Below are 57,671 nucleotides of genomic sequence, written 5' to 3' on the forward strand. Positions count from 1 at the left end.
TCCTAATGTCCAGATATCACCTACTTTAGAAAAACATGGTTTATTAAGTTCTTCAGTAACATCAAAATCATCATCTTCTACTTCTTTACCGTCTTGAAAAATACTGGCAAGTTCACTTTCATCAAACCCTAAAAGGTCTAAATCAAAATCCACACCTTGAAGTTCAGAAAGTTCAATCGCAAGCATCTCATCATCCCATCCTGCATTAAGAGATAATCTATTGTCTGCAATAATATAAGCTCGCCTTTGTGTTTCAGTTAGGTGTTTTTCCTTAACACACGGTACTTGCTTCAACCCTAGTTTTTGTGCTGCAGCAAGTCTGCCATGTCCGGCTAAAATTGTATTATCTTCAGCAATCAGTATCGGAGATAAAAATCCAAATTCTTTTATGCTTGCAGCTATCTGAGCTATCTGACTCTCGGAATGAGTACGAGCGTTTCTAATATATGGAATGAGGTCATTTACATCTGCTAGAAAATACTGCATTTCTTTTTCCATATTATCACCCCACTAAAAAAGACCCCACTCAGCGAATTTTTCAAATCCACCAATGGAATCTATATAATGTTTTGCTAATGTTACAATGTCTTCATAAGGTATTCCGTCTACAAATTCATCTCCAATAGCACAGCTTAGTTCAACCGGTTGTTGGAGATTCTGTGCCTTTAGATGTGCATAAATATTTAATGAAACATCAGCTTTGGATAAATCTTTCCCATGTAACCCTCCACCTGTCACTCCATCAGCCATATCGCTTCCAAGTTTACGATTAGTAGCTCCAGTATCAACGTCAGTTCCTCCTGCCCATTCACCTAATGGATTAATGGTTGCGTTAGGATATTGTTTTTTAATATCTTCTGTTCTAGCATAACTCTGACAAATAATCAGACGCTTATCTGTCAAGATATACTTCCCATCAGTTGGAAATTGCTCATATAACTCTCTTGCAATCCTCGACAGCAACTGTTGTTCCTTTTTGAGTGGTGCTCCTTTAAAAATACCATTGTCACCACATCTCAAAAATCCACGTTGGTTATCTGATAGTTGTTTATCTTGTGGCACAATAACAATATCAGCTAACACTTCTCCAGCAATTCTATGAATGATGTTTTCAATATTCTTTTTATCAAATTTAACTGTAGTTTCAATTATTACATGACACTTGCCATGTCCGATAAGAACTTCTACTGCTACTTTAGGTTCTTCTTCCAGTTCATAAGCCAAATCAACAATCGCACCAGCAATTCTGTCTGCGACTTTATCCGGATGACTAGGATTTACTTTCTCAATCATAACATTCTCCTTATAAATTTTTTCTTGAGTGAAGTAGTTTTTCCATTAAATCTTCACTCGTATCAACATATACATCCGTACAGTTTTGTTTAACAATGTCATAAATTTCGTACCACAATAAGCTAGCTCGTTTTTGAAACTGACTAGACATCTGTACAAATGGCGAGGTAATCACTCCACCAGTTGTAGGATGTTTCCCAAGTAACCCATACGTTGAGATTGCTTCTTCACACTGAATGTATCGAGCAAAGGCTTGTGCATACGATTCAATTAAACGACTATTAACGAACTTTTCACACTTACGTTCCTTCAACCATAAATAGGTTTCTTTATAAATTTCATCCGCACCTAATGTTCGTCCATCTTTTTGTTTTGCAGATAAATATTCACTTGGTTTTGGAATATCTTCACCATAAAGAATTACTCCTTCTGGTAAATCAACAGCAGCTAAATCATGGACTTCTAAGTTTGGAATATCCATTACTTTAACTTCTTTTCCCTTTTGAATTTTTTCAACTGCACTTTGAGGTTTTGGTCCTGTTCTAGGTCTTCTTCCACCTCGATTTGTTCCATCTCTTGCCATTTTTAACATTTCCTTTCTCTAGATAACCTTTAATACCCTGTTTGAATAGCAATTTTTACGCACAAAAGCCCACAGTCGTTGGGTTTTCATAGACTTTCAGAGATTATCCTCCCCATAGCCCTTTCTTTTCTTCCATTTTGTTCCATCAGTTGCATGGATTCGTGAGTGACAGGATTTACAAAGAGAAACCAAGTTCTCAAAGTTATGTGTTCCTCCTTGCGATAAAGGTTTCTTGTGGTGAACCTCTTCGACTTCTTTCATCACTCCGTTTTGGTAACACAACTCGCAGTATGGATGAGCCTTGACGTAACTTGCACGCACTCTCTTCCAGACACTTCCGTAGCGTTTGAGAACTGCTGGGTCTCGTTCATATTTCTCGTAGCGTTTGTTTTCTAATCGTTGGTGTTCTTCACAGAACCGTCCATCGGTCAGCTTAGGGCAATTTGGATACGAACATGGTCGCTTTGGTTTCATCGGCATTCTCATCACCTCCAAATGGGTATAAAAATAGCCCTGCGGATTTATCCCTCAAGGCTTGTTAATGATTTATTTAGTTATTTTTAGGCTCTTGTTTCAAAGCATCGTTAGCTTTTTTCAATCCTTCCTCAATTAAACTAATTACATCTTCAAAAATCACACTATTTTTATTTTTTATAATAATTTTCAAAAAAGATGGCGCTTCATTCATTTGTAAATCTTGTTTTTCCCAATTCAACCAATGAAATTCTATATTATCCTTTTCCAGTGCACTATCAGTCTGTATGCGTATAATATTTGGTTCATCTAACTCACCGTCTGAATTAACATAAACAATGACATTTTTATTTTTTTGATATACTTCCACATAGCTAAATTCTTTTATTTCTTTAACTATTAAAGGGTATTCTTTCGATATATTAGCTATCTCATCATTCTGTTTGGTTTCATGCAACAATTTTGTAGAACACCCACCACTAAATAATATAAATAAAGTTAAAATATAAAATGCTACATATTTTTTCAATTAAATCACCTCTGCTTATGATTTATTATACCATAAACAGAGGTTAGATTTATTTTAATGAGCAAACAAAGAAACTCCTGCCGATACTAAAGTTGACAAAGCAGTGATGACCTCTCCAACTCCAGTTGAAAAAGCTAGGGCTACCAAAGCTATAACAGCTACAGTACCTACACCTATTAGGATCGATTCAGTAGAAATATTGAATTCTGGATTTATTCTGCGATTCTTAAATGTGAACTCATATTCAAGCTCACATGAAACACTCTCGTTTACTTTGGGATTTTCAGGTAATAAATCATCAGATGTAGTTGTTACGGTAATCACAATTTTATTTGGTGGTAATGGAGTAATTTTAAAAGTCATAGTTCCACTTTTGACGGATAACGCAATACTTTCGAGTTTTTCCTTGAAATCACCAAGTTTTTCAAGATTTATTCCAGTCGTTATTGTACTCAACTGATTCTCAGTCTCTGCTGAAAGTTTTCCTTCATTATCAACGGATATATTTATCTTATACTCTGAATCTGACTCTGTTGAAGCTTGACCGCCTACTGTCATTGACACTTCCACATCTGCAACTGGATTTGAATAATTCGCTAATTTTACTTTTTTATTGTAAGAGATGCCAGTTGTTACAATTCCGTTCAAATACCCTAATGGATTTAAGATATCATGAATAAACTGCATACGTGCATAGTCTAGAATACGCTGTGCGTTTTCCTGTTCTAATTGTTTTGCCGACTTTTGTGGGACAACATCAAATGTTGAAGCTCCTTTATCACGTCCCGAATAAGCATCTTTATCAATAGGAAATGTAGGGTTCGAAGTAAAGTCTTGTTCATAAAATTGGTCAAAAGCCCAATTCTTAGGAATCGAATATCCTAAGTTTCCACTGAACCCTGTTGACATATCTCCTACAAATGAGTAAGAAGCTAAGCCTCGATCTGATACTTTCGTACAAATTAAACGAGCTCCATATACTCCGACTTTATAACGCTTTTTATTTAGTTGTGTTTTAAAGATGAAATCGATCATTCTAAAATATGGAATAATAAAATTATCAATCTGATACTCATAAGCATCAAAATCCACCGCAAAATAAATCGTCGTTCCGCTTGGGATTCCTAAATTTTCTGCGGCTTCAATTGCTAACTTACCATCAGTTAAACCTTGATGTGAATTTTGAAAATACTCTAAATAGTATCCACCATCTTGATAAATTGGAAATAATGACAATCCAGCATTTTTAATATGATTAATCTCATCATGAGTGATTGCCTTTGATGTAGAACGCCCAACAAATCCTGTCAAGTACCTTCCAACATGTGTATAACCCGCAGCCTTTAAATCAAGGGCTTGTTGACGATTCAAGACTGTCGCACAGTCACAAGCCTTCGCACTACGTTCAGTATCACCTTTACTTGTAAGTAACGATTTCATTGTCGACACATTGACTTCTCCTGCGGTCACTCTTCCTGTTCCTAACAACGCATAAAACTCTTGGAATGCACGCACTTGGTTCTCTGTTTGACCATCAAATACACCGTCAAATCGTCCTGGATTGTAGCCATTGAAATAAAGACCGTATTGAACTAATTTATTGAACTTAGTATAGTTTCCTCCATTTTGTCCATTACGAAGTACTCCAGGGAAGTTTCGTGTTGTTGAAGGTCCAAAGTTCAATTCATTCAGGTCGTCAATCAATTCATAAGTGACACCTTCAGCTGCCTGTAATGCACCAACAAGAGATAGAATCGTTTGACGTGATGCGACACCGTCACATGGTCCTACACCAATAATATCTGACCATTCACTATTTAATTGTCGTTGAATCAATCGAACTGTTTCATCACCACTAGAAACTTTCTTGAACCAGTTCATTGAGAATAATCCAGCCCATACTTTCCAATTCACTCTGCCTGTCACAAACAAACCTGCATCAGATTGCAATTCACGAACAGCACGTACACCCGCATTATAGAAAATTCCCGTAATGCCCCCAGCATTATAACCTTTAGCAAACAACGCAGCTTGAACGAGTGCTGCATTCACAGATGTATCTCCATCTGGATCCATTCGTTCCATAATCGGTAATACCTTCATCTTAGCAATCGTACGTGGTCCAACAAAACCTGTTGCTGGTGAAATACCATTGTTAATCTGGAATGCTCGAATTAAGCCTTCCATCATCAGAGAACCTGTATTCCCATTTTCTTCTAATTCCACCCATTCCGAGTGTCCGCCAAACATCGCATTCAAATAGCGTTGTGCATTTTTTACATTTTGATCCATAATTGTACTAACTCCTTTAGAATTTAATTATTTCGTCAAAAAAAGGTACTCGTTTGACCTAGGATACGAGTAGCAAAAAAGCCCTGTGAAAATTTCTTCCTCAAGGCTTCATTCTTCATCTGTTTTTCGACAGTTTAATCTTATCAGATTGTCGACCTATCATTCCATAACATTTCCTATCATCTTTTTGAAAATCAGGATATTATTCAGGTGAATCATTTTTTCTTTTTTTGACAGCTTAATCTTATCAGATTGTCGACCTATCATTCTATAACATTTCCTATCATCTTTTTATGCTACTAAGATTTTTTCGACTTCTTTTTGAGCTTTATCACGTAGACGATAGATTTGTTGAATGCTATATTTCATTTCAACAGCGATTTTCTCCCATGACATGAAACTTAAGTAACGATTTTCTAAAATTGTTTGATACTCAACATTCTCCACTTTTTTGATGACTTCCATAATTTCTCGCTTCAAATCTACGAGATTGTCAATATCTCGATTAATCTCCTCTTGCAAACCAATAATCTTAATAATGGTGTCTTCCATACTGGATGTTCCTTTGTTTGGATTGCGTGGCATATCTGAAAGTGTTACGGTACACTTTGTTGCCAAGTCATTTAATGTTGAGAGCTGTTCCACTTTTGAATTGATACGCATATCCAAATATTTGGCTTGTTCTAGATAATCTTTTACATTCATTTCTCTTCACCTATTCTCGCTTTTACAGCACTCATCAATGCCTCTTGTGTGCGTTCCTTTCTCTTGATTGCTTTCATAACATCTTCGTCAATGGTTCCTTTTGTCATCAAATGATGAATCACCACTGTTTGTTTTTGTCCCTGACGGTACAATCGTGCATTGGTTTGTTGGTATAGTTCTAGTGACCATGTTAAGCTAAACCATATTAACACTGCTCCTCCAGTTTGTAAATTCAATCCATGTCCTGCACTAGCTGGGTGAATCAGAGCAACGGGTATCTTCCCGTTATTCCAATCTTCAATATCTTGTGATGATTTGATTTCTCTCACCTTCATCCGTTTTTTAATCCGTTCTAAATCTGATTGAAACCAATAAGCTACTAAGACTGGTTTTCCATTTGCTTCTTCAATCAATTCATCTAATGCATCCAGTTTTTTATCGTGAATGGTATGTGACGCTTTGTTTTCGTCATAGACACTTCCATTCGCCATCTGAAGGAGTTTGTTAGAGAGGCTTGCTGCATTAATAGCATCAATCTCTTTTTCGTCAAGCGTCAGCACCATTTCTTTCTTAAACTTCTGATAACGTTGTGCATCTGTCTGATCCAGCTCAACTGCTACTTCATTCATGATGAGTTCTGGCATTTGTAAGTGGTCGCATGACTTCATCGAAATGGTAATGTCTCCTATTGCTTGATAGATTCGTTCCTCTGCATCATCTTGTGGTTTATACGAATAAATCACCATACCATTTCGCTTATCTGGCACAAAGTATGTGTTGCGATAATGGGTAATATACCTTCCCAACCGTTCTCCTAAATCCAATATTCGGAACTCTGCCCATAAATCCATCAACCCATTAGAACTCGGTGTTCCAGTTAAACCAACCACTCTTTTAAAATTGGGTCGTATTTTTAAAAGGCTCTTAAAGCGTTTTGCACTATAAGATTTAAAGGAACTCAACTCATCAATCACAAGCATATCAAACTCCAAATAAAAGCCACTCTTGTTCACGAGCCAATCAATATTTTCACGATTGATAATATAAATATCAGCTTTCTTCCTCAGTGCCTGTCTGCGTTCTTTCTCATTACCGACTACCACTGAGTAGCTTAATCTATTTAGATGATTCCACTTTTCAATTTCACTTGGCCATGTAGAAACGGCAACTCTAAGTGGTGCGATAATCAACACTCGACTAATCTCGAAATGGTCATACATCAATTTATCAATCGCTGTAAGTGTTGTAACACTTTTTCCTAATCCCATCTCCAAAAATAATGCAGAGATAGCATTCTTCACGATAAACTCTGTTGCAAAGGACTGATACTCATGAGGTACATATTGCATCCAATACATCTCCAATCTGCTCTCTTTCGTCCATGATATAGCATGGAAATCCTAACTGCTGTAATTGTTTCATTCTTCTCACTTGCAGAGACCTCGGCTTTTTCCCTCTCTGCTTCAATTCCACAAATCCGATATTGCCACCATGCATCAATACCATCCTGTCAGGTAAGCCACTCATACTTGGACTTACTAATTTGATGCACATTCCTCCTCGAACTTTAACTTCTTTCATCAACTCATGTTCAATTTGCTTTTCTAGCATAAAATCCACTCCTATCAAGGAAATGACAGGGTATGACAGGTATTTACCTATATTATATATATAACTATTTTTTTGATATCTCTATAGTATTAATAGTAAATAAGTATCATACACCATCATTTTGTTGTTAAATCAATATTTCTAGCACTTTTTTATGATGATCTAATGACAGTCTTGTGACAGTCCATTACAGTATTTTTCAATTTCTAAATACTTTAGTTTTTAAACCAGCCTCTGAATTTGACTATCATTGACTATCATTCAAACTCACTTAAAAGTCTTACACCATATATAAAAGATCCTTTACTAGTTTTCTTCCTACTCATACCTTCCGCTTCTAACGCATTATAGAAATCTGCCGTACTACGAGTAAAGGCACCTGTACGAGCACAATATGCACGATAACTATCGTACAACTCTCCACTTTTTTGAATGAAAGTAGGATCTAACTCACAACATTCATCAAAAAATTGCCCTAGCCAGTCATTATCTTCCTTGTATTTTTGAATGGCATCTTGCACTACTTTTGGTTGGACTAATTTGAAATTGGATGCAATCACAGCTTTTGCACCGTCAATAATCCACTGTAAAATGGCTTCACTAGAATGTTCAAATAAATAATCAGCATAGTTTTTAATATCTGATTTCCCTTTTATCTTGGCATTAAAAGGAACGACAATTAAGCGTCTCCACGTTCCTTTGTCAATCGCTCCCACTCTTGGAAGATGATTGGTGTACAAAACTAATGTATGTGACGGTACATAACTAAAAGGCGATTTGAATTTTTTCTCTGCAAAAATCTCATCAGTAGAACACAGCTGTTTCACATTTGAAGTGTTCATTCTCACTCCTTCTTCTAGTTCAGCTGCAATCAGCAATCTCTTTCCTTTTGCTTCTGCTAGTTCAGGTTTTACATTTCTTCTACATCCTACTGTCAACATATCTGCAGATATATTTCCACTATATGTACCAAGAACCCGTGCAATGACATTCCAAAAGGTCGATTTCCCATTGCTTCCTTCACCGTAAGCAATAACCAGTGCTTCTACATAAACTTTCCCGACTACTGCTAGTCCTACAATTCTTTGGACATAATCAATTAAACTTTGATCATCTACAAAGAACGTATTTAAAGCTGCTAGCCAAATATCCATCCCTTTTCTAGAAGCATCCGTATTTGTTTGTTTCGTGATGAAATTCTCATAATGATGCTCTCGACTTTCTCCAGTTCTAAGGTCATAGGTTAGGCTTGGAGTATTTAATAACCATTCATTTTTATCGAGTTCAGTGGGACTAATTTGTACCATTGGTTGTAGCTCTTTTAATGCATCCCAAATTTTTTTACTTTCTCGTCTTTTTAAAACATACTTTTGATATTCACTAGCAATTTCAAACTTTTCATAGGAACGTTTCTGATTATCATTGAATTCTAACTTTGCTTTCTTTACTCCAAGAGACATAACCAGTTGCATTCCTCCATTTTTCCACAGTTCACCCATACACTTCTCTAGTTCTTCATCTGCTTCTTTCAGTTGATATTCAGTTAATTCTTGAGATAATCCTTGTGCTAACGCTTTAGATTCTTCCCAAAATCTACCGTTGTAAACTAAAAACTCAGTAGCAGGAGAATGACGAATTCTGTCTTTAAATAATGATGATAAAATCGTAGCCTGACCAACATCTGTATAATCAATTGGTCGATACTTCCACTGTTGGTTATATTCATCTGGTGGAATGTAATCAGACTGACTAGTTATCATTGCTCCAAACTTCTGAGCACTTCGCCAAATTGAATTCAGTTCTTCTTTTTCAAGTGGAGGATTACATAAATCAGCTTTTTCTAAAAACAGTTGATAACACTCTTCTGTATCACCAAATCGCTTCAAAAGTTTTCCAGCAATATGGCTCATAGTACTATTTCGACTGCCTTCACTAATACCAGATAGTTGTTTATCAAATTCTTCAAACGATAAATTTTGTATTAAATCATCAATCGTTTTATCTCCTTCGTAAACTTCACTATTAGGTGCATTTGTTCCATAAAGAAATCGTGCTGCACCCAGTGCTCCGTCATCAAAATAAGAAAATTGTTGTTGAATTTCTTTTTTTAATGATGCGTAATTTGCACCATCTGTAACTTTATGAATCGGGAAATAAACATGGAATCGTGGTCTTGCAGATTTTCCATTTTTAACTTTTAAATGATTACGACTATAACTCACCATAAATGCACAATTAGGGAACACCATCGCTACATCTAATGGATAAACCCAATCTTTTGCATCATCTGAATGATCATTATCACAATCCATTGGTACAACATCAGACCATATAAAATTACTATTACTTCGATAATGATTTTTATACTCACCACAAACATGGTCAAACTGAATCGCTTCTTTAAATTCAACTTCATTTGTAACTGCTACTTTAATAGGATATTGGCAATTGGTACTGTCTCCTACTGTATTTGAAATATATAGCGTAAATGGTTTCACAGTTCTTCCTCCTTAAACCAACGTATCATTTTATGTTGTTTTTCTGCGACTAATAATTCTTTTTCCATTCCAGCAGTTACCTTATCTCCTAATACCCATACCTCTTGGCACTTACTCAAGAGGATAAGGTCAAATCTTAGAGCATCTTTACGATGTTTTTTATAATTGTCATTCATAAATGGATATTGAACATGAGGAATAATTGGCATTTTCCCTTTTTCGTAAGCTATCTTTCCAAGCCTTATAGCACGATGAATGTTAAATTCCATGTCACCACTAAATGGCGCACAAATATAAACTATTGGCGTAAAAGAATCACCTTTTTCTCTTTTTACTCGATTAATCGTTTTTGCCATTACTTTCACCTCTTTTCTTCGTGAAGTAGTATTCTTGATGTACAAAAATACTCACTAAAATTTTTCTTAGAATCAATTCTTTCATAAGAAATGACCTCCTATTTCATAAAGATAGAGGTTGCTCCTCTTCAATAAAGAAAGGACACTTATTGAATGTTTAAGTACCTAACTTAAAAAAGTTTCCTCTTCTTATCTCAGGCAAAGAAAAAGAGTGAGAAATTAACCTCACTCTTAATCTTTTTTATAAAAATCACAGACATATCCATCTGCATTGAGAATCAATCCATTAGCCCAACTTGGTATTAGACTCATTTCTTGGCAAATCTCCTCTAGTAATGTATTCATTGGTGCTTCGATAATTACCTCATCATGAACGTGTGCGACAATTTCGTATTTCTTACTCAACCGTTGCATTGCCACTACCAACAAGTCTCGGGCAATAGCTTGGACAATATTTTCTACAAATTTTGGTCCATAACTCTCAATTCGTTCCCATTTCTTTGTAGCTCCAACACCTTCATACGTGACAGACTCTCCACCAAATTGATTCATGCCAATTTTAGGTTTTACGTAAGTTAGTTGGCGACCACTTGGTAATGTAATACGAAGCATACCGCTTTGATAAATAAATTGGATTCCGTGACTTTTTGTTAAAATACGTTTTTTAATACACTCTTTAACAGCTTTATCTACCTCCCACCATAATGCTACAATATTAGGATTCGCTTCTCTCCATGCACTCACTAACGGTTGGAGTTCATCTTCTTCTAATCCCATTGACAAAGCACCCATAGCTTTTAATGCTCCAACTGACCCTCCATAACCACAAGCTAATTCTGCAATTTTACCTTTTTGTCTTAACTCACCATTAACTCCATGCTTTACAACCGGTACACCAAACATCTGACTGGCTGACATACAGTAAATATCTCCACCATTTTGGAATAGTTCTTTTCTCCAACGTTCACCCGCAAGCCAAGCAATTACTCTAGCTTCAATAGCTGAAAAATCCGCAACAAAAAATTTGTTTCCTTCTTTTGGAATAAAAGCTGTTCGAATCAGCTGTGATAAAACATCTGGTACATCGTCATATAACATTGTCATGATATCAGTATCACCAATTCTTATGATGGCACGAACGCTATCCAATTCACTCAAATAGTTCCGTGGTAAGTTTTGTAGTTGGATATTTCGTCCACTGAATCGTCCTGTTCGGTTAGCACCCATAAACTGAAACATTCCTCGACAACGTTTGTCAAAACAGGCAACATCAACCATTGCTTGATATTTCTTAATAGATGATTTGGCTAATTTCAAACGAATACTTAAAGCCGAAGCTACTTCACCATTCGTATTTTTTACTAATTCTTTAACATATTCTTTTCCTAAACTTTCAGTATTAACTCCTTGATTTTCCAACCAACCTTTTAACTGTTGAACGGAGTTTGGATTCTCTAGATTTGTAATTTGTTGCATTTCTATCATCAACTGATTACGAATGACATTATCAAATTCAATCGCTTGTACTACAAAATCCATATCAACTTTTATTCCTCTATCGTTTATAGCTTGATCAAGTTGATACTCCTCCCATACAAATTCTGGCACTGGAAACTTCGATAATTTCTGTTGAATTTCCATTTCTGTTTCTACATCTCGAATGTTATAGTTTTTAAATAATTCCCATTTATCTTTTGCCTGGTAGGGAAAATTACGAACTCTACCACCATTTATTTTGGTAGGTAAACATGGAATACAAAAATACTTAATAAGATCTTTTCCCTCACTAAGTTTTTGTTTATCTAATCCAAGTATTTTTCCTACTCCTTCTAAAGATAAGGGCAACCCAAGATAGGCTGACCATATCATCGTACATTTCCAACTAACTGGATTAAGGTATTTCTCGCCTAAATAACGAGATAAGCAAATACGTTCAAAATTTGCATTAAATGCCCATTTAATAATCGTATTATCTTTTAGTGCTTCTATAATTTCTTTTGGAATTTCTTCTCCCTTTGCCAAATCAACGATTTTAGTCTTTGTATCATCTACAGAATATGAAAAGAGGAGGATTTCAAAATCCTCACTCTCTACATACTTGTAAACTCCAGACTTCACGAGATTGACACTTGAAAAAGTTTCAATATCAATGTTTAGTCTTTTCATTTTCAATTTTTCCTTTTATTTCAAAATACAAATCTACTGATGATCGAATCGCAATTTGTCCTAGCGTTATTGCTAAATATAAAGTGAAAATCGAATTCAAAATATTTAAAATATTTGACATCTATTCTTCCTCCTACGCTAAAAACTCATCATTATTTTCTGTTGCAAAATCATCTTTTGCACTACTACGTCCACCAAGCGGTTCTCCATCTCGGAGTTTTTGAACATTTCCAAGTCCACAAGCAATTCCTTTATTTCCATTTGAATTAAACGCATAGAAGTTTAAAGATACTCGCCCATAACAACCGCTATACACTTCATTACGGTCAAGTATTGGATTTAAATTTGCATCGACAATTTGTGGGGCATTTATTGAATTGGCATTAATAAAGTAATGCCCTTTATAAGCATCGTTATCACGTTCTAAATCACCATCACGTAAAGGTAATTTCAAGGTTGCTTTATTTGGTTTTTTCCCGCCAAAACGTGCAATACCTTCTTCAATTGCAATATCGATTGCTTCATTAATTTTATTGATGGTAACTGTATCAGTCTTTGGAATTAAAACTGAAATACTATATTTGGGTTTACTACCATTAATGGATACTGGTTCCCAACCATTAAAATATGAAAATCTTGTGTTAATACCTGTTACTACTTTAGTTTTATTTGACATTATTCTTTTCCTCCAAATTCTTGTTTAACATTGTGTAAGACTAATTCTTTACGTTTGTCACTGCGTGGTACTAAGGTTGGTTTACCTTCTGGCTTGTATACGAGATTGCCTAGTAAGGTATTGAATTCTTCTTTTCCCATTAACTTTTCCATATCTGTTAGTGTGATAAGTGAATTACGATAAATATCAGTGTATCCATTTGCTTTACAGACTTCTTCAACTTTTTTATCATCACTAAACTTTCTAACAGAACGTCCTTCTACTAATTTAAATTTTGACCATTCTTTATCCGTTTCAATTGTTACTTTTGTAGCATATTCTTTTACTTCAGTTGCCCATTTAACTAAATCATCAACATGTTCAAGTACTTCTTCTAACTCTGAGTCCGTTAATAGGTGTGGTGAGCATAACTGAAAACGTGTTAATTTATCATGATAGTCCTTACGAGCACGAAGGATAGTATTACAATTTGAAAATTGACACCATGGGCCATACTTCACAACACCTTCACCTTTAAAAGCAAGTTCTGCCTTTTCCTTTAACTCAGAATCTGCCCATTCTTTTAATTCGTTAACAGTTTTCACTGAAGTAGAAATGTTATACTTTCTAGGTTGAAAAATTGTCATCTCTACTTCCTCAATATCATACAAAGCATCAAAGATGTTCAAAGCACCTAAAGCATATAGCATCATCTGCGGATTATCTTCAGCATCCACTAATACTCCTCTACCGTATTTCAAATCAATAATGTACAAGGTTTTATCAGCGATGATTAAACAGTCACCAGTACCGAATCCATCAGGGACATAGTTTGAAAAATCTAATCGTTGTTCAATCAAAATAATAGGATCTGGTGTTCTCATCTTAATGGTCTGAAGTAGTTCATTAATATAGAAAGCATAATCATCGGTGTGTTGTTCCATATCATCATCAATGGATTTTGACTTTGGCTTTCGAGTTTTCTCTCCAATCAACTTACGAACTTTATATTCTGCAAGAGAATGAGCTACCGTTCCTTCATGAGCGACTTCAGTTGTTTTGTTTTCAAAGAACCTTTCTAATTGCGGTAATGGTGGACAAGTTAACCAACGATGTGCACTTGAAGCACTAAGTATTGCGTGTTCTACCATCTAAATCTCCTCCGCTTCTTTTAATAAAGCTTTAAAATGTTCCGGATTAATATCCGACAATTTCATTGCACCATATTTTGTAATGAGTGCTCTAACTTCAACTTGATGTCCTTCTTGAGCTAATTTTGCTAAGACAGTACGAACTTGTTCGAGGGATAATTTTGGTTCTTCAGTATTGTTTTTGTCCATTCCCCCTAGCATGGAAACTATTTCTTTTTGAATCATATCCATACCCTTTAAATGTTCTACAATTTTTTTATAGTGTTCATTCCACTCTTGAATCTGTTGAGATAGATTGTTCATATTCGACATTTTTGTCTACTCCTTTCGATTTAATACCACTTGCAAATAGTGCTGCTAAACGATTTGCTACTTTGCTGATAGATAGCAGCACATCTGCGATTTCTTTGTCTATTGTCTTATTCTGTTCCATCGTATGTGCCCTCCTTTCTAAGGGATATCGTTTTATCCCTTCGGTAGTAAAAGGACACATATTTTTATTTTAAGTACCTTTATTTAAGATAATTTTTGATTTTTTCAAATATCTTAAATTTTCGCTTGTTTACACCTTTTTGGCTCATGCCAACTTCTACACCAATGGCTGATTCTGAATAACCGTTCAAATATAGTTCAACAATTTGTTGGTCTAACTCCTCCATCGTTTGTAGCAATTCCTTCAATTCCATAAGCAGTAGTTCTTTATCTTGGTCAACACTGGTATCTTCAATTTCTAATCCATAATCGTTTGACAGTCTTTCGATGGAAGTTTCAGTAATTTCGTTTACCTCAAAATATTTCTTTTTTCTTTCTTCTGCTTTCATGTCTTTCCAGATAGGACGCATATACGCTCTATACTCCTCCTCGGTACATGGAATTAAAATAGCAAGTGTTGAACGATTACCAATCTTCCACCATTTGAAGTCTTCTTCTGTAAATCCATGAGCTTTTACAAATCTTTTGTCTGTTTGAGTACTAATTTCCATTGGAATAAAATATTGTTTTTCTTTTGTTCTTGTTGCTCTTAAATTTTTATTGCCACAATAAATCTCACTATCATTCATTGAATGTAACAATTTATTTTCTAATTCTGTTTCATCATCTTTTCCTTGTTTAACAACAATATTTTGCTTAACGAGTTCTTCGTCATTTTCCTTTGCCTTTATGAAGTACTTGTAAACTTTACGTTTATTTTGTTTTGTTTTGTGAATTTTCATAAAAATCCCTTTCCTTTCTGCTGATAGCAGTCTGGGCAAGGGATACAAAAAGAGCCGATACCATATGAAGTACCGACTCTCAGGTTCCAAATTTAGCCATAGGAAAACAGAGGTACTTCATATAGCACCTCACAGTTAAATCTGTGAGTGCTTTATGATGTATCCCATTGCCCTATAGCTAATCAGGCTCTGTGATATATTTTTGTTTGTAGGACTATTCTTCAAACCAGTCGCTACTTTGTTATATAAGGTTATTTTTTAGAGCTTACCTTATGCTCACTATTTTAGTTCTAGTAAAAAACTCTAACTTGTTATTTGTATAAATTTACTAATAATTTTCCATATAATTCAACTCACTTTCTATTTTTAGTTTGATGTAAGCGGTAATACAACTCCTATTCACAGTCGAATATTTGTGATATAATTTCGTTAAAAAGATAACTTTATAGTATTTTTTACCTACAAACTAATTTTAAAATAATAAATAAAAAATGTATTTCCCTCAAAATTGGTGTGAAATTACCCTAAATTTTCAAATTTACAGAAAGGGGCTATTTCTTTGTCAGAATTTACAATTTCGGCTTATATAAAAATTCTCAAAGATGGAATGCAAGATACACAAGAAAATGTAACTCGTATACTTTTTGATGCAATTTGCTTATTTATGAGCAATACTGTGGATTTTAGTCCAAAATTTATCACAAATTTAATTAAACGAAAGGTTGAAGTACAAAATGAAATAAAAAAAGCCTCAGCTGATCCTAAGATTATTGCTAAAGCTGAAGATTATTTTGATGAGACAGTATTTCCAAAAATAAACAATTTTTTAATTGATGATGTATGTCATAAATTGACTCTTTTGTATTCTAATGATCAATCTGTACCTAAAACTAAGAAAGATGATTTAGATAATCTACTAGCATCTAATGACATTGGAAAATTCCTTTGTCAGTGTTTTATGTACGCATTAAATAGAGACAATAAGTTTCTTGACCAAGAGTTAAGAATTGATGATATTCCTCTCTTATCTGAGGTGGATTATCAATGCCCACTTTGCAACTCTCCCCTTATTAAAAAGATAAGAAACATGAGTGTGAAAAAATATGAAATAACTAAAATTTTCCCAGATGATTTATCTTCGGATGAACAGGATTTATTTATTGCGAATAGAACGCCAGTCGTGCATTTAGATTCTTCTGATAACATGATTGCATTATGCACAGATTGCTCTGAAACATATTTATTAAATCCTGAATTAGATGAATATACAAAATTATTTGATTTAAAGGAGTATTCTAAAAAGAACTACCAGATGCAGATGCAAGTATCTAATTTGAATCTTGAGGATGAGATTCAATATATAATTAATAGCCTATATGATATTAATTCCACTACTGGAATACAAGATTTTAGAATGGATCCCTTATTGATAAGAGATAAAATTGATTCATCATGTTTTATCTTAAAGCATACCGTCACTTCTTATGTTTTGCAGTATTACAAATTTATTCGCAAATTGTTTTCTGAATTAGATAGTTTCTCAGAAAATAGATTTAACATCATTGCTTCTGAAGTAAAGCTAGCCTACGAGACTATCCATCCTACTTGTAGCTCTCAAGAAGAAACCTTTACAAAAATCTCAGAATGGATTATGCAACAACTAAACATACCTAATTCAAAAAAATACCATATTGCAAGTGACATTGTAGTTGCATTTTTTATTCAGAACTGTGAGGTGTTTAATGAAATTACCTAGTAAAGTTACTCCATTTAAAGAAAGTATAATTGCTAAGTTTATACCTGTTTTAGATACATTGAAAACTGAATCTTTATCTCCATCCGAACTATATAAAGAAGTAAAAACAAAAGTTAATGGAATATCTGAATTTATGGAAATTTTAGACTGCCTGTTTATACTTGAAAAAATTAAACTAGATGAATATGAGGAGGTGATACATTATGTTAAAAATGATAAAGAGTGACTCCTTTATAGAAAAAGGTGAAAAACGAAAGCCGATTTATTTTCATAAAGGGTTAAATGTTGTAATGGGTAATGATACTGGAGCAAACTCTATTGGTAAATCTACTTTTCTAATGATTATAGATTTCATCTTTGGCGGTGAAGACTACATTAATAAGTCGGTAGATACTCAAGAAGAAGTAGGAACTCACTCATTTGAATTTGTCTTTGAGTTTGATAATGTCAATTACTATTTTTCAAGGTCAACTGGAGATTTTACAAAAATTACTAAATGCGATTCTAATTTCACCCCTTTAAAAGATATAAGCATTGACGATTATAATAAGTTCCTTGCTAAAAAATATCATTTAGACATAGAGGGGCTAACATTCAGAGGAGCTGTAAGTAAATTTTTTAGAATTTATGGCAGAGATACTTATGATGAAAATCATCCTATAAAATCTGCTCTTAGAGAACCTGACTCCGTTGCTATTGATGGTATGATTAAATTGTTTAACAAATATTCAAAAATTGCTGAAAAGAAAAAAAGCTTTGAAAATGCTAAAGATGAGGAAAGCGTATTTAAAAAGGCTAGAAAATATGAATTCATTCTATCTGTAAATAACAAAAAAAGCTTTGATGAAAATAAAAAAAGAATAGAGATATTACAGAATGAATTAAAGGAACTTGCAAGTGATAGCTCTGACGGGTTACTCGAAATAGATTCGTTAAAAGCTAAAGAGATTGCTGAATTAAGGCTTAAATTATCACACTATAAAAGGCAAAAAGCACTCATCAGTTCTCAACTAAAAAATGCTGAACTGGATAAAAATTTTAGTAAATCATCATACCAAAATGACTATGAACAACTTTTAGAATTCTTTCCGGAAATAAATCAAGAACGTTTAGAAGAAATTGAAAGCTTTCACAGGAAAATTTCAAGAATACTTAATAAGGAATTTAAGGAAAACGAAGATAAACTATTAAGTCTACTGGAAATAACAAATTCAAAAATTGTAGAATTTGAATCACAACTTAAAAATCAAAAATCTCTTCCAAACGTTACACAAGCCATACTAGAAAAATACTCAAACATCCAAAATGAGCTTACAAATCTACAAAAAGCAAATGCTAATTTTATAAAGTTAGATGAATTAAAGGCAAAAAAAGACATTTTAAAGTCTGCGCTTGATAATCTAATCGTAGAAGTAATTACTCAGTTTCAAGCAGAACTCAATGACCGAATGCATCAATTAAATGACGAGATATACAACGGAAGAAAAACCTCCCCTACTCTGAATATTTCTGATGCAAATCATTATAAATTTTTTACACCTAAAGATGGAGGTACAGGTTCAAAATATAAAGGCCTTGTACTCTTTGACTTGGCAGTTATGGAGCTAACAAGATTACCAGCAATCATACATGACTCTATTTTACTAAAGCAGATTGAAGACTACGCATTAGAGAAAATATTACAACTTTATACTAAGACATGTAAACAGGTTTTTATCGCTCTTGATAAAGGAGCATCCTATACCAAGGAGGCACAGAAAATATTAGCTGAAAACATAGTATTAACTTTAGAACCCGGAGGTTCTGAATTATTTGGTAGGGCATGGAATGAAATTTCAACCATCCCTGATAGTAATAACAAAATAAAGAATTAACTATAGCAAAGCTTGGTAAATGCACAAATATTACTACGGATATTTTGCTAAAAATCTTGAAAAATATGGATTATAAATTTAGAAAATATTATTGAAACTCTAGAAAAATAGGAGGAATAATATGGCAAGAAGATCACCCTATAGTAAAGTTAATAAAGAAAATCAAATACGCGCGGAACATGTAAAAGGACAAGGTGATGTGGTATATCGTGGTTTTAATTGTTTGAATCCTGATTGTAAAGAATTCATCTTTGTTAAGGAAGACTCTATCACAGAAGATTTCTCTATTGTTTGTCCTAAATGCGGATATATTCACGAGGTAGCTGGAGAAACAAAGTTCTATGATTATTCAATGGATGTAAATGATGAAAATGGTAATCCCATTTCTGTCGCAAAAGGAGCTTTTACAATCTATCATGATGAATATATCGTAGAATCTAAACAATTCAAATATTGCATCGTATGTAACACAATGAAACCAATAGAATTTTTTGATCATCATTCTTCACGAAAATCTGGAAGACAGGGAGAATGTCGTCTTTGTAAAAAAGCCTATAATGAAATCAAAAATGGAACACGTTTAACTGATCAACATAGAGAAGCTGCTCAAAAAAGACGTCTCCTTCTTGATATTGCTGGCAGCCCCAAAATTAACAGTCGTAAAATAGAAAACAGGTATGGCAATAATTGTTTTTGCTGTGGTAAAGACCTAAGTACTGTTACTAATAATAAGGAGAAGCCATTAGACCATACACTTCCGGTTTACTATTTGTGGCCACTATCAACAGAAAATGCGACTTTACTGTGCAGAGACTGTAATGGGAGAAAATCAGGTTCATGGCCTTCTACTTTTTACAATGATTCACAGCTTAGAAAATTATCACTTCTAACTGGATTTGACTACAAACTTTTATCGGGTGATCCTCAATATAACCCAGAAGCTATAGAAGCTTTACACAACCCTCAAAAAGTTGATGAGTTATTAATAAAATTTGCAGCTTATATGGACGAGGTTATTAAACTTAGAAATAGGATTTTACGTGATACCGGTTTTGACTTTTTCAAAGTTTCTACAACTATTTCATCAGCTTATGTTCGCAAAGCAGATGAAGAATTCAGTAAGAACAAGATTTGATTAATTGATTACAAAAAAAGTAGATGAGAAATAATTTTCGCATCTACTTTTTTTATTAATCTTATTTTTTGATTAGAAAAATGAACTGGTGTGCCTTTGTTGAACCAATATCAACAATACCATGATTTTCACCTTGTATAGTTTCCTCTCCAGCGCTTATGACTTCAAACCATTGTCCACATCTAGAAATCAGTTCCTTAGACATATCAAATTTATCCGATTTTCCAACGTGTAAGATCATCTTACCATTTTCTTTTAGCATTTCACTACATGCTTGAAAATATGAGTAATAAATATCCATATTTTTATTTTGTTTATTATCAAAAAAAATGTTGTTTGCCTCTTTAAAATCTACTTCAGACCATCCAGAAAACCACAAACGTAACCAATTTTGAGTATAAAACTTAAAAGAAGATGCAAAAGGTGGTGAGGTAATAATTATATCTGCTTTACAACTTAGTTTATTCGGAAGATCTTTAATATCATAATTATAAGAAATTCCCTTAATCCATGTTCCAGTATCCTTAGAATTATAACTCCTATTAATTTTTGCGATTAAATGATCAATTAGATTTTTATAAACAAAATCACCTGTAGGGGCATATGGTGTTAAAGGATGAGATTTCCTTGATAATGCATATGGCCTATTACCATGCAGAATATGTAAAATACAAGCCATGATTAGACAATCAACAGCTGAGTAATCCTTATCTTTAAAAAATTCTCTAGCTGCTAAAATCTCTTTCATGGTTTCTTCATGATAGTATTCAACAATTTTTTTATTTAAACCAAATCTTCTAACTTCTTCATTATCTTCAAATCTAGCTTTATTTAATTCAATATACTGTCTAAGTACTTCTACTTCCTTTAATACTTGATTATAATCCGGTTTTTCCAGTTTTGCATTTGCTACTATGAATGCAAATACACTTAAATCATTTGATATACCAAGTCGATCTTGTAAGCATGCTTCAAATGGAATTGTACCTACTCCCCCCATTGGATCCAAGATAACATCTCCAGGTTTAGTAAATTGTTCTACCAATTCATAGGCTATTGCTGGTTTTAATTTTCCCCTATATGAGCACAAAGAATGCCAAGAGTGTCCCCAGTTTCGACCTTTATCTTGGTATGTCATGTTTTTAAGAAATTTTTTTGCCTTCTTTTCATACTCAGTACTATTCATTTTTTCTTTACTAAGTCTAAATCTTAGTATTCTTTGAGTAAGTTCATAACCATTTTTTGATTTTCTAGCTCTAATTATCTCATTCTCATATAGATTAAATCCGTGCTTACTTGCAATCTCGATTAAGATTTCATGTGTTGGAATATGAATACCAGCAAATTGAGAGTCTCCTATATCCATAATTAAATAGCCTTGATCTTTTAACGCTACACTTAAAGTTGAAAAAACATCATCCATATCATTAAAATATGCTATAATCATCTTCTGTATTCTCGAATCATAGCTGACTTCATCTAATTCCTTTATAATGCTTTTCACAGCGTCCACAGGGACGTACATTCTCCCATCAACTGATACATTATTTATTCCCGCTACGATACCTTTTTTATGAAGTTTTGCTAGATCTCTTTCTTGATCTACGAAATCAAGTAACTTTAACTCTAATTTAGTGTTTCGTATGTAATTAGTACCATTTAGGTATGGAGGAGATGTTATAACCACATCTGCAATATTTGCTTCTCCTATACTTCTTGCATCATAAGCCAAACATTCAGATTTTCCAATTTTATTCAGACTAATGTCATTTAAATCTGCATATATTCTAAGTAGTTTTCGTTCTATTTCTCCCAAAAAGTCTAAATTGGTTTTATTAACTTCTTTTCCTTTTGCATATCTCAAATCCCCCCTTCTAACCATCTTAGATACATTAACAGCAATTCCAGCCAAAGCTATTTTAAACATTGCTAAAATTAAATGATCATTAACATTTTTAGAAATGAAATTTTTGTACTCTTTAATATAAATCAAATTAGAAGGTTCAAAATATTTTTCAAAGCCACCAAAATCAATATTATTCTCATCTTCTATTTTTATAAGTTTTAAATATTCTATAATTTGAGAAATCATTTTTTTGAATAGCTCAAGTTTCTTTTTATCTGAAGCAAGCTCAAAAGAGTACTCCGTCTTAGTTTTAATAATAAAACTCATCACCGGGTTTGTCTCGCAATAATAACAATCCATTCCCTTTAAAACACCAACCAATGGGGTTGTACCTGATCCGCCAAACGGGTCCAATAATGAAGAAACATTTTCTAGTTTAGATAGTTCATTTTCTACCAGTGTTTTAGAATATCCTTCAAGATAAGAAAACCAATTATGTATATCTTCTTTTTTATTAGGACTAAATGTACCTAGCGTATCATCGCTTTTGTATGGTGTATAAACATGTTCAAGTATATCCCCTATATCACATTCTAAAAATTCACATAATCTATTTAAAACATCCATACTTACATTTTCATTTCTATTCAATTTTGCAAGTGTTGTCGGCGTTATCCCTATCTCTCTTTTGAGATCAACTTTTTTTAATTTTCTATCTTTCAGTAGTTTCCATAGCTTTTCATAATCAAACATTATATTGCCCACTTTCAGGTATATATTTATGTACTTTAATTTTATCATTTCTCATCATATTTCTCAACTACCATAAACACAATCTTGTTTTTTATTTGATAATACTTTAATCCATCTCACCTCTTATTATTTGTTTCACTTCTCTCATTACAATCCCCTTTGCTTTGATGCACCACTCTAAAATCTTCAAAAGTAAACTATCTGATTTACTCCTGTACTATAAAATGGTGATGTATCTTAAAGTACGTATTTTAAAGAGATTTGTACTTCATTAGATTTAAGCGATGTTATTCATTAGATTAAATTTACATCTTCCTCATATGATACCGTACATTTCCTTATGCATAAAATACACAAATCGAGATGGGAGCAAGTAAGTATATTTTTCTTGTCATCCATTCCCTAGTATAAACTTTCTTCATGCATATGTTCCACTCAATCTTATTATCTCTCAAACAATAAGACTTACTCCAAACTAATAATACCCTTTACTTTTTCACCCTCCCTTTCTTCTTCCTCCCAAAAATAAACTCTATCTCACAATCACCATTGCTATCAATTTTAATTTCCTTAACTATATCAGCAACATCAACCGTTAAAGATTGGTAATCAACTTTGTAAAACTTAAACTTTCTTTTTCCAATCAGCTTTGTTTTTATAGCTTTCAAATAAGGATTCTTCAAATACTTTTCAATGCATAAATCAACCAATACTTCTCTTATTTTTTTATCATAAATATAGGAACTATTACATTTATTCAATTGTTTATTCCTACAACACCAAGTGCTCTTTCCTCCATTTAATTCTGGATGCATTAGATAAAAAATATAATCTGATTGACATTCAGTATAAATTAACTTTCCTTTTAATGTATGATGATTAGACCTATTCTTTTTAAAATTTACGTTTTCAAAAAGTTCGTTTGTAATAATCGCTTCATGACTATTTTCAATATAGTATTGTTCAACTTCACCATCATTCTTTTTACGTTTTTTAGATTTAAAATCAGTTGTAAAACTTTTCTGTAATAAGGCATCACCTTTATACTTTTCGTTTTGTAGTATACTTTTTATCGTAGAGACATTCCAATGATTATTTCCAAGGACAGTCTTAATTCTTCTTTCTTCAAGAAAATACTTAATTTGAGAAGGAGAATAACCTATTACAGATAAACTAAATATACATTCAATAATTTTAGCTTCTCGAACATTCTTCTTCAAATTATGATTGTTTCCTTTGTCATACCCAAGAAATCTAGAATATGCTAATGAAAATTCACCTCTTAAATTTCTCTTTCTTAATGCCCATTTTATGTTTTCTGATAAAGAACGTGATTCTTCTTGTGCGAAACTAGCTAATAAAGTTAGTATGAATTCACCTTCGTCATCAAGTGTATTAATATTTTCTTTTTCAAAATATACACCGATATTCAATCCTTTTAATTCTCTAATGGTATTAATAGTATCCACCGTATTACGAGCAAATCTACTAATGGATTTAGTCACAATATAATCAAATTTTCCTTTTCTTGTGTCATCTAACATTCTGTTAAAACCTGACCGATTTGTCATTCTAACTCCAGAAATTCCTTCATCAAAATAAATATCCACTAATTCCCAATCTTTTTTACTTCTAATATATTGGATGAAATATTCTTGTTGTAGCTGTAAACTTCCAGCTTGATTTTCTTTAAGTGTCGATACTCTAGCATAAATAGAAGCCCTAATTTTTTTACTCTCAATTGCCGCTTTCTTAGGTATTCTAACAATCTTCTTATCCATTATAATCCTCCAACATTCTTGTAGGAGGATTAAGTAATTTAATTAATTCTTCTGTTGCATTCTGCCATTCTTCTTTAGTGATACTTTCTTGCTGAAGATGCATATCTAATATAATTTGTAAAATTGTATAATCCATTTCATCCTTTAATAAATTTCGTAATGTTCTCATATAAAATCCCTCCGATTGTATATATCACTCTAAAAACAAAATAAATCAAGAATCAAATACTATTTAACGTTATCTTACTTTTTAACGATTACTATACTAATTAACGTTTTAAATTTAAAAGAATAACCTACCAACTACATCCTACTTCTTTTGAACTAAAATTTTATACTTATAAATCAAAAAAGCCCCTAAACAAGGGCTGTCAGTTCTTAATATTGTATGACTTTAGAAATAGCACCATCTAGTGCAATGACTTTTATCATACAATCTCTCCTTTTTTACTCTAGCAGCTTTGTATCCTAGAGCCATCATTCAACACTTTACTATATTTGTGTTGCTTTGATTTCATTCTTGTATTATACCAAATTTTTAGGTTTGTGACTATTCCTAAAGAAAAAGCCATATCACAGGGATATAGCTTCTTTGTTTTTATTGTTCGATAACTCCTAATTGTAATCAATTAGCTTTGTCGAATACCCTATATAAAATTCAATAATAAGCTTATCTTCTACGCAAAAAATTCATCTCGTAGAATTCCATATTTTATAGAATCATAATAAATTCCTTGATAATAACGAACTTTTCTAATTCTAGCTTCTTGAGTCATCCCTAATTTTTCTGACAGTCTCATCATGCCAGGATTACCACTCCAAGTTGTTAGTCCCACTCGTTCAATTTCTGGGAAATCTTTAAAACAAATCCCAATCCATTCTTGTAAGGCAGATGTTCCAATACCGTGAGACCATAATGAATCATCATAGATAACAATCCCTATTTCTAACCAACGAGTTCTAATATCTTCCCAATATCGTGTAACAACTCCAATAATTCTTTCTTCATGAACAATTGCTAAAACATTTTCACTCAGAAAAAAAAGATGATTTTCTGATTCTAAAAATGTTTCAAAATCTAATTGTTTATATTCATCAAAATAAGGGGCATTATAAAGTGTCCATCGAGGTTTTTCAGATGAATATATTAGTGTATGAAGTATTGGTAAGTCTGATTCTCTTAATTTTTTAAGCAAATTAACTTTCTCCTTATATAATGTGTTTAGGTTATTAAAGGCGACCTATTCGCCTAAATCATTGCATAAGATAGTTATTAGATAGAGGACATCGTTCTCTCCTTGAGTTCTAAAACTCGTACTCGAAAGAGTGATGCCTCTGGAATTTTTTCTTAGTGGTTTTTGATTTTTTGAAGAATTTTTCTATTCGTTATTGACTTTTCATAGTTAGTCTTTTTTCTCTAAGGAGGTGCATTTCCTAGAGCTCATCATTCCTTTGATTTCATTCTTGAATTATACCAAATTTTTAGGTTTGTGACTATGGCTAAAGAAAAAGCCATATCACAGGGATATAGCTTCTTTGTTTTTATTGAATGAATCATTTAATTAATCACTAATTAGATTTATACAAAATTATTAACACTTTTATTTTACCTATAATCGATATGATAGAATCCTACAAATTATATTCACCAACAAGATTTGTCGAACAACCAGTAAACAAAACAATCCTGTTTTGTTTCACTTCGATCTTGCCTGTATTATCAGTAACACGTTTACTTGCTCTAATAACTTGTAATTAAATATTACATCGAAAAAATTTAATTGTCAACGCTTTTATAAAACGGTTTCAAAAACCGTACTATATATGTGTAAAACGTCAACACTCTATTTAGTCAAATGTAATTTGATTTGATACACTTCTAATTTTGTCATAGTGTTCCTGTTCTCTAGCTTCTTCCCTTTCTTTTATCAGCTTATTCCTCTCTAAAATCTCACGTAATTCGCTATTAGCTTTATCCACACATAATATTAAAGTTTTTCTGTGATAATCTTGTACTTCCTCTATTGTAGTTCCATCTAAAATTATCTTATCACCGATTACTTCTGCTATACCAGGTCTGTGCATAGTCGTAAATTCTGGGGGAGAACTCCAGGCTCTAAGAAATAGTTGGTTCCATATTTCACTAGGTTTTCGATTTAATCTAAATGGAATTTTATATAATGCAGATCCTGCTGTACCATCCATTCTAGGAACAGTAACTTCATTTGTAATTATTCCTTCAATTTTTATATTGTGTATATTCATATCATCTTCACGTGAAGTTCTATCTTTATATCTTTGAGGCATTTCTCCAAGTTTAGGTTTTGATTTAATTTTTTTATTAAATAAAGTTGCTAGTAAATCTTGAAAAGCATTGTCATCAACACTAAAATCATCCTTCAGCCGAACTCCTAATTTACCGGCTAAGAAAATTGGCATAATACTAGAAATATCATCACTTCGAAGAATTGGTATAAATTTTCTTTCGTTTGCTGTTGAAAGTAATGCACCTGAAATAATATGACCTTCGTAACCTACTCCACTTTTTCTACTATCTGCTTTCTTCTTATAATTTTCGGTACAAATAATCAAAACAAAATCTGAGTTTGTAATTTTATTCTCCATAAATTCCGGAAGTCTGTCTCCCAATTCTAAGTCATATTGATCTAAATCAGCATCTACCCCATTTTCTATTAAACTATCCGTTAATTTTTTAACCCATTTTTTATGAAATTCACTATCCCATGAATACGAAATAAATACCTTTATTTGTTTCATTGTCATTATTTTCCTTTCCCTTTATTAAAATTTCAAACACCTACTTTTTCATTATAGTTCTAAGCAACTTCACACGCAATAGTCATTTCTTAAAAAAAATAGGGCGCTAACCCTGTTTTCTTAATTCTATTCTGTTGTTTTTAATTTTCCTGTTTCGGAAGAAGAGATTTCGTTGTAGTGTTTAACTTTGTCACGGCGATTATCAGGTCCTGAGATAACGATTGGTACGGACTCACGTAAGTCCAGTTTTTTTGCTTTACTTCATCCCATTATAAATCTCATCGGCAATCTCAAAGCCAATTTGTAGCGTCAAGGCGTGGCCTATATCCTTCAATGTGGTGAGACGTGCGTTTTGCATGATTTTGAGCACTTTTTTCGAAGCAGTTAGTGGCTCGATAATGTCGTCTTTGCCGTGATATATTCGCACAGGGATTGTTAGCTTATCTAGGTTCGCGTAGTCGTCCATATCGTAGATGTCCGTAATGTATTTCTTGTCGATTTTCATACCTAGAATGTAAATTTTATAATAAAGGAGTTGTTTTACCTGGCGAATGGCTTTGATTTTGGCGTGTAGAGTGGCATATTATTCCTTTTCGCGTAAGTTATGTCCACGCCCAATAATTTCACCATTCAAGACCACGACAGCACCGATTGGTCATTGGCTTTCTGAGCTTCCTTCAACGCTTCCCTCATAAAGAATTCTTTTTCCTGAAGTTCCATGTTCTTACTGATAGACGCGCTTTGTCACGACTAGACTATGCGGTCTCTCAAACTCTTTATCTAAGTAATCTTGGTACGTCCCTGGGGAAATAAATCCACGGGCGCTTAAAATATCCGTTCCTGCTTTTCCAACTATCGTATCTGCTAGCAATGCGCAGTTTGTACTCATCACAAAATACGTCTTGAATTTTGAAGAGGTGAATTTATACAAGAGTGCGTCTGCTTCTTGTTTTAGCTTGTAGGCATACATTGGTTCTTCTTTGTCGATTCCAGGACGTGCTGGTTTCACCATTTGCGGTGGATCCCAAGGCAATGTCAGCGACATCAGTTTTGCGATTTCCTTATCGATGGCTGCAAGTTGTTCGTCCGACAAGGCAAGGCCATAGCCAAGTAAGGTCTTATGGTTTTCGCGTTTACAAAACTCAATATATTTTTCTCGGTCGGCACTAAAAAGTACCCCGTCCCCCATCGATCCAAAGAGGCGCTCTGAATTCGTATCGTAGTTCCCGAATGAAATAATGCGTCCTTTATAACACAGGTCGACATGTCCCATGGCTCCAAAACCATCTTTTGTGACGTGAATAAACATCTCTAAGTTTGGTTCGGTATTTTCTTTGGCACGGTCGTAAATTTCTGAAGCCGTTTCACCTTCTCCAAGTTCCAATGCATCATTGATTTTTTGTAAGGTTGCTCGAGGAATCAGTGCAGCAAACACGAGCGGCATCCCACAACGCAAGCGCCTGCGAAGGACTTTCTTTCCAACTTCGGCCTCGAAGAACCAGCCGTCCCGAATATTGCTAATTCCAAGCCCGATGAAATAGAGCGAAAGGAAGAACATTTGCAAGTTGCCGTCGCCCCCAAGCGCAATTAAAGTGGCTACCCCTACAACTGAAAGCCAAATCGTATCAAAGAGCAAGCGAAATCGCGGACGAATGCTATCTTTACGGTAAATATAGTAGGTCACACCGCTAATACCAGCATTCATAACCTGGTTAAGTCCCATCACCATACTTACAATCGCAATCGGTAATGACAGGAAGAATTGGTTTCCTGCTAAAAATCCGTAAAGGAAAAATTTAGTAATATTCAGCCATAACGGGTCTTTAGCCTCCGCCTTACTAAACCAACGGAACAAGAAATTCCATAGTTCACGAATCCATAAGAATGTTAAAAACAGACGTAACATCAAATCTGGGAAGTTTGGTCCGAATATAAGGAGCAACATCCCAACAACAAGGAACCCAATTCCTTCAAAGAGGAGCTTTTTCCCCGTAATTCCTAAGTCACTAATTTTCTTCATCAATAATACCTCCTACAGCTACCACTGAAGCAGCTTGTTCATGTTTCTCCACCCATTCTTTCACGAGACGTTAAATCAATGACAGACGATATACGCTTATTAGTTTTCTATAACCTCGTTTATTTCCATCAACATACCTGTGCTTTCAAATTATTTTTTATTAATTATCCTCATTTTAGCAAATATTCTCAAATTTTTAAATTTATACCATCTCTTTTATCCTTTCATTTTATATTCATAACGTTTCAAAGTAACTTCTAGTTAAATATCAAAACTAGAAGTTAGTATGAGGCTACATTTTAAGGTAGAGTTTAAGTATGGGTCAAATGATTTAATAGAACAATGAAAAACCCATATCTCAAGGATATAGCTTCTTTATTTTTATTAAATGAATCATTTAATTAATCACTAGTGAACTTTATACAAATTTATTGACACTATTTAACTTATTAATTACTCTACTCACATCTTATTTATAACTAGATGATTGTCCTTGATAGTAATAATCTTATCATATCCAACCATCATTTCCTCTGAAATGTGATGTTCTATATCAATAACTGCTCCAGAATAAGTTTTGATCAAATCATTCAAAATTTTTGAACTTTCATCATCCAGCCCTGATAAAGCTTCATCAACAAGTAAGCATGGTTTTTCAAATAATAATGCTCTTGCTAACTCTAACCGTTTTAATTCTCCACCAGACAGAGAATGTAATTGTTTATCCATTTTAGTATGAAGCATCTCTTTTGTTGCTAAGTGTTCCATTCCTACTCTTCTTAAAATTTCAATAACTCTACTTTCATCTATTGGACTATCAAACGTCAGATTAAACAGCAATGTTTCGTCAAAGATAAATGGGTTTTGAGAAACAACAGAGAAAAGTTCAATTCCTTGTTCTTGCCCATAATTGATAGTACCAGATAATACCTGCGTTTCCCCTAAAATAGTTTTTAAAAAAGTACTCTTTCCTGAACCTGAAGGTGCTTTGAATAATATCTTATCATGACTTCCAAGTGAAAAATCAATATTTTTAATCAATTCATTATTTTGATATCCTACTGTAGTTTGTTTAAATTCTAAGATAACTTCTCTACTTGTTGGTAACTCTAGCAGTTGCTCATATTCTTCGGCTTTACTATTAAGAGTTAGCACTTTATTCAATATTGGATCAATTGATTGAATCACATTATATGTAGAAGCAGCAGTAATTAATGGAGTTACAACCCTATCAGCTGCCATATAAATAGTAAGTAAACTTCCTACTGTCATATATCCATTTTGAACAGAACTTATTCCCAGCATTAATGCTATCAATAATGAGCACACATATAGTAAACTAATAATGGTATTGGCGGTATTTTGATTTAAATCCATCTTAAAATAATTTTTTTCAGATACTCCTAACTTCTCAGTCAACTTTTTTAGTACATTATTTACCACACCAAATCTTTTCATCAACGGGCGTGCCTCTAAAAAATCTGTTAAAAATCCTATATATTGATCATTGGATTCTTGCCAACGTATAGTTCCTTTCTTTAACCATTTTTTAGTTAACTGAGGAATTAGAGCAGGTATAGCTCCCAAACCAACAAAAAGTAAGCCTACTAACACATTGATATTCATCAAAAATATAAATGTAACAACACCTTGAAGTGTACACAAAATCATAGTAAATACATTATTGATAAATTTATTTTCAATTTGCTGAACTTCACTAGTAATACTAGTTATGTAAGAACTTGGTGATTGCTGTAAATTCTCTTTTCTAACAGAATTTACTGCATGTATATTTTTTAACTGATAATTTACATTTTGAATAAACTTTCCTTTAAAGAAACTAAATAGAAATTTTGATAAAACAATTAACAGTAAAAAAATCAGCCATAAAAATACTGTATGCATACTGCTATCAAAATCACTATTGTTCATATAATCTGTAAATTTCCCTAAAAAATACGGTGCACCAATTCCATCAAGAGATAGTAAAGCTAAAAATAACAAAGCACATATAAATATTCGTTTATTACCTACTAGTATAAATCTTAAGAATCGAAACATTCTGATTCCCTCCTCTTTAATTTAGAAAATTTATATTCAACAATGCAAATTACATTATTCACAATAAAACTAATCAAATTTTAATTTAATTCTAATCCACTCCAATAATTTTGTCAAAATATATTTTTACAAAATGAGATAATTAAAATACACAATTAGTCTACAATCATTAGTAATTTCCATAAATACTATGATTAAAATACCCTGTAACGATTACCAACCTTTTATATGAATAACTTATATTTTCCTCATTCCTATTATTATATTGTAATTACTTCATTAAATTTACTATTCCAATATTCTAAATTATGATGCAGTACCATTATGATTAGATAATCATCCAAACTTAATAATAAGTCCATAACCATATCTGCAGTGGCCTTATCGAGATGCGCTGTTGGTTCATCGAGCAATAATATCTTTTTATCACTAGCTAATGCTCTTAACACCCCTAATAAATTTCTCTCACCACCACTCAATTCAGACATGGGATTCATAGACTGTAACGCTTGTTGAGTTGATGGGCTTAAACGACTCCATAATTCTTGCGAATGGTGGTTATTGTCTTGATAGAGACCAAATAACGTAATATTATCTTTTAACTTTGCTTTCATAAAATGCTCGTGTTGCGTCAAGTAAAAAATCTGATCAACAGCTGCACGTATTTCTCCAGATTGTAATGGAAGTTGTTGCATGATTAACTTCAACAAGGTTGACTTACCGACACCACTTTTTCCTACTATTGCATACTTATGAGGGACAGTAAATTCTAAGTTCAGATGTTCTAAGTTCACATTATCCTGATGATAGCTCACATTGGTAATAATGATCTGAGAACTATTAATATCTGTCGATACGGCTAATTTCTGACTCTTTTCTCCTAAATTCACGATAATTGACAATGTTTCTTTGGAAGCATTTATTAAGTTTAAATCAATTAAGATGTTCTTTATTGGATAAATGAAATTTTCTACATAACTAAAAGTCGCAACAGCTGCTCCGATTGTAAGTTCGTTTTTTATTAACAGATAACCGACTACTATAAATGAGGCAAGCTGTATTATGAACATGACTAGACCGTTAGCAATATTAGATAACGTTTTGATTTTTCCATAATGGAGACGATTTTCCTCTGTTTCATCCAATTGTTGTTGATGTAGTTTTCTAAAAGTTTTTATGGTTTCACTGTTAATACGAGATTTCATCGAAAAAATATCCGCTAATCGTTGCGAGTATACTTCTAATCCTTCTAAAAATCTTCGTTGTTTTATGGTGATATAAGGTGCCAAATACTTGGAAACAAAGGGTGAGCACAGCGATAAGGCAATCATCACAATAGCGACTCTCCAATCCACAAAAACAATCAGTGACACAGCATAAATAACAAGACTCATACACGACTTGATAATATCTAATAAAGGATCTAAGTACTCCTCGCTTAAAACTTCTACATCATTATTGAAGAGCGATAAATATTCTGCGATTGTCTTGGAGTTAAATGTTGAGACTGATGATGATAAAAGAAAATCACATAACTGACCTTTGACAACACGATTAAATTCAACTGAAGTTTTCCATTCATATACTTGTGATATATATTGAAATAATGAGTTACATACAATCGCTAAGAGATAACAAACGATTAGTTTTATGAGTAGTTCATTTCCCTCAATTAATACTCTATCAAACAAAACTTTATTTAAATACGGTATAACAACATTGGTTGAAGTATAAAGTACGTGAAAGAGTAGTTGAATTAAAATAACATTTTTTATTTTTTTAATATAATAAACCATTATTTCCCCCTAAAAAAAACTAAAGAATGAAGTGAATCGAAATGTTAGATTTTTTTAGTCTAATTTTTGGAATGCTGTACACAATTTAATGTACTAAACACTTCTCTTATCCTTCAATCTTTTCTTATTGCTATTTTATATGAATTCCCAATATTTCAAACTAAAAAACTCAATCGTTGCATTAATAACTTCTATCAATCCCTGCTTTCTTACTAGATTGGTAAATTTTCTTAAATAAGACATACCCAATTACCAAAAAGAAAGCTGACTGACCTGCTAATAATAAATACTCCATCAAAGCAACTCTTCCTCCTTGAATCAGCGTTTGCGTCATTTCAATTCCTAGAGAGATTGGAAGAAATCGTCCAATAAAAATTGCCCATTCAGGCATCATCTCATGAGGTAAAATAGCTCCAGTGAAAAATAATAGTGCATAAGAAATAATCGAATCAAATGATGCTGTCTTAGTATATTTTAACGTTAACGCCACTAATACTAAGGTAAATCCAAACACTCCAACTGTGGTTAATAAGAAAATGACAATATACCACCCACTGAATGAAATTTGAATCGAAAGAATCGCACTTAATACAATGGATACAACAGCCACTTTGATGAGATTGACAATTAACCACACTAATGTCCTAACTATAATCAACTGTTCAAAAGGAAATGGTTTAATAATCAGTTGATCTAAGATTCCCATTTGCTTCTCTGAAGACACAGAGACTGCTGCTTCACTAATAACCGAACTCAATAAATACCAGTACACAAATCCTACATAACCTTGATTCATTTGTTGATGTTGAACTAATAAAAACATATAGAACACAATCGTCGTAACCACAACACTCACAATATGATCCGGATAATAGGTACGTACTTCATGTAAATATTTCCACAATTCTGCCTTAAATAACTTCATGATGAACTCCTCCTCTTTGACTATAGAAGTAGTCCAGTGTTTCTTCAACCGTAGGACTTAACTTCTCAATCTTGATTAAATGAGACATCAAATTATGTTTTACTAAAAGTGCAGTTAATTCTTCAATAGAGTTTCGTTTCACGTATGATTTTCCTTTTTCAATGCGGCATTGAAGCTCTTGATGAATCACTTCTCCTTCAATAACAGCTTCAAATTCTTGTGAATGTGGGACTTGTTTCAAGAAGTTCTGATAATCTCCCTTATAAACAACCGCTCCGTCATCAATCACAATCACATAGTCTGCTAGTAATTCTATAATCTCTGCTTGGTGTGAGGTAAGAATAATCGTTTTATGCTGTTCGGTAGATAGTTGTTTAATTTTTTGACAAAGTTGCTTTGAACTTTGAAAATCTAAGCCTAAAGTTGGCTCATCTAAAAATAGCACCTTTGCATTTGTCATTAATGCAATGATTAATGAGAGCTTCTGTAGCATTCCTCTAGAGTACCCACCAACTGGTTCATCCATAGCATCTCTGAGTTCAAACTCATCAATTAACGCTTGAATACTACCATTCATATAGTTTATGGATTGTTTTGATAATCCAAGAAAGTATTCAATATTTTGTTTTCCTGTTAAAAATGGATAAACATTATCAACTGACTCTAATACGGCACTTACATTTTGGTAGTAAGAATGTCCAATATCTGAGAGATTCTCTCCCTTAAATAAAATATCTCCCTTATCTGCACTGATCATTCCTAACATCAGTTTAATTAATGTCGTTTTTCCAGCACCATTTTTACCAAGAATTACTGTAATGTTACTTTCTGGTATTTCAAAGGAAATATTATGTAAAATTGTCTTATTATTGTATCGTTTTTCGATACCCTTCACTTCAAACACCATCTTCTACCTCTCCTTAAAATAGTAATTAAAACTATCTCTATAAACTTTTATTCAAATTTTTTTAGAGTCTATAAATATCTATTATTTTCCCATAAAAATAAGTTTTTTGTTTTTTCTTGTATTATACCATTTTTTTAGAATTGTAACTATTTCTAAAAGAATAATTTCACATGAGGATACAAAATTTTTTGTAAACTTAAAAAAGCACGAAACTAGAATTTCCAGTTCCATGCTTTCTATTAGTCTTTCATTCCAACAATCTCACGCTGTCTACAATTCGCTTCTTGAGCGATGTAACTCATTACAAATTTGAATTCTTTAGCAGTAGCTTTATCAGAGAGTTCTGCGATACTTTGATTATATTTATCAATAATTTGTTGTACTTTTTCCTCATCAGTCATCTAACATTTCCTCCAATTGTTGCTTATTGTATTTCTGAGGAAGTACTAACTAAATATTATCAGCATCAAAATGTACTTCGGATGTATGATTTACTATTTTAATATCCTTATTCAAAAACTTCACTGACATATTCTGTAATAGGTTTAAAGTCATCAGTATTCATCATTGGATCTTCTAAAGTATCTCCCTTACGTAATCCTATAATTTCTATTTTACTCTTAGAATGGTTTTTCTCTATTAATTCTTCAGCTAAAGCTTTAATACTCAATACTTTTCCAATTGATAATGTATAAACTCCTGGAATTAGAACATGGTTATAAAAATCATCCCATCCACGAATAAAGTCTTCTTTTCTTGTTGCGAGTTTTGTAATTCTCTCATCTGTCAAAGGAAGAGGTTTATTTTCTTTCGAGAGTTTATTAAATACATGATAGACCGAACCATTACTTTCAATTACAAATGGAAATCGTAACGATTGAATCAAACAATCTTCTTTCTTCTCACTTAAATTCTTCAAATATTGTTCTACTTCTAGCTTTTGTTTACCAAACTGATTATGAGGTTTATATGCTTCATCACTTGAGATAAATATAACTCTTTCCTTTACAAAAGGTAATACTGACTCTAAAAACACTTTTGTTTGCAAAACATTCTTTGAATAATAATAGTCAGCAAAGTCTTCACAAAAATTTGTCATCTTCAATGATGCTCCATGAATTAAAATATCTGGTTGAATTGCTTCAATATATTTCAAACAATCTTGCGAAGTAAAATCCATTGGTACTGGATAAAATACTGATGAATCTATCCTTTTACTCATAATTGCTAACTGTGTTTCTTGATAATCAACACCATAAACTATTGCATCATTTTCTATAAAATAATTTACTAATGCTTCCCCAATGGTTCCACAAACACCCGTAATTAACACTTTTTTCTTCATGATTCACTCTCCTATCTTGTGAGTAATTTACCATATTTGTCTAATTCTGTAAATGAAAGAATTATTTCTTACCAAAACAATAACTATACAAAAAGAAAAAGCCCATATTGGGCTTTTTCTATTATAATGTATCAATATCAATCTACAGTGACTTCAAAAATACTTTCTACTCCAGACCATCAAAGTCTTCGAATTTTACTGAAGCTAGTTTTGAAACTCCAGATTCTTGCATTGTTACTCCATATAATACATCTGCTTCTTCCATTGTTCCTCTTCTGTGAGTAATAACAATGAACTGCGTATTTTTAGTAAATTCTTTTAGATATCGACCATATCTTGCAACATTTGCCTCATCCAAAGCTGCTTCTACTTCGTCTAGTAAGCAGAATGGCACTGGCTTCACTTCTAAAATGGCAAATAATAATGCAATGGCTGTAAAGGCACGTTCTCCCCCTGATAATAGACTTAAGGACTGAAGTTTCTTACCAGGTGGTTGAGCAATAATCTCAATTCCAGTTTCTAATAAATTCGTAGGATCTGTTAATTCTAAAGAAGCACGTCCTCCTCCAAACAATCGAGGGAATGTTTGTTGGAATTGACTTGAAATAGCATCGAAAGTTTGTTTGAATCGACTCGTCACTTCCGTATCCATTTCTGTAATCGTGTCTTCTAGATTTTTCTTCGCATCTAATAAATCTTGTTGTTGAATTGTTAAAAATTCAAATCTTTCTTGAACTTTATCGTATTCTTCAATCGCCATTAAATTAACTGCACCCATTTGTTCGATTTGTTGTTTTAAGCTACGAACAGCTTTCGAAGCATCTTCAATTGACATGGTTAATTCTGTTTTCTCAATTGCTGCTTCAAATGTTAATTCATATTCTTCACTTAAATATTGCAGTTTTTGGTCAATTGCTAATTCAAATCGATTAGCTTTTGTTTCAACTTTTGATTGTTGTTTCAAATACTCTTGTAATTGATGTTGCGCTTGATTACGACTGACTTCCGTTTGCTTATTCAATACTTCTAATTGAATTCTCTCTTCTTTCAGTGCATCTAAAGCTTCTTCTAAAGCAGTAACAGTTTCTTTAATTGCTTCGTAATCTTTTACGGTTTGGTTGTAATCTGCTTCATTTTTCTCTTTCAAGTCATTCTGTTCATCTTTTTTCGATTCTAGTAAATGAACTTGTTCTTCTAAACGTTTTAAGGACAGCTTCTCTTGTTTGAATTCTTTCTTTTGATGTTGAACTTGCTCTTGCATACGAGCTTTTCGTGTTCCCACTTCTTGTAATTCTTGTTGTTTTTCTTGAAGCTGTTGCGTACGGTCTTCCTGAGATAATTGTAAATAATCCAATTCTTTTTTAACCGCTTGATTCTCTTTCGTAATCGTTCTTAATGCTTCATGCGTTTCAACGTATTGCTGTTCTAATTGTTCATATTGTTCAATAGATTCATCTAATTCATATTGTTGACTTAATGTTTGACGATTTATTTTATTAAATTCATCTTTTGAGTATTGTAATTCTAAACGAACTTCTTGTAATTGTTGTTTTAAAAGGGTCTCTTCTTCTTGAATCGCTGTTCCTTTTTGAACAATTTCGTTCCACTTCGTTTCTAACTGATTCCATTTTTCTGAAACTTGCTTCTCATATTCTTTCAACTTATTCAATTGTTGTTCTAACGCTTCTAATTGACTATTTCGTTTTACAAGAGATTGTTGTTGATGATTTTTGGAAGCTCCACCGGTCATAGATCCACCAGCATTGACAACATCGCCTTCTAAAGAAACAATACGATAACGATATTGCAATACTTTAGCAATTTTCATCGCATCATCCAATGTTTTAGCAACTACTGTTGTTCCTAAAATGTTACGAACAATGGATTGATACGTTTGATCTACTTGTACAAGATCACTAGCAATTCCAATATATCCTTGTAAAGAGAATAATTGCTGTTGAACTGAATCTGGCATTCTTTTCTCTTTAATAATCGTTAACGGTAAAAATGTTGCACGTCCTAAACGGTTCTGTTTTAAATAGTCAATCGCTTTTGCCGCAGCTTGTTCATGCTCTACCACAACATGTTGGCTACTTGCCCCTAAAGCAATATCGATTGCTAAGGTGTACGCATCTTCTACTCGAATTAATTCAGCAACTGAACCAATGACACCAGCGATTTGTTTCTTCTGTTTTAAGATTTCACGAACTCCTTGATAGTAGCCGGCATAATCTTCAGAAACTTGTTTCAAACTATGATAATTTGCTTGAGTTTGTTGTAATTGTCGTTCAATTTTTTGTTTTTGTTCTTGCAGTGTTTGACGTTCTTGACGTAAACTGTCTGCTTGTTCACGATAAGCATTTAAGTCTTCTTGTTTAGAATTTGTTCGTTGAGCTAAGTTTTCTTCTTTTTCCACTAATTGAGAAATCTTTTGTTCTAATTGTTTCGATTGCTCTTCAAATAATTCTTGCTTTTCAACTAACTTATCATGTTGATTTTGATTTTGTTCCATCGAACGTTCTAAGTGTTTTTCTTGGTTCGTTAATTTTGAAATTTCTTGTAATTGTTCGATATATTGACTTTGTAATTGCTTTTGTCGCTCTTCATTACCTTGGCTTAATTGTTCTAATTCTTCTACTAATTTAGACCATAATGATTCAATTTCATTTAATTCAACTTCTTTAATGGCAACTGATTTTTCTAATTCAGCTACTGTCTTTTCTGTTGATTCTAACTGACGAATGACTTCTACTAAGGCTAATTGATTTTCTTCATTTGTACGATTCGCAAACTCTTGTTTTTGTTGATAAACTTTACGTTCACCATCTAATTGTTCCATTTTTTGAATCGCATCAACGTATAAGACTTGTTTTTCGTCTAATGCAGTATTTTTTTCAGCAAGTAATTCTTGTTGTTCTAACACTTTATGCTCTAGTTCTACTAATTTTTGTTCTGTCTTCGTCACAGTTTCTTGTAATTGAGCTACTTCTTTTTTAGCGACTGTCCATTGAGTGTTCAGTGTTTCAATTTCAACGGCTAATAATGCTGTTTCAATGCCTTGTAATTCTTCTTTCTTCGATAAATAAACAATCGCTTTTTCCTTTTGTTCTAATAAAGGCGTTAATTGGCTTTTAATTTCATGTAAAATATCTTCAACACGATTTAAATGTTCTTGTGTTTGGTCTAACTTTCTTTGCGCTTGAGTTTTACGGTCTTTATATTTTAATACCCCTGCAGCTTCTTCAATAATCATTCGTCGATCTTCAGGTTTATCATTAAAAATTTGTTCAACTTTCCCTTGAGAAATTAAAGCAAATGAATCCTTCCCTAGACCAGAATCCATCATCAAACTAGTAATATCTTTTAATCGACAAGCTTTCTTATTAATAAAGAAGTCACTATCCCCATTACGGTTCAATCGACGAGTTAATACAACTTGAGAATGCTCAATTGCTAATTTTCCATCTTCATTGTTAATATGCAAATTTACTTCAGCAATATTCACAGGTTTACGAGTTTGAGAACCTGCAAAAATGACATCATCCATTTTTTTACCACGTAAACTTTTAGCAGATTGTTCTCCTAAAACCCATTTAATTGCTTCTGACAAATTAGATTTTCCACTACCGTTTGGACCTACGACTGCGGTTACGCCTTTATCAAATTCGATAACAGTTTTATCCGCAAATGACTTAAATCCAGACATTTCAATTTTCTCTAACTGCATCCTTGACTCCTTTTTTAAGAAATAACGTTTAATTTTTCTAATGTTCTTTTAGCAGATAATTGTTCTGCTGCTTTCTTCGTCTTACCTTCACCGATTTCATAGCCTTTTTCATTCACATGAACTTGTACGGTATAAAAACGTGCATGAGAAGGGCCTTCTTCTTTTAGTAATTCATAACGAATATTCACATTCCCATTTCTTTGGAAGTATTCTTGTAATTCTGTTTTAAAATCCCCGACTAATGTAAATCGTCCATCTTTCATTTTCGAGATAATAACTTGTGTTAGAAATTGACTGGCTCCTTCAAACCCTTGGTCTAAATAAATAGCCCCTACAAATGCTTCAAAAACGTCACAGAGAACTGCTGGATTTTCATGTCCTTTGGAAGCACGTTCTCCCTTTCCTAATAAGAGATATTTATCTAACTCACACTCTTTAGCAAGTGTCGACAAGCTTTCTTCGCAAACGATTTGCGCTCTTAACTTTGTTAACTCGCCTTCTTTTTTTGTTGGCATTTGACGGTATAACCAGTTTGAGATAAATAATTCTAAAACGGCATCGCCTAAAAACTCAATACGCTCATTATAAATTCCTTTGCACTCTTTATGTTCGTTTGCATAGGATGAATGAGTTAATGCTTCTTTTAGATAGTTTTCATTTTTAAATTGTATTTGATATTCTTTTTTTATTTTTTCTTTAAATTGTTCGATTGAATACATGCCCTTCGGCTCCTTATCATTTCTCTATCTTCCTATTATAAAAGGTTTGATAAAACATTACAAACGATTTTATAATAGGGACGTATTCTGACACGTAAAGCAATAGAAAAGACTTTTACAGATTGTAGCAAGGTCGACAGCAGCCTCGCTTTGCGAGTCTCATGTCTAAACTTTGAGCCTTGGTCTCAAAGCTTCCCTGTAATATTAGCCAAAATGGCTAATATTACTATTGCCACAATAACAAGTCTTTTCTATTGCTTTACTTTTTATCTTCAAAAATCAAATATTCGAACCTTATATTATGATTTCTGCCGAATACTAAAAAATTCTGCCCAATAAGGATTTTCAGAATTAAAAATTTCCACTTCATCATCTGTCATATTATGAGGATAATCTTGAAAGAGATTATATATGTGCTTCTTATCAAATGAAAAAAGATGTTCACCACAAGTTTCTAAATTGTCTATCCACCAAATTGTATCAGTTTTATTATTCTTATAAAAATCACTTAACATCTCATAATTTTCCTTTCAGTTGATTATTAGTTTTATATTGATTTAGCCGAGTATAATTTAAACACTATAATTATTCGTAACAAATTTAAAGAAAAAAGAACTTTTCTCCGTAGCCGAAGTAAAATTAGCTTTTCAAGCTAATTTTACAGGAAATTTTGAGACCTTGGCTCAAAATTTAGGCATGAGACCTCAGGGCTGCTGCCGCCCTGGCTACTTTTAGAAAAGTTCTTTTTACTTTAAATGCCCTTATAGAAGTTAAATCCTACATTCCTTTTTTACGATAGCCTTTTACATAGTATTGGTTTTTCTCTTCATTAAACTCCAAAATTTCTACTAATGTGTTTTGTTGGAGTTGTGAAAGTTTTTGTGCTTCGTAAACTTCTACCCATTCTTCATAATGGTCCATTTCTGCTTTCATTTGAGCTCCAAGAAATTCTCTCAATCGCTCAATATCTGTTGGATTCTCAGCAGAAATCACTAACGAAGGATAAGCATTCGGCTGAAATTCTCCAACAATTAAATCAGATTTATTATAAATCGTCACCATCGGAATAGTTTCCATTTCTAAATCCTCAACTAATTCGTGAACCGTTTTTTCATGCATTAAGAAATTCGGAGACGAAGCATCTACTACATGCACTAGTAAATCAACATCGGCACTCTCTTCTAAAGTTGACTCAAATGCGTGAATTAAAGTCGTTGGTAAATCTTGAATAAATCCAACTGTATCCGTTAATGTCACATCATATTGATCAGCTAAATCAACTTTTCTTGTTAATGGATCTAATGTTGCGAACAATTGGTCCATCTGATACGTTCCAGCATCTGTTAATTGATTTAGAATTGTGGATTTTCCAGCATTTGTATAGCCAATTAATCCCATTCTAAAACCATTCGAACGATTTCTCTTCATTCTTGAACGTTGACGATGTAACTTCGTTTGTTCTAATTGCGCTTCAATATCTGAAATTTGTTTACGAATATGACGTTTATCCGTTTCTAATTGAGTTTCCCCTGGTCCTCTTGTTCCAATTCCCCCACCTTGTCTAGATAAGGCTGTACCTTGTCCTGACAAACGTGGTAATAAATAATTTAATTGAGCCAGTTGTACTTGAAGTTTTCCTTCTTTTGAACGAGCACGCATCGCAAAAATATCTAAAATTAATTGAACACGGTCAATAATTCGTGTATTAATCGTTTCATTTAGATTTTTCGTTTGAGAACCTGTTAGAGATTGGTAGAAAACAATTAAATCAATTTCTAGTTCATCGACTAAATGACTAATTTCTTCTACTTTCCCTTTTCCAATCATTGTACGACCACTATAAGTTTCTCTTTTTTGAGTAACTGTTACGACAACTTCTCCTTGAGCGGTATCCACTAATTGCTTCATTTCTTCTAAAGCATATTGAAATTGCTCGTCTGACTGTGTTGTTTGAACAGCAACAATCATGACTCTTTCTTTTGTGTTTTCCATTTATTCACTTCCCGATAAAAACTGCTGACAATCTAAAACAACTTGAGAAATTGTATTAGGATTTTCTACTAAATCATACCAATGTACAGCTTCGAATCGGTTTCTAAACCATGTTAATTGTCGTTTGGCATATCGTCTAGAGTTTTGTTGAATTTTTTGAATGGTAGCTTCTTTTGATAATTGACCCTCAAAATAATCCACCCATTCTTTATACCCAATTCCTCGAATCGATTGAACATCTAATCCTTTTACAGCATCATATAATTGTCTAGCTTCTTCTTCTAAACCATTTTGCATCATCATGTATACTCTTGTATCAATTCTTTCATAAAGGACTGCTCTATCCGTTGATAATCCGATAATATAGGCATCAAAAATAGCTTCTTTTTGTTGTTGATCATTAGCTGAAAATGGTTTCCCACTAGCATGAGTGACCTCTAATGCTCGAATGACTCTTCTTGTATTATTTGGATGAATAATTTCAGCACTAATAGGATCAACTGCTTTTAATTGCTCCCACATAGCCTGAGGTCCAATTTCTTCCAACTCTTTTTCCTTTTCTAGTCGATAAATGGGATCGTTAGAATCTTCACCACTAAAATGAAAATCAAATAATAAGCCTTCAATATATAGTCCAGTTCCTCCAACAATAATTGGAATTTTTCCTCGGCTAGCAATCTCATGAATCGCTTCTCTTGCCATTTGTTTGAAATCACTAGCAGTATATTCTTCTTTCACATCACAGATATCTAATAAGTAGTGAGGAATTCCTCGTGCTTCTTCAGAAGTCACTTTAGCTGTTCCTATATCCAATGTTTTATAAACTTGCATCGAGTCCCCATTAATGATTTCTCCATTTAATTGTTGTGCTAATTCGATACTAAGAGCTGTTTTCCCAACACCAGTCGGACCAACAATAACAATGATCTTTTGTTTGTCTACCATATTACTCCTTTATTTCACCTCGAAGCTCTAGTGCTTTTTGTGGATAATCTGTAAAAATTGCTTCTACATGAAGCTCAAAACAATGGTTCATCTCTTCTTCTTGATTGACTGTCCATACACGTTTTGGATATTGTGAATGAATCTCAAAAGCTTCTTTTAATAAGCGATAGTCCGGATGAACAGCTTCAAAATTCACTTCTTCAAATACAAAATTTGCCATTTCTACCGTTTCATATAAAAAGGCAATTTCTTGATTCGGTCGTAATTGTTTCATTTGAATAATACTTCTCGGATTAAAACTAGAATAAATAATCGCAAAATTTGGTTGTATTTTTTCTTGTAATGCCACACATTTTTCAACAATTCCTGCATATTCAATTTGATCCGTTTTTAATTCAATATTTAATTCACCTTTGAAATTCAATTCCTTTAACAACTGGAAAACTTCTTCTAATGTCGGAATTTTTTCTCCAGTAAATGATGCATGAAACCAACTTCCTGCATCTAATGCTTGAATATCTTCTACTGTTAAATCTTGAATTAAACCACTACCATTCGTCGTACGATCCACTGTTTCATCATGAATCACGACTAATTCTCCATCTTTTGAAACATGAACATCTAATTCAATCCCATCACTATGAACACGTACTGCCTCTTGAAAAGCAGCTAATGTATTTTCTGGATGAGTTCCTCTACTTCCTCTATGTGCAAAAATTTTAGTCATTTGCAATCACCTGTTTCTTTTGAACTTTATTTTGTTGACGAATCTTCCCAGACAATGCAATCAATTCTGCTGCATGTTGTTTGGTTAATGCTGTCATTTCTTCTCCTGACAACATACGACCAATTTCTTCGATACGTTTGTCTTCTTCTAATGTTGTAAGAGTCGTACGAGTACGATCATCCTTTTCCATTTTTTCAATAAAAATATGAACTCCCGCAATACTTGCCACCTGTGGTAAATGAGTGATACATAATACTTGGGCAAATTCCGAAATATAATGCATTTTATTCGCAATTGCTTGAGCTACTCGTCCACTCACTCCTGTATCTACCTCATCAAATACAATCGTTCCCACTCCATGTTTACGTACAAAAATAGTTTTCATAGCAAGGGTAATTCTAGATAATTCCCCACCAGATACAATTTTTTGTAATGGTTTAACTGGTTCACCTTTATTCGTTGAAATATAGAAGTAGACTTCATCCATCCCCGTTTCAAGTAATTGTTCACTTGGTTGGACACGAATTTCAAAAATGGCTTGTTCCATATATAATTCATGTAACTGTGTTTCTATTTTTTTCGCTAATTCAAGGGCAATTTCTTGTCTTTGCTGCGTTAATTCATGTGCCACTTGTTTTGCTTTTTGTTCGATTTGTGCTTTTTCTTGAATTAAAGTTTCAATAATACTTTCTTTATTTTCAATTTGATTTAATTGAGCTTGTGCTTGTGCTTGGAATTCTAATATTTCCTCTGCATTATCTCCATATTTACGTTTTAACTGATAATAAACATCTAAACGTTCTTCAATATAGGCTAATCTTTCTTCATCATATTCTGCATGATCTAATTCTTGACTCATATGAGAAACGGCATCTTGTAATTGATAATAAGATTCTTGTAATTGCTGATACAATTGTTGGTAATTTTCTCCAATACCTTGTAAAAATCCTATTTCTTGAGAAGCTTGACTAATGGCATCTACTGCAGAATATTCTTCCGTTTGTAACATAGATAAAGCGGACATTAAGTGCTCTTGAATTTTTTGGAAATGAGTAAAATATTCTTTTTCTTGAACTAATTCTTCCTCTTCTCCTATATAAATATTTGATAATTCAATTTCTTCTACTTGGAATTTTAATAAATCAATTTTTTGAGCATCTTCTTTTTCAGCAGTTTGTAACTTTCTTAATTGCTCTTGAATACTACAAAAATGTTCATAATACTGAGTATAATCGTCTTTTAAAGGTTGTAATTTTTGTCCTGCATATGCATCTAAAAGACTTAAATGATGCTCTTCATTTAATAATAAGAAATGTTCATTTTGCCCATGAATATCAATCAAATAAGGTCCAACTTGTTTTAATAATGAAACAGTAACCATTTGTCCATTAATACGACAAGTAGATTTACCTGTTTGATATAATTCACGTTGAATCATCATTTCATCATTTTCGATTTCAATGCCTAATGCTTCAATTTTTCTTCTTGTTTCTTCTGAGTCAATAGTAAAAACTGCTTGAATTGTCGCTTTTTCACTGCCATATCGAATCATTTCTAAACTAGCACGTTCTCCAGCGAGTAATCCTACTGCATCAATAATAATTGATTTACCTGCACCTGTTTCCCCAGTTAATACCGTCATGCCTTTTTCAAATTGGCAGCGAACTTCTTCAATAATTGCAAAATTTTTAATAAACAATTCTTGAATCATCGTTCCACCTCTATTTTAGATTTTTTAATTGTTGATGAGCTTCTTTCACAACTGTTTGAATACCAGTCTTCCAATCATAAGAGGAAGTAACGGTTTCATGTAATTGTAGATGTGCTAAAAACTCGATATTACCACTTCCACCCGTAATTGGAGAGAAAGTAAGCTGATTTACAGAAAAACCAATTTGTTCGCAATACTCTAAAATTTCTTCTAATACATCTTGATGAACTTTTGGATCACTAACAATCCCTTTTTTCCCAATACGTTCTCTTCCAGCTTCAAACTGTGGTTTAATGAGTACAAGAACGTCACCATCTATCTCTAAAATATCTTTTAATGGTGGTAAAATTAATTTTAAAGAAATAAATGAAACATCAATCGATGCTACTTGAGGTTTTCCTTTTGTAAAATCTTCTGGTTTACTAAAGCGGAAATTCACTCTTTCCATAACTTCTACTCGTTCGTCCTGTCTTAGTTTATAATCTAATTGATTATATCCAACATCTAATGCATAGCTTAATACAGCTCCATGTTGCAGAGCTGCATCTGTAAAGCCACCTGTTGAAGCACCAATATCTAATAAGATTTTACCTTCTACACTTACATCAAAAGTTGCGAGTGCTTTTTCTAATTTCAATCCACCTCTTGAAACGTAGCGAAGTGTTTCTCCTTTAATATAAAGTTCAGTTGTAATCGGAATTTTTTCGCCAGGTTTATCATAGCGAATATGTTTCACAGCATCGACAATTTGTCCTGCCATGACAAGTCTTTTCGCTTTTTCCCTAGAATCTGTCAATCCTTGTTGTACGACTAGAAGGTCTACTCGTTCTTTTTCCATTCTTTCTCCTTTAAATCTCTACATATGAGAGAATTTTTATAAATATTTCTTGTACTTGTCTTTGAACCGTTGTTTCATTTGAAATAGATAGAATTGCTTGTTTTGCCTGGTTGATTTCTTGTTCTAAGGCAAGTTTTGCTCCATCAATTCCTAAAATGCTAGGATACGTATTTTTTTCTAATGCTGCATCTTGTCCAGTAATTTTACCTGTTTTTTCAGAATCCCAGCAAACATCTTGTAAGTCATTTTGAATTTGAAAAGCTAAGCCAAAATGCACGCCAAATTTTAAAAGAGCTTCTTCATAAGGTGTCGCATCCTCTAAAACGAGTAAGCCTAAACGAATCGCAGCTAATAATAATTGTCCTGTTTTATCTGCATGAATTTGTTTGAGTTGCTCTAATGTAATTTCTTGATGTTCACTTGCAATATCTCTCATTTGACCTGTAATCATACCACTAGCTCCAGAAGCTGACCCTAAAACTTGGATAGCTCGAACTTTTTTTACATCAGATAATTGACATTGAGCTAATTCTTCGAATGCTAGTGTTAATAAAGCATCACCTGCTAAAATGGCAGTTGCTTCATCAAATTGCTTATGAACCGTTAACTTACCACGACGATAATCATCATTATCCATCCCTGGTAAGTCATCATGAATTAATGAATACGTATGAATCATTTCAATAGAAGCTGCAACTGGTAACACTTTTTGAAGTTCTACTTCTTCTAAATGACTGATTAAAAGTACTAATAATGGACGAATTCTCTTTCCACCACTACTACAAGCATACAGCATCGCTTCTCTCAAACTTGTTGAAATATTAGGAATCTCCTCTATTCGAGTTAATAAATAGTTTTCTATTTCTTGTTGCCAATATGAAATCATTTCACTCATGAGTTACTCCATTAATCTTCTTTTACAACAATCATTTTGCTGACTGTTTCTTCTGCTTTTGTTAATGTTTCATTACAATATTGACTTAGAGCCATTCCTTCTTGAAACTTTGCAATGGCTTCGTCTAAAGGAACATCTCCTCTTTCTAATTGCTGTACAATTTGTTCTAATTCACTCATTGCTTCTTCAAATTTTTTCTCTTTCTTTACCATAATTGATTTCCTTTCTCTACAGAAGTCACTTTAGAACGAACTGTTCCATCGACTAATTGAATTGTTAATTCTTGATTTACTTCTAACTGGTCAACACTTTTAATAATTGTTTCCTCTTGTTGTAAAATCCCATACCCACGATTCATAATTTTTAATGGACTTAATAAGTCTAATTGCTGAATCGCTCTTTGGAATTGTTGTTTTTTATCCTTCATCAATTGACCTTGTGCTTGTTCTAATCGTTTTGCTAAATATTGAAGTGCTTGTTTTTCCGTTTGTACTCTTCTACTTGGTGAACCTAATTCTAAACGATGTTGATTTTTTACTAATTGCTGACGTTTATGCTGAACACTTTGTTGCATCATTTGCTGCAATCGCATTTCTAATTGATCCACTCGCTGTTGATAGACTTGATAAATCCTTTCTGGATTTTGAAAAATACTTGCATTCGCTAATGCTTGCATTCTTTCTCGTTTGATTTGTAATTGTCGAGATAATGCTTGTTCCAGACGTGTTTGCAAATTTCTCAATTGTTGATGAATTTCCATTAAAACAGGCGTTGCAATTTCTGCAGCAGCCGTTGGAGTGGCAGCTCTCATATCAGATACAAAGTCAATTAAAGTAGTATCTGTTTCATGCCCTACACTTGAAATAACTGGAATCGACAACTCAGCGACTCTTCTTACAACAGGCTCCTCATTAAACGCCCACAAGTCCTCAATCGATCCACCACCACGTCCAATAATGACAACATCATAATCTTCTTGTTCTACTAAGTCTAAATTTTTCAAAATACTATTGACTGCATGAACTCCTTGTACAACTGTTGGATATAAGACTAATTGAACAATAGGAAATCTTCGAGCCACTGTTGTTTGAATATCTTGAATAACCGCACCTGATTCACTCGTTAAAATCGCAATTTTTTTAGGGAATTGAGGGATTGGCTTTTTAGGAAGAGAAAATAAACCTTCAGCTTCTAATTTCTTTTTCAATTGTTCATAGGCTAAATAAAGAGCCCCAACTCCATCCGGTTCCATATGCTCAATATTAATTTGGTACTGTCCTGATTTTTCAAAAACAGAAACTTTACCAATCACTAATACTTTCATCCCTTCTTCAGGACGGAATTGAATTTTTTTAAAGGCAGATTGGAACATTGTGGCAGAAATAATGGCATTTTCATCTTTTAAACTAAAATACTGGTGAGTCGGACGTAAACGAAAATTTGAAATTTCCCCAGTTAGATATACTCTTCCAAGATGAGGATCTTTATCAAATTTATATTTTATATATTTTGTTAATGCCGAGACTGTTACATATTCTTCACTCATAAATGTTTTCCCTCTTACATGCATTAAGATATGTCTGCTCTAATAACATCGCAATGGTCATTGGACCAACTCCCCCTGGTACTGGAGTAATGGCACTAGCTAAATCTTTAACCCCATCAAAATCGACATCTCCAACGAGTTTGCCAGATTCTAATCGGTTAATGCCCACATCAATGATGACAGCATCTTTTTTCACATGCTCTCTCAAAACTAAATTTGGTTTTCCAACCGCACTAATAATAATATCTGCACGAGCAATTTGTTTCTCTAAATCTTTTGTTCGACTATGACAAACGGTTACTGTTGCCCCACGATTTAAGCCCAATAAAGCCATTGGACGACCAACAATGGTACTTTGCCCAATTACAACCATTTCTTTTCCAGTAAGGTCAATTTCATACTCTTCTAATAATCGAATGATTCCTTTTGGCGTACATGGGACAATACTTTCATCTTTTTGAAGTAATTTTCCTAAATTTACAGGATGGAAGCCATCTACATCTTTTTCGGGAATAATGGCTTCTAATACTGTCTGGCTATCAATCTGTTTTGGTAATGGTAATTGAACTAAAATTCCATGAATAGCATCATCTTCATTTAGTGTTTTAATTTTTTCTAATAACTCTTCTTGATTAGTAGTCTCAGGTAATCTTTCAACAACCGAATGAAAGCCCGCTTCATTTGCAGCACGTTCTTTATTGCGTACATAAATTTGACTAGCAGGATCTTCTCCTACTAATAATACGACTAAACCGGGTTTTACTGCCTGTTCTTCTACTTTTTGTTTCAATTCTTGACGAATTTTTAAGGCTAAACTTTTACCATCTAATACAATCGCCATTTACTCACTCCTTTAAATAAAAAATTGAGCAAAAAGTGTTCCTGGAAGCAAATCATTGCTTCGGAGCGCCTTCTTGCTCAACCTCCTATACTGACTTACCCTTCAACAAAGTTTGATAAGACACCATTAATAAATTTCGCTGATTTTTCATCACTATATAATTTTGCAATTTCAATTGCTTCATTCAATGCAACTGTTTGAGGAACTTCCAATTCAGGCGAACGCATTTCGCAAACTGCTACACGCATAATCATTAAATCTAAGCGAACGATTCTATTTAATTCCCATCCTTTTAAATGTGAGGAAATTAAAGCATCAATCTCTTCTAATTGGTTTTGAACCCCTTGTATTAAATCTAATGAATAATGAATTTCTGGGAACTCATCTAATAACGCTTCATTAGAATATACTTCTTCATCAAATGATTGTTCATCATGCAATACGTCTAATGCTAAGCGAACAGCATCAAATTCTGATAAATCTTTACAAATATCCATTTGATACAAAGCTTGAATAGCAATAATACGTAGTGCACGTCTTTTTAATGGGTTACGACTCACTCTTCATCCCCCAATTCAAAAATTTTAGAATCTACATTTTTTGCTGGAATAATTGTTTGAACATGAATATTTACTTGAGAAATTTCTAGTTCACAACTAAATAATAATTGTTCTTTAATTTTATTTTGTAATAATAATGCTAATTTTGGAATAGATACTCCATAATCCACATTACCGTACACATCAAGAATAAATTCACCTTGTTCTTGGGTTAAATAAGCACCTTTTGCTAATTCTTCACGTCCAAAAAGTGTATTCACACTTGTTTTAATAATTCCTGATAAAGGATGGAATCCTTCGACTTTAGAAGCAACAATTCCTGCAATGCTCTCAATCACTTCAGGGGCAATTTCAATAGCACCTAAAACGGCTGTTTGATTTGAATATTTTTCCATAATGAACCTCCTTTTACAAAGATTCTGAATCGCTATCTGTCTCAATGAGCATCACGAATCATGATCTTCACTCTCTTCTACAGTTTACCATGATTTTTGTTCTATCACAACTCACAAGGTAGTATCTTATAAAATAATCAATTCACGTGGAACTTGTTGAATCACTTCTCCACCAGTTGGTGTAATAATAATATCATCTTCAATACGAACGCCACCAACGCCTGGAATATAAATACCTGGTTCATTTGTAATCACATTTCCAGGAACAAACGCTTGAGTCGCTAAACGACTTACATTTGGAGCTTCATGAATTTCTAAACCAATACCATGTCCAGTTGAGTGCGTGAAGTATTCGCCATATCCTTTACTTGCGATATAGTCACGAGCAATTTTATCTAATTCTACTCCAGTTTTACCTGGTCCTGCTGCTGCACTTACTAATAATTGAGCTTGTAATACAACATCATGAATTTCTTTTAATTGATCTGTTGGTTCTCCTACAGCAATTGTACGAGTCATATCAGAAACATAACCTTGATAGTAACATCCAAAGTCTAATGTTACTAAATCACCAGTTTCGATTAATTTTTCACTAGCAACACCATGAGGCATTGAAGAACGAACACCACTAGCAATAATTGTATCAAATGAAACACCAGATGCGCCTTGTTTTCTCATGAAGAAATCTAATTCATTTGCTACTTCAATTTCACTCATTCCTGCTTTTAGCACATTTAAAATATGTAAAAAGGCTGCATCAGAAATCGAACAAGCTTTACGAATCGTTTGAATTTCAGCTTCATCTTTAATTTCACGAATTTTTTCTACTAATCCTTGAGTTGGAACTAAATCTGTATCAAATTCATCTTCAAAAACTTCTAACATTGAAACAGATAAGTGGTCTGCTTCAAACCCAACATGTTTTAGTCCATGTTTTTCAATTAATTCACGGAATACACCTAACCAACCTGTTTTATGTTCAATCACTGTAAATCCTTGTGCTTGTTTTTGAGCTTGTTGAGTATATCGAGCATCTGTTACAAAATATGCTTCATTTAATGTAATTAATGAAAAACCTGTTGTACCTGTAAAATTCGCTAAGTAACGTAAATTATATGGACTATAAACAATTAATCCATCAATTTCTAAATCCTTCATTGCATTTCTTACTTTTTCAACTCTAATCATATAATCACCTTCCAAAATCTTTTGTGTAACCTAGTATAACAAAAAAACTCAATAATATACATGATTTTTAAGAAAAAAATAAACTTTTAGGTTAACCTAAATTTGATTCACTTAAATAAAAAACAACTATAACAAAATGTCATAGTTGTCGTTCGTCATTTTAAAATTTTCTAAATTTTTCTAAGCGTTGACTTACTAGTTCTTCCTTTGATTTGGTACGCCATTCTTTTAAAGATGCCAATAATGAAGTTTGAAGTTCAGTCGCTATTTTTTTAAACGAACGGTTTTTCTCTAAAATAATTTTATCAACAATTCCTTCTTCGAATAATTCCTTACTTGTAAACTTCATTAATTCACTTGCTTGTTCTGCTTTTGAACTATCTTTCCACAAAATTGAAGCAAATCCTTCTGGAGATAAAATTGAATAGATGGCATATTCCATCATCCAAACTTCATTAGCTACAGCTAATGCAATAGCTCCTCCACTTCCACCTTCACCCATTAAAATGGCAATAACCGGAACAGTTAAATGACTCATCTCTTGAAGATTTTTAGCAATGGCTTCCCCAATCCCTCTATCTTCAGCGCTTTTACCACAAAAAGCGCCAGCTGTATTAATCATGGTAATAATTGGACGATTAAATTTTTCAGCTTGTTTCATTAATCTTAAACTTTTTCGATAACCTTCTGGATGAACTTGTCCAAAGTTACGCTCAATATTTTCTTTTAAAGTATGTCCTTTTTGCATTCCAATGACTGTAACTGGAATCTCTTTTAAACGAGCAATTCCTCCAATAATGGCAGCATCATCTGCAAAAAAACGATCTCCTTTTAATTCGATAAAGTCATCGAAAATTTCGTCAATCCATTCTTTAGTGGTTGCACGATTAATATCACGTGCTTTTTGGACGATTTTCATTGGTTTCATCTGAATTCCTCCTCTAAAGAATGTAGACTTAAAAGAGTTTTTAATGTTTCTTTTAACTGAGTACGATGAATGATAGCATCAATAAATCCATTTGCCTGTACAGTTTCGGCTTGTTGGAAATCATCCGGTAACTTTTCTTTCATCGTTTGCTCTATAACACGTTTACCCGCAAATCCTACAATCGCTTTTGGTTCACTAATAATAATATCCCCTTGCATCGCAAAACTTGCTGTTACACCACCTGTTGTAGGATCTGTTAATACCGTGATGTACAATAATCCTGCTAAGTGATGCGCTTGTACTGCTGCACTAATTTTTGCCATTTGCATTAATGAATAAATTCCTTCTTGCATTCTAGCACCCCCAGAAGCTGTGCAAACTATAATTGGAAGTTTTCTCTTCGTTGCTTCTTCAAAGGCTAAAGTAAGTTTCTCACCAACTACTTGTCCCATTGAACCCATCATAAAATAAGGATTCATAATCGCTAAAACAAATGGTAAGTGATTAATTTTTGCAAGCCCAACAGTTACAGCTTCTTCTTCTCCTGTAGTCTGTCGTGCTTTTTTCTGTTTTAAGTCATAACCTGGGAAATCGACTGCTACTTTCATTTGTTCGTCAACAAACCACTCTTCAAATTCATCTGTCATAATAGAAATTCTTTGTTTTGGTGTTAATCTAAAATGATAATCACAATTTGGACAAATTTGAAATTCCCCAATATCATCCAAATAAACCGTTTTTTGACATTGAGGGCATTGAATCCATTTCCCGTCTGGAATCATTGGAGCTTTTTCAGATTCTACTACATCAACAGGAGTCTGTTTTAATGAAATATAAGGACGTTTTTTAAATAAACCCATTTAATCACTCCTTTATGGACGAGACTTATTAAACCATTCTGGTAAGAATTTTTCTTCTACAACATTTGTCGTATAATCTCCTCTTTCAAAAAAAGTTGATTGCAATAAATCTTGTAAAAATTCCTTATTCGTCTCAACGCCTTCAACTACTAATTCTTGTAGTACTCGTTCCATTTTTAAAATAGCTTGAGTTCTACTTGGTGCATGGACAATTAATTTTGATAACATAGAATCATAAAATGGTGGAATTTTATACCCAGCATATAAGGCTGACTCTATTCTGACACCTAGACCACCATTTGGTTGATGTAAGACTTCAATCGTTCCTGGTGCAGGTCTAAAGTTTTCTCTTGGACATTCTGCATTTAAACGACATTCGATAGAGTGTCCATTAATTTTAATCTCATCTTGATTAAAGTTTAATCTTTCGCCATATGCTACTTTTAATTGCCATTCTACTAAATCAATGCCTGTTATCATTTCTGTAATTGGATGTTCTACTTGAATACGAGTATTCATCTCCATAAAATAGAAATTTTTATCCTGATCCACTAAAAATTCAATCGTTCCAGCATTTTCATAGCTTACTGATTTTGCTGCTAACACAGCTGCTTTCCCCATTTTTTCACGTAATTCCTCATCTAAATAAGGACTTGGTGCTTCTTCTATAATTTTTTGATTTTTTCTTTGTAAAGAACAATCACGTTCCCCTAAATGAATAACATTGCCATGAGAATCTGCTAAAATTTGAAACTCAATATGTTTAGCAGGATAAATAATTCGCTCTATATACACTTCTTCATTTCCAAATGCTTGAAGCGCTTCTTGTTGAGCTGCTAAAAATTGTTTTTCAAACTCTTCTAGACTTTGAACTTTACGAATTCCTTTTCCGCCACCACCTGCGACAGCTTTAATTAAAAGAGGAAATCCAATTTTTTCTGCAATTTTTAATCCTTCTTCAACCGTTGGAACTACCCCATCACTACCTGGTATAACGGGAACTCCTGCTTTCATCATTTGTTTACGAGCTTGTGCTTTATCCCCCATCATTTGAATGACATGTGCGCTAGGTCCAATGAATTTCACCTGACATTCTTCACACATTTTTGCAAATTTAGGATTTTCCGATAAAAAACCAAAACCTGGATGAATCGCTTGTGATCCAGTTAATACAGCTGCACTTAAAATATTTTCAACATTCAAATAAGATTCTTTACTAATATTTTTACCTATGCAAACCGCATAATCTGCTAATTGTACATGTAGTGCTTCAGAATCAGCCTGAGAATACACAGCTACCGTTTCAATATTAAGTTCTCTACATGCACGAATCAATCGACAAGCAATTTCTCCTCGATTCGCAATTAAAATTCTTTTAAACATATCTTACCTACCAATAATAAAGGTTAACTCCGCTTCACACACAACTTTACCATCTACAAAGGCTTTTGCTTTACCAATTCCTGCATATTCTTTTAATTTAAGGATATCCACTTGAAGGGTTAAAACATCTCCTGGTGTTACTTTTTTTCTAAATTTCACATGATTTAAACCACCTAAATATGCGGTTTTTCCTTTAAAACTTTCTAATGATAATAATGGAATTGACCCAGCTTGTGCTAAAGCTTCCACAATTAAAACTCCTGGTAATACAGGTTCTCCAGGAAAATGTCCTTGGAAAACATGCTCATTATACGTTACATTTTTAGTAGCCACTACGTGCTCACCTGGAATTAATTCTTCTACTCGGTCAATATATAAAATTGGAAAACGATTTGGAATTAATTTCATTACATCTGTTACTGTCATTACACTCATAATAACCCTCCTAATTTTTCTTAATAGCAAATAATTCTTGCCCGTAATCTACCATTTGTCCATTTTCTACAAGTATTTCTACAACTTCACCAGAAATTTCTGCAGTAATTTCATTCATAATTTTCATGGCTTCAATAATACATACTGGTTGTCCAACTTGAACTTTATCTTGTACTTGAACAAAAGTAGAATCATCTGGAGATGGTGCTAAATACACAATCCCCACAATTGGACTTTTAATATATTGTAAATCTTCTTTTACAACTGCTTCTTGAACTTCAGGAGCTGTAGTGACTACCGTTTCAGAAATAATTTCTTTTGTAGGTACCACTACTACTGGCTTCTCTTCAATCGTTTCAACAACTTGTTTAGAACCACTTACTGGATAGTTTTCTCGTTTTGAAAGTTGAAGATCTACTCCTTCTTGTTGTAAATGTAATTCCATTAAACTTGAATGATCGAATAACGAAACAATAGCTTTTAAATCCTCTATATTCATACATTATCCTTTCCACTTCTTGAAGCATAAAACTGCATTATGTCCACCGAATCCTAATGAATTACTAATGGCAACATTTACTTCTTTTGCAACACCTGTTAGTGCTGTTACATTTACAGAACATGCTTCATCTTGTTCTTTCACATTAATTGTCGGCGGAATAAAGTCCTCTCCAACCGCTTTAATACATGCAATGGCTTCAATAGCTCCTGCAGCACCTAATAAATGTCCTGTCATCGATTTAGTACTTGAAACATGTACATGATCTGCAGCATCTTTTAAAGCATAACGAATTGCTGTTACTTCAGAAGAATCATTTGCAGGAGTACTTGTTCCATGAGCATTAATATAATCTACATCACTTGGAGATAATTGCGCTTCATTCAAAGCCTGTAAAATTGCTTTTCCTGCACCACTACCATCTGGTGTAGGAGCAGTCATATGATAAGCATCAGCTGTTGCTCCATAACCAACGATTTCAGCATAAATCGTTGCTCCTCTTTTTTGAGCATGTTCTAAACTTTCTAAAACAACAACTCCTGCACCTTCCCCCATCACAAAACCATTACGATTTTTATCAAACGGAATGGAAGCTGCATTTGGATCTTGGCTATTACTTAATGCTGTTAAAGCAGCAAATCCTGCAATTCCAATTTCACAAATCGTTGCTTCTGAACCACCAGCTAAAATGACATCAGAATAACCGTGCTTAATATTTCTGAAAGCTTCACCAATCGCATGAGTCCCACTTGCACAAGCTGTTACAATCGAAGTACAAATTCCTCTAGCTCCTGTTTTCATTGAAATATTTCCAGCAATCATATTCCCAATTGTCATCGGAACAAATAATGGAGCAACTCTTGTTGGACCTTTGTCATGCATTTTGATGATCTGTTGTTCCATCGTTGGTAAACCACCGATACCAGAACTTACAATGACACCAAAACGGTCAAAATCCGTATTTTCATGAGTAATTCC

General features: G+C 33.2%; 55 protein-coding genes and 1 pseudogene (2 of these 56 cut by a window edge). 4 read left to right on the forward strand and 52 right to left on the reverse strand.

The features are described 5' to 3' along the window. The 18 genes from RWO76_RS00325 to RWO76_RS00410 form a co-directional block, all read right to left on the reverse strand. A protein-coding gene (locus tag RWO76_RS00325; RefSeq protein WP_314353528.1) for a site-specific DNA-methyltransferase crosses the window boundary here: on the reverse strand, positions 1 to 498 show its start. The gene continues 738 nt to the left of window position 1, outside the view; the window shows 498 of its 1,236 coding nt (coding positions 1-498); its start codon is at positions 496 to 498; its stop codon lies beyond the left edge, outside the window. A 12-nt stretch (positions 499 to 510) separates the two neighbouring features. Further along, positions 511 to 1,293 carry an S-adenosylmethionine synthetase N-terminal domain-containing protein gene (locus tag RWO76_RS00330; RefSeq protein ID WP_314353529.1) on the reverse strand — a complete coding sequence of 261 codons (783 nt, stop codon included), beginning with the start codon at positions 1,291 to 1,293 and terminating at the stop codon, positions 511 to 513. A gap of 10 nt (positions 1,294 to 1,303) precedes the next feature. Then, positions 1,304 to 1,876: a P27 family phage terminase small subunit gene (locus RWO76_RS00335; protein WP_314353627.1), complete on the reverse strand. Its 573-nt coding sequence runs from the start codon at positions 1,874 to 1,876 to the stop codon at positions 1,304 to 1,306. A 96-nt stretch (positions 1,877 to 1,972) separates the two neighbouring features. Beyond that, positions 1,973 to 2,356, reverse strand: coding sequence for an HNH endonuclease (locus RWO76_RS00340; RefSeq protein WP_314353531.1), 384 nt, complete (start codon positions 2,354 to 2,356; stop codon positions 1,973 to 1,975). A 70-nt stretch (positions 2,357 to 2,426) separates the two neighbouring features. Continuing rightward, on the reverse strand, positions 2,427 to 2,879 hold the full coding sequence (locus RWO76_RS00345) for a hypothetical protein (RefSeq protein ID WP_314353533.1): 453 nt from the start codon (positions 2,877 to 2,879) through the stop codon (positions 2,427 to 2,429). A 54-nt stretch (positions 2,880 to 2,933) separates the two neighbouring features. Then, a complete protein-coding gene (locus tag RWO76_RS00350) occupies positions 2,934 to 5,171 on the reverse strand; it encodes a glycoside hydrolase domain-containing protein (protein WP_314353535.1) in 2,238 nt (745 codons plus the stop codon). A 291-nt stretch (positions 5,172 to 5,462) separates the two neighbouring features. After that, positions 5,463 to 5,876 carry a DUF1492 domain-containing protein gene (locus RWO76_RS00355; RefSeq protein ID WP_314353536.1) on the reverse strand — a complete coding sequence of 138 codons (414 nt, stop codon included), beginning with the start codon at positions 5,874 to 5,876 and terminating at the stop codon, positions 5,463 to 5,465. Further along, a complete protein-coding gene (locus tag RWO76_RS00360; protein WP_314353630.1) occupies positions 5,873 to 7,225 on the reverse strand; it encodes a DEAD/DEAH box helicase in 1,353 nt (450 codons plus the stop codon). Before RWO76_RS00360 ends, RWO76_RS00355 begins: the two co-directional genes overlap by 4 nt. Then, positions 7,206 to 7,487 carry a VRR-NUC domain-containing protein gene (locus RWO76_RS00365; protein WP_314353538.1) on the reverse strand — a complete coding sequence of 94 codons (282 nt, stop codon included), beginning with the start codon at positions 7,485 to 7,487 and terminating at the stop codon, positions 7,206 to 7,208. The genes RWO76_RS00360 and RWO76_RS00365 overlap by 20 nt, the downstream gene beginning before the upstream one ends. Positions 7,488 to 7,744: 257 nt before the next feature. Further along, positions 7,745 to 9,985 carry a phage/plasmid primase, P4 family gene (locus tag RWO76_RS00370; RefSeq protein WP_314353540.1) on the reverse strand — a complete coding sequence of 747 codons (2,241 nt, stop codon included), beginning with the start codon at positions 9,983 to 9,985 and terminating at the stop codon, positions 7,745 to 7,747. After that, positions 9,982 to 10,341, reverse strand: a complete 360-nt coding sequence (locus tag RWO76_RS00375) for a DUF4406 domain-containing protein (protein WP_314353541.1) — start codon at positions 10,339 to 10,341, stop codon at positions 9,982 to 9,984. The genes RWO76_RS00370 and RWO76_RS00375 overlap by 4 nt, the downstream gene beginning before the upstream one ends. 231 nt (positions 10,342 to 10,572) lie before the next feature. Next, the gene (locus tag RWO76_RS00380; RefSeq protein ID WP_314353542.1) at positions 10,573 to 12,507 is read right to left on the reverse strand and encodes a DNA polymerase; all 1,935 of its coding nucleotides are present in this window, start codon (positions 12,505 to 12,507) and stop codon (positions 10,573 to 10,575) included. Beyond that, positions 12,488 to 12,628: a hypothetical protein gene (locus RWO76_RS00385; RefSeq protein WP_314353543.1), complete on the reverse strand. Its 141-nt coding sequence runs from the start codon at positions 12,626 to 12,628 to the stop codon at positions 12,488 to 12,490. Before RWO76_RS00385 ends, RWO76_RS00380 begins: the two co-directional genes overlap by 20 nt. A gap of 12 nt (positions 12,629 to 12,640) precedes the next feature. After that, the gene (locus RWO76_RS00390; protein ID WP_314353544.1) at positions 12,641 to 13,183 is read right to left on the reverse strand and encodes a DUF2815 family protein; all 543 of its coding nucleotides are present in this window, start codon (positions 13,181 to 13,183) and stop codon (positions 12,641 to 12,643) included. Next, positions 13,183 to 14,313, reverse strand: a complete 1,131-nt coding sequence (locus RWO76_RS00395; RefSeq protein ID WP_314353545.1) for a DUF2800 domain-containing protein — start codon at positions 14,311 to 14,313, stop codon at positions 13,183 to 13,185. The genes RWO76_RS00390 and RWO76_RS00395 overlap by 1 nt, the downstream gene beginning before the upstream one ends. After that, positions 14,314 to 14,625 carry a hypothetical protein gene (locus RWO76_RS00400; RefSeq protein ID WP_314353546.1) on the reverse strand — a complete coding sequence of 104 codons (312 nt, stop codon included), beginning with the start codon at positions 14,623 to 14,625 and terminating at the stop codon, positions 14,314 to 14,316. It lies immediately after the preceding gene. After that, the gene (locus tag RWO76_RS00405) at positions 14,579 to 14,746 is read right to left on the reverse strand and encodes a hypothetical protein (protein ID WP_314353547.1); all 168 of its coding nucleotides are present in this window, start codon (positions 14,744 to 14,746) and stop codon (positions 14,579 to 14,581) included. Before RWO76_RS00405 ends, RWO76_RS00400 begins: the two co-directional genes overlap by 47 nt. A 79-nt stretch (positions 14,747 to 14,825) precedes the next feature. Then, positions 14,826 to 15,527, reverse strand: coding sequence for a sigma factor-like helix-turn-helix DNA-binding protein (locus tag RWO76_RS00410; RefSeq protein ID WP_314353548.1), 702 nt, complete (start codon positions 15,525 to 15,527; stop codon positions 14,826 to 14,828). 559 nt (positions 15,528 to 16,086) lie between these two features. On the opposite strand from RWO76_RS00410, the gene RWO76_RS00415 reads away from it, so the two are divergent. The 4 genes from RWO76_RS00415 (at position 16,087) to RWO76_RS00430 (ending at position 20,292) form a co-directional block, all read left to right on the forward strand. Next, on the forward strand, positions 16,087 to 17,283 hold the full coding sequence (locus tag RWO76_RS00415) for an ABC-three component system protein (RefSeq protein ID WP_314353550.1): 1,197 nt from the start codon (positions 16,087 to 16,089) through the stop codon (positions 17,281 to 17,283). Then, positions 17,270 to 17,509 (forward strand): ABC-three component system middle component 7, encoded by a 240-nt coding sequence (locus tag RWO76_RS00420; RefSeq protein ID WP_314353551.1) that lies wholly within the window; start codon positions 17,270 to 17,272, stop codon positions 17,507 to 17,509. Before RWO76_RS00415 ends, RWO76_RS00420 begins: the two co-directional genes overlap by 14 nt. After that, entirely contained in the window at positions 17,487 to 19,157 is a 1,671-nt protein-coding gene (locus RWO76_RS00425) for a DUF2326 domain-containing protein (RefSeq protein ID WP_314353553.1), read from the forward strand. Before RWO76_RS00420 ends, RWO76_RS00425 begins: the two co-directional genes overlap by 23 nt. A 121-nt stretch (positions 19,158 to 19,278) precedes the next feature. Further along, positions 19,279 to 20,292 (forward strand): hypothetical protein, encoded by a 1,014-nt coding sequence (locus RWO76_RS00430; RefSeq protein WP_314353554.1) that lies wholly within the window; start codon positions 19,279 to 19,281, stop codon positions 20,290 to 20,292. 61 nt (positions 20,293 to 20,353) lie between these two features. On the opposite strand, the gene RWO76_RS00435 is transcribed toward RWO76_RS00430, so the two are convergent. The 34 genes and pseudogenes from RWO76_RS00435 to fabF all read right to left on the reverse strand — a co-directional run. After that, positions 20,354 to 22,891, reverse strand: a complete 2,538-nt coding sequence (locus RWO76_RS00435) for a helix-turn-helix domain-containing protein (protein WP_399543019.1) — start codon at positions 22,889 to 22,891, stop codon at positions 20,354 to 20,356. Between the two features lie 488 nt (positions 22,892 to 23,379). After that, positions 23,380 to 24,672, reverse strand: a complete 1,293-nt coding sequence (locus RWO76_RS00445; protein ID WP_314353555.1) for a recombinase family protein — start codon at positions 24,670 to 24,672, stop codon at positions 23,380 to 23,382. Continuing rightward, a complete protein-coding gene (locus RWO76_RS00450) occupies positions 24,665 to 24,841 on the reverse strand; it encodes a hypothetical protein (protein WP_314353556.1) in 177 nt (58 codons plus the stop codon). Before RWO76_RS00450 ends, RWO76_RS00445 begins: the two co-directional genes overlap by 8 nt. A gap of 508 nt (positions 24,842 to 25,349) precedes the next feature. Continuing rightward, entirely contained in the window at positions 25,350 to 25,868 is a 519-nt protein-coding gene (locus RWO76_RS00455) for a GNAT family protein (RefSeq protein WP_314353557.1), read from the reverse strand. Between the two features lie 652 nt (positions 25,869 to 26,520). Then, positions 26,521 to 27,456, reverse strand: coding sequence for a toll/interleukin-1 receptor domain-containing protein (locus tag RWO76_RS00460; RefSeq protein ID WP_314353559.1), 936 nt, complete (start codon positions 27,454 to 27,456; stop codon positions 26,521 to 26,523). A 580-nt stretch (positions 27,457 to 28,036) separates the two neighbouring features. After that, positions 28,037 to 28,170: pseudogene (locus RWO76_RS00465) on the reverse strand (tRNA-specific adenosine deaminase); the annotation flags it as partial. A 4-nt stretch (positions 28,171 to 28,174) separates the two neighbouring features. Then, complete coding sequence (locus RWO76_RS00470; RefSeq protein ID WP_314353560.1) at positions 28,175 to 29,470, reverse strand: hypothetical protein; 1,296 nt, start codon at positions 29,468 to 29,470, stop codon at positions 28,175 to 28,177. Positions 29,471 to 29,932: 462 nt separating this feature from the next. Then, positions 29,933 to 31,531, reverse strand: a complete 1,599-nt coding sequence (locus RWO76_RS00475; protein ID WP_314353562.1) for an ABC transporter ATP-binding protein — start codon at positions 31,529 to 31,531, stop codon at positions 29,933 to 29,935. Positions 31,532 to 31,791: 260 nt separating this feature from the next. After that, the gene (locus RWO76_RS00480) at positions 31,792 to 33,327 is read right to left on the reverse strand and encodes an ABC transporter ATP-binding protein (protein WP_314353564.1); all 1,536 of its coding nucleotides are present in this window, start codon (positions 33,325 to 33,327) and stop codon (positions 31,792 to 31,794) included. 181 nt (positions 33,328 to 33,508) lie between these two features. Then, positions 33,509 to 34,252 (reverse strand): ABC transporter permease, encoded by a 744-nt coding sequence (locus RWO76_RS00485; protein WP_314353566.1) that lies wholly within the window; start codon positions 34,250 to 34,252, stop codon positions 33,509 to 33,511. Next, the gene (locus RWO76_RS00490; protein WP_314353567.1) at positions 34,239 to 35,159 is read right to left on the reverse strand and encodes an ABC transporter ATP-binding protein; all 921 of its coding nucleotides are present in this window, start codon (positions 35,157 to 35,159) and stop codon (positions 34,239 to 34,241) included. Before RWO76_RS00490 ends, RWO76_RS00485 begins: the two co-directional genes overlap by 14 nt. A 239-nt stretch (positions 35,160 to 35,398) precedes the next feature. Continuing rightward, positions 35,399 to 35,560 carry a hypothetical protein gene (locus RWO76_RS00495; protein WP_314353569.1) on the reverse strand — a complete coding sequence of 54 codons (162 nt, stop codon included), beginning with the start codon at positions 35,558 to 35,560 and terminating at the stop codon, positions 35,399 to 35,401. 107 nt (positions 35,561 to 35,667) lie between these two features. Beyond that, positions 35,668 to 36,504 (reverse strand): SDR family NAD(P)-dependent oxidoreductase, encoded by an 837-nt coding sequence (locus tag RWO76_RS00500; RefSeq protein ID WP_314353570.1) that lies wholly within the window; start codon positions 36,502 to 36,504, stop codon positions 35,668 to 35,670. Between the two features lie 166 nt (positions 36,505 to 36,670). Beyond that, positions 36,671 to 40,231, reverse strand: coding sequence for a chromosome segregation protein SMC (gene smc, locus RWO76_RS00505; RefSeq protein ID WP_314353571.1), 3,561 nt, complete (start codon positions 40,229 to 40,231; stop codon positions 36,671 to 36,673). A 14-nt stretch (positions 40,232 to 40,245) separates the two neighbouring features. Beyond that, positions 40,246 to 40,950: a ribonuclease III gene (gene rnc / locus RWO76_RS00510; RefSeq protein ID WP_314353573.1), complete on the reverse strand. Its 705-nt coding sequence runs from the start codon at positions 40,948 to 40,950 to the stop codon at positions 40,246 to 40,248. Between the two features lie 299 nt (positions 40,951 to 41,249). After that, on the reverse strand, positions 41,250 to 41,465 hold the full coding sequence (locus RWO76_RS00515; RefSeq protein ID WP_314353574.1) for a hypothetical protein: 216 nt from the start codon (positions 41,463 to 41,465) through the stop codon (positions 41,250 to 41,252). A gap of 262 nt (positions 41,466 to 41,727) precedes the next feature. After that, on the reverse strand, positions 41,728 to 42,942 hold the full coding sequence (hflX, locus tag RWO76_RS00520; RefSeq protein WP_314353575.1) for a GTPase HflX: 1,215 nt from the start codon (positions 42,940 to 42,942) through the stop codon (positions 41,728 to 41,730). Continuing rightward, a complete protein-coding gene (miaA, locus tag RWO76_RS00525; RefSeq protein WP_314353577.1) occupies positions 42,943 to 43,887 on the reverse strand; it encodes a tRNA (adenosine(37)-N6)-dimethylallyltransferase MiaA in 945 nt (314 codons plus the stop codon). It lies immediately after the preceding gene. A gap of 1 nt (position 43,888) precedes the next feature. Further along, the gene (locus tag RWO76_RS00530) at positions 43,889 to 44,614 is read right to left on the reverse strand and encodes a glycerophosphodiester phosphodiesterase (protein WP_314353578.1); all 726 of its coding nucleotides are present in this window, start codon (positions 44,612 to 44,614) and stop codon (positions 43,889 to 43,891) included. Next, positions 44,607 to 46,325 carry a DNA repair protein RecN gene (gene recN, locus RWO76_RS00535; RefSeq protein WP_314353579.1) on the reverse strand — a complete coding sequence of 573 codons (1,719 nt, stop codon included), beginning with the start codon at positions 46,323 to 46,325 and terminating at the stop codon, positions 44,607 to 44,609. The genes RWO76_RS00530 and recN overlap by 8 nt, the downstream gene beginning before the upstream one ends. A 10-nt stretch (positions 46,326 to 46,335) precedes the next feature. Further along, positions 46,336 to 47,163, reverse strand: a complete 828-nt coding sequence (locus tag RWO76_RS00540) for a TlyA family RNA methyltransferase (protein ID WP_314353580.1) — start codon at positions 47,161 to 47,163, stop codon at positions 46,336 to 46,338. Positions 47,164 to 47,173: 10 nt separating this feature from the next. Continuing rightward, the gene (locus RWO76_RS00545; protein ID WP_314353581.1) at positions 47,174 to 48,058 is read right to left on the reverse strand and encodes a farnesyl diphosphate synthase; all 885 of its coding nucleotides are present in this window, start codon (positions 48,056 to 48,058) and stop codon (positions 47,174 to 47,176) included. A gap of 11 nt (positions 48,059 to 48,069) precedes the next feature. Continuing rightward, positions 48,070 to 48,270, reverse strand: a complete 201-nt coding sequence (locus tag RWO76_RS00550; protein ID WP_006702549.1) for an exodeoxyribonuclease VII small subunit — start codon at positions 48,268 to 48,270, stop codon at positions 48,070 to 48,072. After that, entirely contained in the window at positions 48,264 to 49,604 is a 1,341-nt protein-coding gene (xseA, locus tag RWO76_RS00555) for an exodeoxyribonuclease VII large subunit (RefSeq protein WP_314353582.1), read from the reverse strand. Before xseA ends, RWO76_RS00550 begins: the two co-directional genes overlap by 7 nt. Next, positions 49,597 to 50,445 carry a bifunctional methylenetetrahydrofolate dehydrogenase/methenyltetrahydrofolate cyclohydrolase FolD gene (gene folD, locus RWO76_RS00560; RefSeq protein WP_314353583.1) on the reverse strand — a complete coding sequence of 283 codons (849 nt, stop codon included), beginning with the start codon at positions 50,443 to 50,445 and terminating at the stop codon, positions 49,597 to 49,599. The genes xseA and folD overlap by 8 nt, the downstream gene beginning before the upstream one ends. 95 nt (positions 50,446 to 50,540) lie before the next feature. Next, positions 50,541 to 51,005: a transcription antitermination factor NusB gene (nusB, locus tag RWO76_RS00565; protein WP_006702546.1), complete on the reverse strand. Its 465-nt coding sequence runs from the start codon at positions 51,003 to 51,005 to the stop codon at positions 50,541 to 50,543. Further along, entirely contained in the window at positions 51,002 to 51,400 is a 399-nt protein-coding gene (locus RWO76_RS00570; RefSeq protein ID WP_314353585.1) for an Asp23/Gls24 family envelope stress response protein, read from the reverse strand. Before RWO76_RS00570 ends, nusB begins: the two co-directional genes overlap by 4 nt. Before the next feature lie 126 nt (positions 51,401 to 51,526). Continuing rightward, positions 51,527 to 52,588, reverse strand: a complete 1,062-nt coding sequence (locus tag RWO76_RS00575; RefSeq protein ID WP_314257261.1) for a Xaa-Pro peptidase family protein — start codon at positions 52,586 to 52,588, stop codon at positions 51,527 to 51,529. A 160-nt stretch (positions 52,589 to 52,748) separates the two neighbouring features. Further along, positions 52,749 to 53,516, reverse strand: coding sequence for an acetyl-CoA carboxylase carboxyl transferase subunit alpha (gene accA / locus RWO76_RS00580; protein WP_314353586.1), 768 nt, complete (start codon positions 53,514 to 53,516; stop codon positions 52,749 to 52,751). Then, a complete protein-coding gene (gene accD / locus RWO76_RS00585) occupies positions 53,513 to 54,376 on the reverse strand; it encodes an acetyl-CoA carboxylase, carboxyltransferase subunit beta (RefSeq protein WP_314353587.1) in 864 nt (287 codons plus the stop codon). Before accD ends, accA begins: the two co-directional genes overlap by 4 nt. 12 nt (positions 54,377 to 54,388) lie before the next feature. Continuing rightward, positions 54,389 to 55,759, reverse strand: coding sequence for an acetyl-CoA carboxylase biotin carboxylase subunit (accC, locus tag RWO76_RS00590; protein WP_314353588.1), 1,371 nt, complete (start codon positions 55,757 to 55,759; stop codon positions 54,389 to 54,391). Between the two features lie 3 nt (positions 55,760 to 55,762). Beyond that, positions 55,763 to 56,194 (reverse strand): 3-hydroxyacyl-ACP dehydratase FabZ, encoded by a 432-nt coding sequence (gene fabZ, locus RWO76_RS00595; RefSeq protein WP_006702538.1) that lies wholly within the window; start codon positions 56,192 to 56,194, stop codon positions 55,763 to 55,765. 10 nt (positions 56,195 to 56,204) lie between these two features. Next, positions 56,205 to 56,693: an acetyl-CoA carboxylase biotin carboxyl carrier protein gene (gene accB / locus RWO76_RS00600; RefSeq protein ID WP_314353589.1), complete on the reverse strand. Its 489-nt coding sequence runs from the start codon at positions 56,691 to 56,693 to the stop codon at positions 56,205 to 56,207. 3 nt (positions 56,694 to 56,696) lie between these two features. Further along, a protein-coding gene (fabF, locus tag RWO76_RS00605) for a beta-ketoacyl-ACP synthase II (protein WP_314353591.1) crosses the window boundary here: on the reverse strand, positions 56,697 to 57,671 show its 3' portion. Its footprint extends 261 nt past the window's final position; the window shows 975 of its 1,236 coding nt (coding positions 262-1,236); the start codon falls outside the window, past its right edge; the stop codon is at positions 56,697 to 56,699.

This window comes from uncultured Granulicatella sp. (assembly GCF_963521425.1).
Taxonomy (GTDB): domain Bacteria; phylum Bacillota; class Bacilli; order Lactobacillales; family Aerococcaceae; genus Granulicatella.

Coding starts and splice junctions, on each gene's coding strand:
- folD (WP_314353583.1), bottom strand. CDS start 50,445: ATGGCGATTGTATTAGATGGTAAAAGTTTAGCCTTAAAAATTCGTCAA.
- RWO76_RS00495 (WP_314353569.1), bottom strand. CDS start 35,560: ATGACTGATGAGGAAAAAGTACAACAAATTATTGATAAATATAATCAA.
- xseA (WP_314353582.1), bottom strand. CDS start 49,604: ATGAGTGAAGAATATGTAACAGTCTCGGCATTAACAAAATATATAAAA.
- RWO76_RS00480 (WP_314353564.1), bottom strand. CDS start 33,327: ATGGTTTATTATATTAAAAAAATAAAAAATGTTATTTTAATTCAACTA.
- RWO76_RS00570 (WP_314353585.1), bottom strand. CDS start 51,400: ATGGAAAAATATTCAAATCAAACAGCCGTTTTAGGTGCTATTGAAATT.
- RWO76_RS00575 (WP_314257261.1), bottom strand. CDS start 52,588: ATGATTAGAGTTGAAAAAGTAAGAAATGCAATGAAGGATTTAGAAATT.
- RWO76_RS00450 (WP_314353556.1), bottom strand. CDS start 24,841: ATGAGAACATTACGAAATTTATTAAAGGATGAAATGGATTATACAATT.
- RWO76_RS00375 (WP_314353541.1), bottom strand. CDS start 10,341: ATGGCAAAAACGATTAATCGAGTAAAAAGAGAAAAAGGTGATTCTTTT.
- RWO76_RS00395 (WP_314353545.1), bottom strand. CDS start 14,313: ATGGTAGAACACGCAATACTTAGTGCTTCAAGTGCACATCGTTGGTTA.
- RWO76_RS00380 (WP_314353542.1), bottom strand. CDS start 12,507: ATGAAAAGACTAAACATTGATATTGAAACTTTTTCAAGTGTCAATCTC.
- RWO76_RS00550 (WP_006702549.1), bottom strand. CDS start 48,270: ATGGTAAAGAAAGAGAAAAAATTTGAAGAAGCAATGAGTGAATTAGAA.
- smc (WP_314353571.1), bottom strand. CDS start 40,231: ATGCAGTTAGAGAAAATTGAAATGTCTGGATTTAAGTCATTTGCGGAT.
- RWO76_RS00445 (WP_314353555.1), bottom strand. CDS start 24,672: ATGGATAAGAAGATTGTTAGAATACCTAAGAAAGCGGCAATTGAGAGT.
- RWO76_RS00460 (WP_314353559.1), bottom strand. CDS start 27,456: ATGACAATGAAACAAATAAAGGTATTTATTTCGTATTCATGGGATAGT.
- miaA (WP_314353577.1), bottom strand. CDS start 43,887: ATGGTAGACAAACAAAAGATCATTGTTATTGTTGGTCCGACTGGTGTT.
- RWO76_RS00355 (WP_314353536.1), bottom strand. CDS start 5,876: ATGAATGTAAAAGATTATCTAGAACAAGCCAAATATTTGGATATGCGT.
- RWO76_RS00545 (WP_314353581.1), bottom strand. CDS start 48,058: ATGAGTGAAATGATTTCATATTGGCAACAAGAAATAGAAAACTATTTA.
- RWO76_RS00385 (WP_314353543.1), bottom strand. CDS start 12,628: ATGTCAAATATTTTAAATATTTTGAATTCGATTTTCACTTTATATTTA.
- RWO76_RS00485 (WP_314353566.1), bottom strand. CDS start 34,252: ATGAAGTTATTTAAGGCAGAATTGTGGAAATATTTACATGAAGTACGT.
- RWO76_RS00350 (WP_314353535.1), bottom strand. CDS start 5,171: ATGGATCAAAATGTAAAAAATGCACAACGCTATTTGAATGCGATGTTT.
- accC (WP_314353588.1), bottom strand. CDS start 55,759: ATGTTTAAAAGAATTTTAATTGCGAATCGAGGAGAAATTGCTTGTCGA.
- RWO76_RS00330 (WP_314353529.1), bottom strand. CDS start 1,293: ATGATTGAGAAAGTAAATCCTAGTCATCCGGATAAAGTCGCAGACAGA.
- RWO76_RS00500 (WP_314353570.1), bottom strand. CDS start 36,504: ATGAAGAAAAAAGTGTTAATTACGGGTGTTTGTGGAACCATTGGGGAA.
- RWO76_RS00435 (WP_399543019.1), bottom strand. CDS start 22,891: ATGTTTGATTATGAAAAGCTATGGAAACTACTGAAAGATAGAAAATTA.
- RWO76_RS00405 (WP_314353547.1), bottom strand. CDS start 14,746: ATGGAACAGAATAAGACAATAGACAAAGAAATCGCAGATGTGCTGCTA.
- recN (WP_314353579.1), bottom strand. CDS start 46,325: ATGATTCAAGAATTGTTTATTAAAAATTTTGCAATTATTGAAGAAGTT.
- RWO76_RS00340 (WP_314353531.1), bottom strand. CDS start 2,356: ATGCCGATGAAACCAAAGCGACCATGTTCGTATCCAAATTGCCCTAAG.
- accD (WP_314353587.1), bottom strand. CDS start 54,376: ATGGGTTTATTTAAAAAACGTCCTTATATTTCATTAAAACAGACTCCT.
- RWO76_RS00540 (WP_314353580.1), bottom strand. CDS start 47,163: ATGGAAAAAGAACGAGTAGACCTTCTAGTCGTACAACAAGGATTGACA.
- RWO76_RS00515 (WP_314353574.1), bottom strand. CDS start 41,465: ATGTTAAGTGATTTTTATAAGAATAATAAAACTGATACAATTTGGTGG.
- accB (WP_314353589.1), bottom strand. CDS start 56,693: ATGAATATAGAGGATTTAAAAGCTATTGTTTCGTTATTCGATCATTCA.
- hflX (WP_314353575.1), bottom strand. CDS start 42,942: ATGGAAAACACAAAAGAAAGAGTCATGATTGTTGCTGTTCAAACAACA.
- RWO76_RS00475 (WP_314353562.1), bottom strand. CDS start 31,531: ATGTTTCGATTCTTAAGATTTATACTAGTAGGTAATAAACGAATATTT.
- RWO76_RS00420 (WP_314353551.1), top strand. CDS start 17,270: ATGAAATTACCTAGTAAAGTTACTCCATTTAAAGAAAGTATAATTGCT.
- RWO76_RS00490 (WP_314353567.1), bottom strand. CDS start 35,159: ATGGTGTTTGAAGTGAAGGGTATCGAAAAACGATACAATAATAAGACA.
- rnc (WP_314353573.1), bottom strand. CDS start 40,950: ATGTATTCAATCGAACAATTTAAAGAAAAAATAAAAAAAGAATATCAA.
- RWO76_RS00470 (WP_314353560.1), bottom strand. CDS start 29,470: ATGAAGAAAATTAGTGACTTAGGAATTACGGGGAAAAAGCTCCTCTTT.
- RWO76_RS00360 (WP_314353630.1), bottom strand. CDS start 7,225: ATGCAATATGTACCTCATGAGTATCAGTCCTTTGCAACAGAGTTTATC.
- RWO76_RS00530 (WP_314353578.1), bottom strand. CDS start 44,614: ATGACTAAAATTTTTGCACATAGAGGAAGTAGAGGAACTCATCCAGAA.
- RWO76_RS00335 (WP_314353627.1), bottom strand. CDS start 1,876: ATGGCAAGAGATGGAACAAATCGAGGTGGAAGAAGACCTAGAACAGGA.
- accA (WP_314353586.1), bottom strand. CDS start 53,516: ATGAAACCAATGAAAATCGTCCAAAAAGCACGTGATATTAATCGTGCA.
- fabZ (WP_006702538.1), bottom strand. CDS start 56,194: ATGAGTGTAATGACAGTAACAGATGTAATGAAATTAATTCCAAATCGT.
- RWO76_RS00390 (WP_314353544.1), bottom strand. CDS start 13,183: ATGTCAAATAAAACTAAAGTAGTAACAGGTATTAACACAAGATTTTCA.
- RWO76_RS00410 (WP_314353548.1), bottom strand. CDS start 15,527: ATGAAAATTCACAAAACAAAACAAAATAAACGTAAAGTTTACAAGTAC.
- RWO76_RS00365 (WP_314353538.1), bottom strand. CDS start 7,487: ATGCTAGAAAAGCAAATTGAACATGAGTTGATGAAAGAAGTTAAAGTT.
- RWO76_RS00400 (WP_314353546.1), bottom strand. CDS start 14,625: ATGTCGAATATGAACAATCTATCTCAACAGATTCAAGAGTGGAATGAA.
- RWO76_RS00425 (WP_314353553.1), top strand. CDS start 17,487: ATGTTAAAAATGATAAAGAGTGACTCCTTTATAGAAAAAGGTGAAAAA.
- RWO76_RS00430 (WP_314353554.1), top strand. CDS start 19,279: ATGGCAAGAAGATCACCCTATAGTAAAGTTAATAAAGAAAATCAAATA.